This window comes from Iodobacter sp. BJB302 (genome assembly GCF_002735645.1).
Taxonomy (GTDB): domain Bacteria; phylum Pseudomonadota; class Gammaproteobacteria; order Burkholderiales; family Chitinibacteraceae; genus Iodobacter.
This window is the reverse complement of record NZ_PDZG01000004.1, coordinates 1-53,453: the sequence shown is the minus strand read 5'-3', so window position 1 is coordinate 53,453 and position 53,453 is coordinate 1. Positions and strand designations below refer to the sequence as shown.

Annotated in this window: 67 protein-coding genes (1 of these 67 running past the window's edge); 52 read left to right on the top strand and 15 right to left on the bottom strand. The window is 48.3% G+C overall.

Annotated features, from left to right (window positions below; translation table 11 throughout):
- The 38 genes from rplA to rplQ form a co-directional block, all read left to right on the top strand.
- Positions 1–275 carry the 3' end of a 50S ribosomal protein L1 gene (gene rplA / locus CSQ88_RS02290; protein WP_099396492.1) on the top strand. The gene continues 421 nt to the left of window position 1, outside the view, so the window shows 275 of its 696 coding nt (coding positions 422–696); its start codon lies off the left edge, out of view; its stop codon occupies positions 273–275.
- 274 nt (positions 276–549) lie between these two features.
- Complete coding sequence (rplJ, locus tag CSQ88_RS02285) at positions 550–1,092, top strand: 50S ribosomal protein L10 (RefSeq protein WP_099396491.1); 543 nt, start codon at positions 550–552, stop codon at positions 1,090–1,092.
- Positions 1,093–1,152: 60 nt separating this feature from the next.
- Positions 1,153–1,521 (top strand): 50S ribosomal protein L7/L12, encoded by a 369-nt coding sequence (gene rplL / locus CSQ88_RS02280; protein ID WP_046351548.1) that lies wholly within the window; start codon positions 1,153–1,155, stop codon positions 1,519–1,521.
- A gap of 219 nt (positions 1,522–1,740) precedes the next feature.
- Positions 1,741–5,919, top strand: coding sequence for a DNA-directed RNA polymerase subunit beta (gene rpoB, locus CSQ88_RS02275; protein WP_099396539.1), 4,179 nt, complete (start codon positions 1,741–1,743; stop codon positions 5,917–5,919).
- Positions 5,920–5,985: 66 nt separating this feature from the next.
- Positions 5,986–10,185, top strand: coding sequence for a DNA-directed RNA polymerase subunit beta' (rpoC, locus tag CSQ88_RS02270; RefSeq protein WP_099396490.1), 4,200 nt, complete (start codon positions 5,986–5,988; stop codon positions 10,183–10,185).
- A gap of 381 nt (positions 10,186–10,566) precedes the next feature.
- Positions 10,567–10,941, top strand: coding sequence for a 30S ribosomal protein S12 (rpsL, locus tag CSQ88_RS02265; RefSeq protein WP_099396489.1), 375 nt, complete (start codon positions 10,567–10,569; stop codon positions 10,939–10,941).
- Between the two features lie 110 nt (positions 10,942–11,051).
- The gene (gene rpsG / locus CSQ88_RS02260; protein ID WP_046351551.1) at positions 11,052–11,522 is read left to right on the top strand and encodes a 30S ribosomal protein S7; all 471 of its coding nucleotides are present in this window, start codon (positions 11,052–11,054) and stop codon (positions 11,520–11,522) included.
- A 27-nt stretch (positions 11,523–11,549) separates the two neighbouring features.
- The gene (fusA, locus tag CSQ88_RS02255) at positions 11,550–13,649 is read left to right on the top strand and encodes an elongation factor G (protein ID WP_099396488.1); all 2,100 of its coding nucleotides are present in this window, start codon (positions 11,550–11,552) and stop codon (positions 13,647–13,649) included.
- A gap of 26 nt (positions 13,650–13,675) precedes the next feature.
- Positions 13,676–14,866 (top strand): elongation factor Tu, encoded by a 1,191-nt coding sequence (gene tuf / locus CSQ88_RS02250; RefSeq protein WP_099396487.1) that lies wholly within the window; start codon positions 13,676–13,678, stop codon positions 14,864–14,866.
- Between the two features lie 14 nt (positions 14,867–14,880).
- Complete coding sequence (gene rpsJ / locus CSQ88_RS02245; protein WP_046351554.1) at positions 14,881–15,192, top strand: 30S ribosomal protein S10; 312 nt, start codon at positions 14,881–14,883, stop codon at positions 15,190–15,192.
- A gap of 156 nt (positions 15,193–15,348) precedes the next feature.
- Positions 15,349–15,993, top strand: a complete 645-nt coding sequence (gene rplC / locus CSQ88_RS02240) for a 50S ribosomal protein L3 (protein ID WP_099396486.1) — start codon at positions 15,349–15,351, stop codon at positions 15,991–15,993.
- Complete coding sequence (rplD, locus tag CSQ88_RS02235) at positions 15,993–16,613, top strand: 50S ribosomal protein L4 (RefSeq protein WP_099396485.1); 621 nt, start codon at positions 15,993–15,995, stop codon at positions 16,611–16,613. Before rplC ends, rplD begins: the two co-directional genes overlap by 1 nt.
- Entirely contained in the window at positions 16,610–16,915 is a 306-nt protein-coding gene (gene rplW, locus CSQ88_RS02230; protein WP_046351557.1) for a 50S ribosomal protein L23, read from the top strand. Before rplD ends, rplW begins: the two co-directional genes overlap by 4 nt.
- 12 nt (positions 16,916–16,927) lie before the next feature.
- Positions 16,928–17,764, top strand: a complete 837-nt coding sequence (rplB, locus tag CSQ88_RS02225) for a 50S ribosomal protein L2 (protein WP_099396484.1) — start codon at positions 16,928–16,930, stop codon at positions 17,762–17,764.
- A gap of 5 nt (positions 17,765–17,769) precedes the next feature.
- Positions 17,770–18,045, top strand: a complete 276-nt coding sequence (gene rpsS / locus CSQ88_RS02220; protein WP_046351559.1) for a 30S ribosomal protein S19 — start codon at positions 17,770–17,772, stop codon at positions 18,043–18,045.
- A gap of 9 nt (positions 18,046–18,054) precedes the next feature.
- Positions 18,055–18,384 carry a 50S ribosomal protein L22 gene (gene rplV / locus CSQ88_RS02215; protein ID WP_046351560.1) on the top strand — a complete coding sequence of 110 codons (330 nt, stop codon included), beginning with the start codon at positions 18,055–18,057 and terminating at the stop codon, positions 18,382–18,384.
- Between the two features lie 9 nt (positions 18,385–18,393).
- On the top strand, positions 18,394–19,101 hold the full coding sequence (gene rpsC, locus CSQ88_RS02210; RefSeq protein ID WP_099396483.1) for a 30S ribosomal protein S3: 708 nt from the start codon (positions 18,394–18,396) through the stop codon (positions 19,099–19,101).
- A complete protein-coding gene (gene rplP, locus CSQ88_RS02205) occupies positions 19,085–19,504 on the top strand; it encodes a 50S ribosomal protein L16 (protein WP_046351562.1) in 420 nt (139 codons plus the stop codon). Before rpsC ends, rplP begins: the two co-directional genes overlap by 17 nt.
- Entirely contained in the window at positions 19,501–19,689 is a 189-nt protein-coding gene (gene rpmC / locus CSQ88_RS02200) for a 50S ribosomal protein L29 (RefSeq protein WP_046351563.1), read from the top strand. The genes rplP and rpmC overlap by 4 nt, the downstream gene beginning before the upstream one ends.
- A 2-nt stretch (positions 19,690–19,691) precedes the next feature.
- Positions 19,692–19,952: a 30S ribosomal protein S17 gene (gene rpsQ / locus CSQ88_RS02195; protein ID WP_046351564.1), complete on the top strand. Its 261-nt coding sequence runs from the start codon at positions 19,692–19,694 to the stop codon at positions 19,950–19,952.
- Between the two features lie 187 nt (positions 19,953–20,139).
- Entirely contained in the window at positions 20,140–20,508 is a 369-nt protein-coding gene (gene rplN, locus CSQ88_RS02190; RefSeq protein WP_046351565.1) for a 50S ribosomal protein L14, read from the top strand.
- 10 nt (positions 20,509–20,518) lie between these two features.
- On the top strand, positions 20,519–20,839 hold the full coding sequence (gene rplX / locus CSQ88_RS02185) for a 50S ribosomal protein L24 (RefSeq protein WP_099396482.1): 321 nt from the start codon (positions 20,519–20,521) through the stop codon (positions 20,837–20,839).
- A 13-nt stretch (positions 20,840–20,852) separates the two neighbouring features.
- On the top strand, positions 20,853–21,392 hold the full coding sequence (gene rplE / locus CSQ88_RS02180) for a 50S ribosomal protein L5 (protein ID WP_099396481.1): 540 nt from the start codon (positions 20,853–20,855) through the stop codon (positions 21,390–21,392).
- Between the two features lie 7 nt (positions 21,393–21,399).
- Positions 21,400–21,705, top strand: coding sequence for a 30S ribosomal protein S14 (rpsN, locus tag CSQ88_RS02175; RefSeq protein WP_099396480.1), 306 nt, complete (start codon positions 21,400–21,402; stop codon positions 21,703–21,705).
- Positions 21,706–21,720: 15 nt separating this feature from the next.
- The gene (rpsH, locus tag CSQ88_RS02170) at positions 21,721–22,113 is read left to right on the top strand and encodes a 30S ribosomal protein S8 (RefSeq protein ID WP_046351569.1); all 393 of its coding nucleotides are present in this window, start codon (positions 21,721–21,723) and stop codon (positions 22,111–22,113) included.
- Positions 22,114–22,125: 12 nt separating this feature from the next.
- Entirely contained in the window at positions 22,126–22,659 is a 534-nt protein-coding gene (gene rplF, locus CSQ88_RS02165; RefSeq protein WP_099396479.1) for a 50S ribosomal protein L6, read from the top strand.
- Between the two features lie 13 nt (positions 22,660–22,672).
- Complete coding sequence (gene rplR, locus CSQ88_RS02160; protein WP_046351571.1) at positions 22,673–23,026, top strand: 50S ribosomal protein L18; 354 nt, start codon at positions 22,673–22,675, stop codon at positions 23,024–23,026.
- 20 nt (positions 23,027–23,046) lie between these two features.
- Entirely contained in the window at positions 23,047–23,562 is a 516-nt protein-coding gene (gene rpsE, locus CSQ88_RS02155; RefSeq protein ID WP_046351572.1) for a 30S ribosomal protein S5, read from the top strand.
- On the top strand, positions 23,559–23,744 hold the full coding sequence (gene rpmD / locus CSQ88_RS02150; protein ID WP_046351573.1) for a 50S ribosomal protein L30: 186 nt from the start codon (positions 23,559–23,561) through the stop codon (positions 23,742–23,744). The genes rpsE and rpmD overlap by 4 nt, the downstream gene beginning before the upstream one ends.
- A complete protein-coding gene (gene rplO / locus CSQ88_RS02145; protein WP_099396478.1) occupies positions 23,745–24,179 on the top strand; it encodes a 50S ribosomal protein L15 in 435 nt (144 codons plus the stop codon). It begins immediately after the preceding gene.
- Positions 24,180–24,205: 26 nt separating this feature from the next.
- Positions 24,206–25,510 (top strand): preprotein translocase subunit SecY, encoded by a 1,305-nt coding sequence (secY, locus tag CSQ88_RS02140; protein WP_099396477.1) that lies wholly within the window; start codon positions 24,206–24,208, stop codon positions 25,508–25,510.
- 12 nt (positions 25,511–25,522) lie between these two features.
- Positions 25,523–25,741 (top strand): translation initiation factor IF-1, encoded by a 219-nt coding sequence (gene infA / locus CSQ88_RS02135; RefSeq protein ID WP_046351576.1) that lies wholly within the window; start codon positions 25,523–25,525, stop codon positions 25,739–25,741.
- Positions 25,742–25,776: 35 nt separating this feature from the next.
- A complete protein-coding gene (rpmJ, locus tag CSQ88_RS02130; protein ID WP_046351577.1) occupies positions 25,777–25,890 on the top strand; it encodes a 50S ribosomal protein L36 in 114 nt (37 codons plus the stop codon).
- 64 nt (positions 25,891–25,954) lie between these two features.
- On the top strand, positions 25,955–26,317 hold the full coding sequence (gene rpsM / locus CSQ88_RS02125; protein WP_099396476.1) for a 30S ribosomal protein S13: 363 nt from the start codon (positions 25,955–25,957) through the stop codon (positions 26,315–26,317).
- 16 nt (positions 26,318–26,333) lie between these two features.
- The gene (gene rpsK, locus CSQ88_RS02120) at positions 26,334–26,726 is read left to right on the top strand and encodes a 30S ribosomal protein S11 (protein ID WP_046351579.1); all 393 of its coding nucleotides are present in this window, start codon (positions 26,334–26,336) and stop codon (positions 26,724–26,726) included.
- 14 nt (positions 26,727–26,740) lie between these two features.
- Positions 26,741–27,373, top strand: a complete 633-nt coding sequence (gene rpsD, locus CSQ88_RS02115; RefSeq protein WP_099396475.1) for a 30S ribosomal protein S4 — start codon at positions 26,741–26,743, stop codon at positions 27,371–27,373.
- Positions 27,374–27,407: 34 nt separating this feature from the next.
- Positions 27,408–28,391 carry a DNA-directed RNA polymerase subunit alpha gene (locus CSQ88_RS02110; RefSeq protein WP_099396474.1) on the top strand — a complete coding sequence of 328 codons (984 nt, stop codon included), beginning with the start codon at positions 27,408–27,410 and terminating at the stop codon, positions 28,389–28,391.
- Between the two features lie 24 nt (positions 28,392–28,415).
- Complete coding sequence (rplQ, locus tag CSQ88_RS02105; protein ID WP_099396473.1) at positions 28,416–28,805, top strand: 50S ribosomal protein L17; 390 nt, start codon at positions 28,416–28,418, stop codon at positions 28,803–28,805.
- 70 nt (positions 28,806–28,875) lie between these two features.
- Here the strand turns inward: rplQ and CSQ88_RS02100 are convergent, their stop codons facing one another.
- Positions 28,876–29,766, bottom strand: coding sequence for an HDOD domain-containing protein (locus CSQ88_RS02100; protein ID WP_099396472.1), 891 nt, complete (start codon positions 29,764–29,766; stop codon positions 28,876–28,878).
- 54 nt (positions 29,767–29,820) lie between these two features.
- Here CSQ88_RS02100 and CSQ88_RS02095 point away from each other — a divergent pair, with 54 nt between their 5' ends.
- A complete protein-coding gene (locus CSQ88_RS02095; RefSeq protein WP_099396471.1) occupies positions 29,821–30,642 on the top strand; it encodes a symmetrical bis(5'-nucleosyl)-tetraphosphatase in 822 nt (273 codons plus the stop codon).
- On the opposite strand, the gene CSQ88_RS02090 is transcribed toward CSQ88_RS02095, so the two are convergent.
- From CSQ88_RS02090 to CSQ88_RS02045, 10 genes are all read right to left on the bottom strand, one after another.
- Positions 30,624–31,349 (bottom strand): 1-acyl-sn-glycerol-3-phosphate acyltransferase, encoded by a 726-nt coding sequence (locus CSQ88_RS02090; RefSeq protein ID WP_180273500.1) that lies wholly within the window; start codon positions 31,347–31,349, stop codon positions 30,624–30,626. The genes CSQ88_RS02095 and CSQ88_RS02090 overlap by 19 nt on opposite strands.
- Positions 31,350–31,482: 133 nt before the next feature.
- Positions 31,483–32,226, bottom strand: coding sequence for a GNAT family N-acetyltransferase (locus CSQ88_RS02085; RefSeq protein WP_099396469.1), 744 nt, complete (start codon positions 32,224–32,226; stop codon positions 31,483–31,485).
- 90 nt (positions 32,227–32,316) lie between these two features.
- Positions 32,317–32,508 (bottom strand): DNA gyrase inhibitor YacG, encoded by a 192-nt coding sequence (locus tag CSQ88_RS02080; protein WP_099396468.1) that lies wholly within the window; start codon positions 32,506–32,508, stop codon positions 32,317–32,319.
- Entirely contained in the window at positions 32,505–33,263 is a 759-nt protein-coding gene (gene zapD / locus CSQ88_RS02075) for a cell division protein ZapD (RefSeq protein ID WP_099396538.1), read from the bottom strand. The genes CSQ88_RS02080 and zapD overlap by 4 nt, the downstream gene beginning before the upstream one ends.
- A 60-nt stretch (positions 33,264–33,323) precedes the next feature.
- Positions 33,324–33,950, bottom strand: coding sequence for a dephospho-CoA kinase (coaE, locus tag CSQ88_RS02070; RefSeq protein WP_257212418.1), 627 nt, complete (start codon positions 33,948–33,950; stop codon positions 33,324–33,326).
- The gene (locus tag CSQ88_RS02065) at positions 33,950–34,819 is read right to left on the bottom strand and encodes an A24 family peptidase (RefSeq protein ID WP_099396467.1); all 870 of its coding nucleotides are present in this window, start codon (positions 34,817–34,819) and stop codon (positions 33,950–33,952) included. The genes coaE and CSQ88_RS02065 overlap by 1 nt, the downstream gene beginning before the upstream one ends.
- Positions 34,819–36,042, bottom strand: a complete 1,224-nt coding sequence (locus tag CSQ88_RS02060; protein ID WP_099396466.1) for a type II secretion system F family protein — start codon at positions 36,040–36,042, stop codon at positions 34,819–34,821. Before CSQ88_RS02060 ends, CSQ88_RS02065 begins: the two co-directional genes overlap by 1 nt.
- Positions 36,043–36,060: 18 nt before the next feature.
- Positions 36,061–37,770 (bottom strand): type IV-A pilus assembly ATPase PilB, encoded by a 1,710-nt coding sequence (gene pilB / locus CSQ88_RS02055; RefSeq protein WP_099396465.1) that lies wholly within the window; start codon positions 37,768–37,770, stop codon positions 36,061–36,063.
- Between the two features lie 124 nt (positions 37,771–37,894).
- Positions 37,895–39,154 carry an HlyC/CorC family transporter gene (locus tag CSQ88_RS02050; RefSeq protein ID WP_099396464.1) on the bottom strand — a complete coding sequence of 420 codons (1,260 nt, stop codon included), beginning with the start codon at positions 39,152–39,154 and terminating at the stop codon, positions 37,895–37,897.
- 54 nt (positions 39,155–39,208) lie between these two features.
- Entirely contained in the window at positions 39,209–40,054 is an 846-nt protein-coding gene (locus tag CSQ88_RS02045; protein ID WP_257212426.1) for an inner membrane protein YpjD, read from the bottom strand.
- Positions 40,055–40,112: 58 nt separating this feature from the next.
- Here CSQ88_RS02045 and ffh point away from each other — a divergent pair, with 58 nt between their 5' ends.
- The 8 genes from ffh to CSQ88_RS02000 all read left to right on the top strand — a co-directional run bounded on the left by ffh (position 40,113) and on the right by CSQ88_RS02000 (position 46,094).
- A complete protein-coding gene (gene ffh / locus CSQ88_RS02040) occupies positions 40,113–41,465 on the top strand; it encodes a signal recognition particle protein (protein ID WP_099396462.1) in 1,353 nt (450 codons plus the stop codon).
- A gap of 253 nt (positions 41,466–41,718) precedes the next feature.
- On the top strand, positions 41,719–41,979 hold the full coding sequence (gene rpsP / locus CSQ88_RS02030; protein ID WP_046351593.1) for a 30S ribosomal protein S16: 261 nt from the start codon (positions 41,719–41,721) through the stop codon (positions 41,977–41,979).
- Between the two features lie 14 nt (positions 41,980–41,993).
- The gene (gene rimM, locus CSQ88_RS02025; protein ID WP_099396460.1) at positions 41,994–42,521 is read left to right on the top strand and encodes a ribosome maturation factor RimM; all 528 of its coding nucleotides are present in this window, start codon (positions 41,994–41,996) and stop codon (positions 42,519–42,521) included.
- Positions 42,514–43,302 (top strand): tRNA (guanosine(37)-N1)-methyltransferase TrmD, encoded by a 789-nt coding sequence (trmD, locus tag CSQ88_RS02020; RefSeq protein ID WP_347344033.1) that lies wholly within the window; start codon positions 42,514–42,516, stop codon positions 43,300–43,302. Before rimM ends, trmD begins: the two co-directional genes overlap by 8 nt.
- Before the next feature lie 40 nt (positions 43,303–43,342).
- Complete coding sequence (rplS, locus tag CSQ88_RS02015) at positions 43,343–43,726, top strand: 50S ribosomal protein L19 (protein WP_099396458.1); 384 nt, start codon at positions 43,343–43,345, stop codon at positions 43,724–43,726.
- 74 nt (positions 43,727–43,800) lie between these two features.
- Positions 43,801–44,286, top strand: a complete 486-nt coding sequence (locus tag CSQ88_RS02010) for a methylated-DNA--[protein]-cysteine S-methyltransferase (RefSeq protein WP_099396457.1) — start codon at positions 43,801–43,803, stop codon at positions 44,284–44,286.
- A complete protein-coding gene (xerD, locus tag CSQ88_RS02005; RefSeq protein ID WP_099396456.1) occupies positions 44,283–45,206 on the top strand; it encodes a site-specific tyrosine recombinase XerD in 924 nt (307 codons plus the stop codon). Before CSQ88_RS02010 ends, xerD begins: the two co-directional genes overlap by 4 nt.
- A gap of 102 nt (positions 45,207–45,308) precedes the next feature.
- Positions 45,309–46,094 carry a mechanosensitive ion channel family protein gene (locus tag CSQ88_RS02000; protein ID WP_257212415.1) on the top strand — a complete coding sequence of 262 codons (786 nt, stop codon included), beginning with the start codon at positions 45,309–45,311 and terminating at the stop codon, positions 46,092–46,094.
- Positions 46,095–46,161: 67 nt separating this feature from the next.
- Here CSQ88_RS02000 and clpA read toward each other — a convergent pair whose 3' ends face one another.
- Both clpA and clpS read right to left on the bottom strand, forming a co-directional pair.
- Positions 46,162–48,426 (bottom strand): ATP-dependent Clp protease ATP-binding subunit ClpA, encoded by a 2,265-nt coding sequence (gene clpA, locus CSQ88_RS01995; RefSeq protein ID WP_099396454.1) that lies wholly within the window; start codon positions 48,424–48,426, stop codon positions 46,162–46,164.
- Positions 48,423–48,734, bottom strand: coding sequence for an ATP-dependent Clp protease adapter ClpS (gene clpS / locus CSQ88_RS01990; RefSeq protein WP_046351600.1), 312 nt, complete (start codon positions 48,732–48,734; stop codon positions 48,423–48,425). The genes clpA and clpS overlap by 4 nt, the downstream gene beginning before the upstream one ends.
- Before the next feature lie 308 nt (positions 48,735–49,042).
- Between clpS and CSQ88_RS01985 the strand changes: the two genes are divergently transcribed.
- Positions 49,043–49,246 (top strand): cold-shock protein, encoded by a 204-nt coding sequence (locus CSQ88_RS01985; protein ID WP_046351601.1) that lies wholly within the window; start codon positions 49,043–49,045, stop codon positions 49,244–49,246.
- A gap of 114 nt (positions 49,247–49,360) precedes the next feature.
- Positions 49,361–49,564 (top strand): cold-shock protein, encoded by a 204-nt coding sequence (locus CSQ88_RS01980; protein WP_046351602.1) that lies wholly within the window; start codon positions 49,361–49,363, stop codon positions 49,562–49,564.
- A gap of 131 nt (positions 49,565–49,695) precedes the next feature.
- Here the strand turns inward: CSQ88_RS01980 and icd are convergent, their stop codons facing one another.
- Positions 49,696–50,919, bottom strand: coding sequence for an NADP-dependent isocitrate dehydrogenase (gene icd, locus CSQ88_RS01975; RefSeq protein ID WP_099396453.1), 1,224 nt, complete (start codon positions 50,917–50,919; stop codon positions 49,696–49,698).
- Between the two features lie 125 nt (positions 50,920–51,044).
- Between icd and CSQ88_RS01970 the strand changes: the two genes are divergently transcribed.
- The 3 genes from CSQ88_RS01970 to mnmA are packed head-to-tail and all read left to right on the top strand — an operon-like array spanning position 51,045 to position 53,248.
- Positions 51,045–51,668, top strand: coding sequence for a pseudouridine synthase (locus CSQ88_RS01970; RefSeq protein ID WP_099396452.1), 624 nt, complete (start codon positions 51,045–51,047; stop codon positions 51,666–51,668).
- A 36-nt stretch (positions 51,669–51,704) separates the two neighbouring features.
- Complete coding sequence (locus CSQ88_RS01965) at positions 51,705–52,154, top strand: NUDIX hydrolase (RefSeq protein WP_099396451.1); 450 nt, start codon at positions 51,705–51,707, stop codon at positions 52,152–52,154.
- A 32-nt stretch (positions 52,155–52,186) separates the two neighbouring features.
- The gene (mnmA, locus tag CSQ88_RS01960) at positions 52,187–53,248 is read left to right on the top strand and encodes a tRNA 2-thiouridine(34) synthase MnmA (protein WP_180273498.1); all 1,062 of its coding nucleotides are present in this window, start codon (positions 52,187–52,189) and stop codon (positions 53,246–53,248) included.
- A gap of 84 nt (positions 53,249–53,332) precedes the next feature.
- On the opposite strand, the gene CSQ88_RS01955 is transcribed toward mnmA, so the two are convergent.
- A partial coding sequence (locus tag CSQ88_RS01955) for an IS3 family transposase (protein ID WP_143449386.1) occupies positions 53,333–53,453 on the bottom strand: 121 nt, incomplete at its 5' end.

Genomic DNA, 53,453 nt, shown 5'->3' with positions numbered 1-53,453 from the left:
AAGTTGGTACTGTGACTCCTAACGTTGCTGAAGCAGTTAAAAATGCTAAAGCCGGTCAGGTTCAATACCGTACTGATAAAGGTGGTATCGTTCACGCTACATTAGGTCGCGCAACTTTCGAAGCTGCTGATCTGAAAGAAAACTTGTTGGCGCTGGTTGATGCGCTGCAAAAAGCTAAACCAGCTTCTTCAAAAGGTGTATACCTTAAGAAGATCGCTGTATCGAGCACAATGGGTGTCGGCGTTCGCGTTGAAACCGCTTCGGTAGTAGCTTAAGTATTTAATGGAGTCAGCCTTTGTGCTGACTCAGTCGACTTTGGGCTTGGCGGAATATTGCCAAGGTTGTCAAAGACCGTAGGTGCCATAAGATTTCTTGTGGCTTAATCCGGCTCCCAAAAGCCAGCCTACGCAGACGGTGCGCCCGAATCTATAGGCTCTAGTGGCATCACCTTTAAGGTGGTGTTGTTTTAAGTCTCCTGAAGCAAAGGTCGCCGTTTGATTGGGTGGTGTGATTTATTCGCACTGAACTACTAACCAATGGAGGTAGACCTTGAGTCTCAATCTTGAAGACAAAAAGGCGGTAGTCGCTGAGATTACAGCAGAAGTTGCTAAAGCTCAGACGGTTATTATCGCTGAATACCGAGGTATCGGCGTTGCAAGCATGACTACACTGCGCAAACAAGCGCGTGAGTCAGGTGTGTACCTGCGTGTTCTGAAGAACACACTGGCACGCCGTGCGGTTGCAGGAACTCCGTTCGCTGAGCTGGCTGACCAAATGGTTGGCCCGCTGGTGTACGGTATTTCCGAAGACCCGGTTGCTGCGGCAAAAGTCCTGAACACATTCTCAAAGAAAGACGAGAAAATCGTGATCAAGGCTGGTTCTTATGATGGTAAGGTAATGAATGCAGCAGAAGTAGCAGTGCTTGCATCTATTCCAGGCCGTGAAGAACTGTTGTCCAAGCTGCTGTACGTTATGCAAGCACCGATGGCTGGTTTCGCACGTGGCCTTGCCGCGCTGGCAGAGAAGAAGTCCGAAGGCGTTGCCGCTCCGGTGGAGGCTGCAGAAGCCCCAGCCGAAGAAGCAACCGCATAAACGATTACTTAAACACGATTGTTGTATTAAAACAGACAAGATTTTCAGGAGTATTAATAAATGGCTCTGACTAAAGACGATATCCTCGAAGCAGTATCTGCTTTAACCGTAATGGAATTGAATGAGCTGGTTAAGGCATTCGAAGAAAAGTTTGGCGTTTCTGCTGCTGCTGTTGCAGTTGCAGGCCCAGCTGCTGCTGGTGCTGCTGTTGAAGAAAAAACAGAATTCGACGTAATTCTGACTGGCGCTGGCGCTAACAAAGTGGGCACGATCAAGATCGTTCGCGAACTGACAGGTCTTGGCCTGAAAGAAGCGAAGGACCTGGTTGACGGCGCTCCTAAGTCTCTGAAAGAAGGCATTTCTAAGGCTGATGCAGAAGCTATGGTTAAGAAACTCGTTGAAGCTGGTGCAACAGCTGAGATGAAGTAAGCATCCTTTAGGATGTAGTGAAGGCAGGCGGAGGAATCCGCCTGCCCTTTTGCGTTTGTGTCTATTGCTTAGCTTACAGCTGATCCCGATATTTGTCGGTTAGCGGAATCCAGCTTGTGTTCTTTGCAAGCAGTTGTCAAACCGGAAACCGCTCACAAACACGTTGGCGGGCGTTTGCGGTTTGTCCTTTGCGCCCCACTCCATGGAGAGTTTATGAGTATGAAATACTCGTTCACTGAGAAAAAACGCATTCGTAAAAGTTTTGCGAAACGGAAGAGCGTCCTTGAGGTGCCGTTCCTGCTCGCAACACAGATCGATTCTTATAGCGAATACCTGCAACTAGGGGTTCCGGCCGATTCACGCCGGATGATCGGTTTACAGGCAGCGTTTAATTCGATTTTCCCTATCGTCTCTCATAACGAAAACGCTCGATTGGAGTTTGTGCATTACTCCCTCGGCGATCCTGCTTTTGATGTGCTTGAGTGCCAGCAGCGTGGTATTACCTTCGCTGCTCCACTGCGCGCACGCGTACGTCTCGTGATCATGGATCGCGAAGCGTCTAAGCCAACGATCAAAGAAGTAAAAGAACAAGATGTGTACTTTGGCGAAGTGCCATTGATGACACGTACCGGTTCTTTTGTGATCAACGGTACAGAGCGGGTTATTGTTAGCCAGTTACACCGCTCTCCTGGCGTGTTCTTTGAACACGACAAGGGTAAGACTCATTCTTCAGGCAAGCTCTTGTTCTCGGCACGGATTATTCCGTACCGCGGCTCCTGGCTGGATTTCGAGTTCGATCCAAAAGATCTGCTGTTCTTCCGTATCGACCGTCGCCGCAAGATGCCGGTAACCACGCTGCTGAAAGCTCTGGGTTACAACCCGGAACAAATCCTGGCTGGTTTCTTCGATACCGATACTTTCCTGATGGACGAAGATGGCCTGTGCTTAGAGCTGGTGTCAGAACGCCTGAAGGGTGAAGTTGCGAAGTTCGACATCGTTGCTGATGACGGCAAAGTACTCGTTCAAAAAGATAAGCGTATTACAGCTAAAACCATTCGCGATATTAACGCGTCTGGTTTGCAAAAGATTCCAGTGCCACTGGACTTCTTCTATGGCCGTATTCTGGCGCACAACGTTGTTGACCCTATTACCGGCGAAGTGCTGGCTAAGGCCAATGAAGAAGTGACCGAAGATCTGGCTGTTAAGCTGGATATGGCAGATGTGAAGTCTGTGAAAGTGCTGTACGTGAATGATCTGGATCAGGGCGCGTTCCTGTCGCAGACACTGCGTTCAGACGATGTGGCTGATCAGTATGGTGCCCGCGTTGCAATCTATCGCATGATGCGCCCTGGTGAGCCGCCAACCGAAGATTCCGTTGAAGCGCTGTTTAAGGGCCTGTTTTTTGCCCCTGAGCGTTATGATCTGTCTGCTGTTGGCCGCATGAAGTTTAACCGCCGTGCTTATCCGGATCGCTTAGAAGAAAAAGCACCGGGCTGGCAGCGTCGTTTCTACGAAGAAGCGGGTCCGCGTGGTGTTGAAGGTGCAGGTATTCTGTGCACAGAAGACATCATTGCTGTGATCGGTATCCTCTTAGAATTGCGTAACGGCCGTGGCGATATCGATGATATCGATCACTTGGGTAATCGTCGTGTGCGCTCGGTAGGTGAGTTGGCAGAAAACCAATTCCGCGCTGGCTTGGTTCGTGTAGAACGCGCTGTTAAAGAGCGTTTGTCACAAGCAGAATCAGACAACCTGATGCCGCATGACCTGATTAATGCCAAACCTGTTTCGGCTGCAATCAAAGAATTTTTTGGTTCATCCCAGTTGTCGCAGTTTATGGATCAGACCAACCCATTGTCAGAAATCACGCACAAGCGTCGTGTTTCTGCTCTGGGACCGGGCGGTTTGACTCGTGAGCGCGCTGGCTTTGAAGTTCGTGACGTGCATCCGACGCATTACGGTCGTGTTTGCCCGATCGAAACACCGGAAGGTCCAAACATTGGTCTGATCAACTCGCTCTCTTGCTATGCGCGTACCAACAGCTACGGCTTCCTGGAAACGCCTTACCGCAAAGTGATCGATTGTAAGGTTACTGATGAAATTGAATACTTGTCTGCGATTGAAGAAGGCAAGTACGTTGTTGCTCAGGCGAATGCCGAGTTCGACGAAGAAGGTCGTTTGACCGACGAGTTAGTGACTTGCCGTTCTAATGGCGACACGATCGTGGCTACGCCAGATCGCGTGCAGTACATGGATGTGGCGCCTAGCCAGATCGTATCGGTTGCGGCTTCCCTGATTCCGTTCCTGGAACACGATGACGCCAACCGTGCGTTGATGGGTGCCAACATGCAGCGTCAGGCTGTTCCTTGCTTACGTGCGCAAGCACCGTATGTAGGTACAGGTATTGAGCGCACATGTGCAACAGACTCGGGTACTGCAGTGACTGCATTACGCGGCGGTGTGGTTGATTATGTTGATGCAGCGCGTGTTGTTATTCGTGTAAACGATGACGAAGCGATTGCGGGTGAAACAGGTGTAGATATTTACAACCTGATTAAATTTACCCGTTCTAACCAGAACACCAACACCAATCAGAAGCCAGTCGTTGTTCGCGGCAGCATTATTGCCAAGGGCGATGTGATTGCGGATGGCGCATCAACTGACTTGGGCGAAATGGCTCTGGGTCAGAACATGACCATCGCGTTTATGCCGTGGAACGGCTTCAACTTCGAAGATTCGATTCTGATCTCTGAAGATGTGGTTGCCAACGATCGCTACACTTCGATTCACATCGAAGAGCTGAACGTGATGGCGCGTGACACCAAGCTGGGCGCTGAAGAAATTACCCGTGATATTTCCAATCTGTCCGAGCGCATGCTGGGCCGTCTGGATGAATCCGGCGTGGTTTACATCGGTGCTGAAGTAGAAGCCGGCGATGTATTGTGCGGTAAGGTGACACCTAAGGGTGAAACCCAGCTGACTCCTGAAGAAAAGCTCTTGCGTGCCATCTTCGGTGAAAAAGCATCCGACGTTAAAGATACTTCGCTGCGCGTGCCGTCTGGCATGGTGGGGACCGTTATCGACGTGCAAGTGTTTACTCGTGAAGGTGTGGAGCGCGATCGTCGTGCCCAGTCCATCATTGATGATCAATTGCGTCGCTATCGCCAGGATCTGAACGATCAGTTACGTATTGTACAAAGCGATTTGTTTGAACGTATTGAACGTATGATCGTGGGTAAAGTAGCCAACGGCGGCCCGATGCGTCTGGCTAAGGGCGCTGAAATCACCAAAGAATATTTGCTTGGTTTACCAGCAAAAATTGATTGGTTTGATATCCGCCTGGCAGATGAAGAATCTGCCCGCCAGCTGGAAGCCATGAAAGACCTGATTGGTCAGATGCGTACTGAGTTTGACCTGCGTTTCGAAGATAAAAAACGCAAGCTGACTCAAGGTGACGAATTGCCACCTGGCGTAATCAAAATGGTTAAGGTGTATGTGGCGGTTAAACGTCGTTTACAACCTGGCGATAAGATGGCCGGCCGTCACGGTAACAAGGGTGTGGTTTCCAAAATTCTGCCGATCGAAGATTTGCCATACATGGCAGATGGTAAAACGGTAGATATCGTTCTGAACCCATTGGGCGTACCTTCGCGTATGAACATTGGTCAGATTCTGGAAATGCACTTGGGTTGGGCAGCTAAGGGTATTGGTCAGCGTATTGATGCGATGCTCCGTGAGCAACGTAACGGCATGCTGGTTGATATGCGTGCTTACTTGAACAAGATCTATAACACCAGTGGTAAGACCGAAGATATCGACGGTCTCTCTGATGAAGAACTGATCGAGTTGGCCAACGGTCTGCGCAACGGTATGACTTTTGCAAGCCCGGTATTTGACGGCGCGAAAGAGTCTGAAATCTATCAGATGCTGGACTTAGCTTACCCAAGCGAAGATCCGCATACCCAGTTACTGGATTTCAACAGCAGCAAGACACAAATGCAGCTGTTTGATGGTCGTAACGGTGAGCCATTTGAGCGCAAGGTAACAGTTGGTGTTATGCACTACCTGAAACTGCATCACTTGGTTGACGATAAGATGCATGCTCGTTCTACCGGCCCTTACTCACTTGTTACGCAACAACCACTGGGCGGTAAAGCTCAGTTTGGTGGTCAGCGCTTCGGGGAGATGGAGGTTTGGGCGTTGGAAGCATACGGTGCAGCTTACACCTTGCAAGAAATGCTGACTGTGAAGTCGGATGATGTAAATGGTCGTACTAAGGTGTATGAAAACATCGTGAAGGGCGATCACCGGATTGATGCGGGTATGCCGGAATCCTTCAATGTGCTTGTGAAGGAAATCCGCTCACTCGGTATCGATATCGATCTGGAAACGTATTGATTCGTGGGGTAGTAGATGGCGGGCACAGTGCCCGCCATACCCCGAACGCCTCACTGGAGTCAAAGAATGAAAGGCTTACTCGAACTCTTCAAGCAAGTAGCTGCAAATGAAGAATTTGATGCGATTAAGATCGGTCTGGCATCGCCGGAAAAAATCCGCTCTTGGTCGTTCGGCGAAGTAAAAAAGCCGGAAACCATTAACTACCGTACATTTAAGCCAGAACGTGATGGCTTATTTTGCGCGCGTATTTTTGGCCCAATCAAAGATTACGAATGCCTGTGCGGTAAGTACAAACGCCTGAAGCACCGTGGTGTGATCTGCGAGAAGTGCGGTGTGGAAGTGACCCTGTCCAAGGTTCGTCGCGACCGCATGGGGCACATCGAGCTGGCCAGCCCGGTTGCACACATCTGGTTCCTGAAATCCCTGCCATCGCGCTTGGGTATGGTGCTTGATATCCCATTGCGTGATATCGAACGCGTACTTTACTTCGAAGGTTTTGTGGTGATCGAGCCAGGCATGACGCCGCTGACCCGTGGCCAATTGCTGACTGAAGAAGATTACTTCAACAAAGTTGAAGAGTACGGTGACGAATTCGTAGCCCTGATGGGTGCGGAAGCGGTGCGTGAACTTCTGAAGAGCATGGATGTAGAAGACCAAATCACCACCTTGCGTGCTGAATTGTCCTCCACCGGCTCTGAAACCAAAATCAAGAAGATTTCCAAGCGCCTGAAAGTGCTGGAAGCTTTCCAGCGTTCCGGCATCAAGCCAGAATGGATGGTTTTGGAAGTTCTGCCTGTATTGCCGCCAGAATTACGTCCTTTAGTACCATTGGATGGTGGTCGTTTCGCGACTTCAGATCTGAATGATCTGTATCGTCGCGTAATTAACCGCAATAACCGTCTGAAGCGTCTTTTAGAATTGCGCGCGCCAGAAATTATCGTGCGTAATGAAAAACGTATGTTGCAGGAAGCGGTTGATTCCTTGCTCGATAACGGCCGTCGCGGTAAAGCGATGACGGGTGCGAACAAGCGTCCTCTCAAATCCTTGGCCGATATGATCAAGGGTAAGGGCGGTCGTTTCCGTCAGAACTTGTTGGGTAAGCGCGTAGATTATTCTGGTCGTTCGGTGATTACCGTTGGCCCGACACTGCGTCTGCATCAGTGCGGCTTGCCAAAACTGATGGGTCTGGAGCTGTTCAAGCCATTTATTTTCCATAAGCTTGAAGTGCTTGGTCTTGCGACCACCATTAAAGCGGCCAAGAAAATGGTTGAAGCCCAGGATCCGGTAGTTTGGGACATCTTGGAAGACGTGATTCGCGAACATCCGATTCTTCTGAACCGTGCGCCAACACTTCACCGCTTGGGTATTCAAGCGTTTGAGCCTGTGTTGATCGAAGGTAAAGCGATTCAACTGCACCCACTCGTCTGCGCGGCATTCAATGCCGACTTCGACGGTGACCAGATGGCTGTTCACGTTCCGCTGAGCCTTGAGGCACAGATGGAAGCACGCACCTTGATGCTGGCTTCAAACAACGTATTGTCGCCAGCTAACGGCGAGCCAATTATCGTTCCTTCGCAGGATATCGTGCTGGGTCTGTACTACATGACTCGTGAACGTATCAATGCCAAGGGCGAGGGCATGAACCTGATCGACGTAAGCGAAGCAATGCGCGCTTATGCGAGCAAGGAAGTCACACTGCAAACACGCGTTGATATCCGTTTGAAAGAATGGGTAAAAGACGAAGACGGCGAATGGCAAGCTCAGATGGTGCGTCGCAGCACTACAGTTGGCCGTGCGATCCTGTCTGAAATCCTGCCTAAGGGCCTCGATTTCAGCCATATCGACAAAGCGCTGAAAAAGAAAGAAATTGGTAAGCTGATTAACGCTTCATTCCGCCGCTGCGGTCTGAAAGATACCGTTATTTTTGCTGACCAGCTGATGTACACCGGTTTTGCCTATTCGACACGCGGCGGTATCTCGATTTGCGTTGACGATATGGTTGTGCCGGATAAAAAGGTTCAACTGCTGGCTGAATCCTACGCTGAAGTACGCGAGATCGAGCATCAGTATAGCTCTGGTCTGGTGACTCAGGGTGAACGTTATAACAAGGTTGTGGATATCTGGGGCCGTGCCGGTGATCAGATTGCCAAGGCGATGATGGATCAGCTCGGTAAAGAGAAGGTCATTAACCGCGAAGGCAAAGAAGTTGATCAGGATTCGTTCAACTCAGTGTTTATGATGGCCGATTCCGGTGCCCGCGGTTCTGCAGCGCAGATTCGCCAGCTGGCCGGTATGCGTGGTCTGATGGCTAAACCGGACGGTTCGATTATTGAAACGCCGATTACCACTAACTTCCGTGAAGGTCTGACCGTTCTTCAGTACTTTATCTCGACTCACGGTGCACGTAAGGGTCTGGCAGATACGGCGCTGAAAACAGCGAACTCCGGTTACCTGACTCGTCGTCTGGTTGACGTTACACAAGACCTGGTTGTAATCGAAGACGATTGCGGCACCAAGAACGGTGTGGTCATGAAGGCGGTTGTACAGGGTGGTGATGTGATTGAAGCCCTGCGTGACCGTATTCTGGGTCGCGTTGTTGTGCTTGATGTGATCGATCCTGTTACGCATGAAACAGTGTTCCCGGTGGGTACATTGCTTGGTGAAGACGAAGTAGACGAAATCGAACACCTTGGTGTTGATGAAGTTAAAGTTCGCACACCGCTCTCATGCGAAACACGCTACGGCCTGTGCGCTAAGTGTTATGGCCGTGACCTGGGTCGCGGTCACCTTGTGAATACAGGTGAAGCTGTTGGTGTTATTGCAGCTCAGTCGATTGGTGAGCCGGGTACCCAGCTGACCATGCGTACCTTCCACATCGGGGGTGCGGCTTCTCGTGCTGCGGCTGCAACGCAAGTTGAAGCTAAGTCCAGCGGTAATATCGCGTACAGCCCTAATATGCGCTACGTGACCAATGCCAAGGGCGATCCGGTTGTAATTGCGCGCTCTGCTGAAGTGATTGTTGTTGATGACAACGGTCGTGAACGTGAGCGTCACAAAGTACCGTACGGTGCAACGCTGACAGTCAAAGATGGCGACAGCATCAAAGCCGGTGGTGTACTGGGTACGTGGGATCCGCACACTCGTCCAATTATTTCGGAATACGCCGGTCAGGTGAAGTTCGATAATGTGGAAGAGGGTATTACCGTAATGAAGCAGGTCGATGATGTGACCGGTCTTTCGACCCTGGTTGTTATCGATCCTAAGCGTAAAGGCGGTAAGGCGACTGGCGTGCGTCCAATGGTTAAGCTGTTGGATGAGCGTGGTGGCGAAGTTAAAATGGCGGGTACTGATACCACCGTTATGATCGGTTTCCAGGTGGGTTGTATTATCACGGTGAAAGACGGTCAGGTTGTTGGTGTGGGTGATGTATTGGCACGTATTCCACAAGAATCTGCTAAAACCCGCGATATTACCGGGGGTCTGCCGCGCGTAGCTGAGTTGTTTGAAGCGCGTATTCCGAAAGATCCTGGTATGCTGGCTGAAATTACTGGTACAGTTTCCTTCGGTAAAGAAACCAAGGGTAAACAGCGTTTAGTCTTAACGGATCTGGAAGGTGCACCGCACGAATACCTGATTCTGAAAGAAAAACATGTGCTGGTTCACGATGGTCAGGTTGTTAACCGTGGTGAAAGTATCGTTGACGGTGCGATTGATCCGCACGACATCTTGCGTCTGCAAGGTATCGAAGCGTTGTCACGTTACGTTGTACAAGAAGTGCAGGAAGTTTACCGTCTGCAGGGTGTGAAGATTAACGATAAGCACATTGAAGTAATTCTTCGTCAAATGTTGCGTCGTGTTGTTATCACAGATTCTGCTGATTCTGCCTTCATCCAGGGCGAGCAAGTTGAGCGTGCTGAAGTACTTACTGTGAACGATAAGTTGATTGCAGAGGGTAAGCTACCTGCAAGCTACGATAATGTTCTGTTAGGTATTACTAAGGCATCTCTGTCGACAGATTCGTTTATTTCAGCGGCTTCCTTCCAGGAAACCACGCGGGTACTGACTGAAGCAGCCATCATGGGTAAAGTTGATGACTTGCGCGGCCTGAAAGAAAACGTCATCGTTGGTCGTCTGATCCCGGCTGGTACTGGTTTAGCTTACCATCGCAGCCGTAAGCGTCAGGCTCCGGTGAGTGATCAGTTGTCTGACATTTTTGCACCAGCTGCAGAGGCTGAAACCGCTGCAAGTGGTGAAGTTGGGGTCTGACGATCATCAGCTTGTCTTGACGACAAGCACTTGATTTCAATAGAATCCTGTACTTTTACACAACGCTCAGCTTAGCTGGGCGTTGTGTACTTCTTTTGCGCAGTCGGTATTTAAGTTTTTTTTCGCACTAAAAAAGAAGAAACAAGCAGGTGGTGGTCGGCAAAAGCCTGACTGATAATTGGCTTAATGCTTTGATTTTATTGTGAAAATTTATTTTTTGCCGTTGCTTGAAAGAAGTTGTTGTGAGTAGTGCCGCAGTAAAACAAAGAAACAAACATGTGGTGGTCAGCGTAAGCAGGACTGATAATGTGTTTAATGCTTTGTATGAAATGATAAGACGCAAGTGCCCCAAAAGGGCTTTTTAACCTAAGGAAGTAATCAATGCCAACGATTAACCAGCTCGTCCGTAAAGGTCGTGTGCAGGAAAAAGCAAAGAGCAAGGTTCCAGCTCTTGAGTCTTGCCCGCAAAAACGTGGCGTATGCACTCGTGTATACACAACCACTCCTAAGAAGCCAAACTCCGCGCTTCGTAAAGTTTGTAAAGTTCGCTTAACTAATGGTTTCGAAGTTATTTCGTACATTGGTGGTGAAGGCCATAACCTGCAGGAACACAGCGTTGTGCTGATCCGCGGCGGTCGTGTTAAGGATTTGCCGGGTGTGCGTTACCACACCGTACGCGGCTCTCTGGATACCGCCGGCGTTAAAGATCGCAAACAATCGCGCTCCAAGTACGGTACTAAGCGTCCTAAGGCTTAATTGCCACTGGACGGTCGGCGAGACCCATTCGGGCCGTCGAGTAAGTGGTCGTCTTGATGGGCGGCCGAGGGGGAAACCCCGACTGAATGAAATATTAAGGATAGAGAATTATGCCTAGACGCAGAGAAGTACCGAAACGTGACGTTTTACCGGATCCAAAATTCGGTAGCCAAGAACTGACCAAGTTCATGAACGTTGTCATGATGGATGGCAAGAAAGCGGTTGCAGAGCGTATCGTTTACGGTGCACTTGTGCAGATCGAGAAAAAAACTGGCAAATCACCGCTGGAAGTGTTCTCCGCTGCAATCGGTAACGCCAAGCCAATGGTTGAAGTTAAAAGCCGTCGTGTTGGTGGTGCAAACTATCAAGTACCAGTCGAAGTCCGTCCTAGCCGTCGTTTGGCATTGGCGATGCGTTGGGTTCGTGATGCGGCTCGTAAACGTGGTGAAAAATCGATGGATCTGCGTCTGGCAGGCGAACTCCTCGATGCGGCTGAAGGCCGTGGTGGCGCGATGAAGAAGCGCGACGAAGTACACCGTATGGCAGAAGCGAATAAAGCATTCGCTCACTACCGCTTCTAATCGCGTAACCCGGATAAGGAATCTCCCGTGGCACGTAAGACTTCTATTGAGCGCTACCGTAATATTGGTATTTCTGCTCACATCGACGCCGGTAAAACGACGACGACCGAACGCGTTCTGTTCTACACCGGTGTAAACCACAAGATCGGTGAAGTGCATGATGGCGCCGCAACAATGGACTGGATGGAGCAAGAGCAGGAGCGTGGTATTACCATTACTTCTGCTGCTACAACTACGTTCTGGAAAGGCATGGCGCAACAGTACCCGGAACACCGCATTAACATCATCGACACCCCAGGCCACGTTGACTTCACTATTGAAGTTGAGCGCTCTATGCGCGTTCTGGACGGTGCATGCATGGTTTATTGCGCTGTGGGTGGTGTTCAGCCTCAGTCTGAAACCGTATGGCGTCAAGCTAATAAATACAAAGTTCCACGTCTTGCTTTCGTAAACAAGATGGACCGTCAAGGTGCTAACTTCTTCCGCGTTGTAGAGCAGATGAAGATTCGCCTTAAGGCTAATCCAGTGCCGGTTGTAATTCCAGTTGGCGCTGAAGATGGCTTTACCGGCGTGGTTGATCTGATCAAGATGAAATCCATCTTGTGGGATGAAGCATCGCAAGGTATGAAGTTTGAGTATGGTGATATCCCTGCTGAATTAGCAGAGATCGCTCAAACTTGGCGTGAAAACATGGTTGAAGCCGCTGCTGAGTCATCTGAAGAGATGATGAACAAATACCTTGAAGAAGGTGATTTGAGCGAAGCTGAAATCATTGAAGGTTTGCGCATCCGTACTTTAGCGTGCGAAATTCAGCCTATGCTGTGTGGCAGTGCGTTCAAGAACAAGGGCGTACAACGTATGCTCGACGCTGTAATCGACTTTATGCCTTCACCGGTTGAAGTTGCTGCGATTACTGGCGTGGATGAAAAAGAACAACCTATTACTCGTGAAGCTTCAGATACTGCTCCGTTCTCGGCGCTGGCATTTAAGCTGATGAGCGATCCTTATGTTGGTCAGCTGACCTTCTTCCGTGTTTACTCTGGTGTTGTGAAGTCTGGCGATACCGTGCTGAACTCGGTTAAGGATAAGAAAGAGCGTATCGGCCGTATCGTGCAAATGCACGCAAACGATCGTCAGGAAATTGATGAAGTTTATGCTGGCGATATCGCTGCTGCGATTGGCTTGAAAGAAGTTACAACAGGTGAAACATTATGTGCACCAAGTGACTTCATTATCTTGGAACGCATGATATTCCCAGAGCCAGTAATTCACGTTGCTGTTGAGCCAAAAACAAAGCAAGACCAGGAAAAAATGGGTATTGCTCTAAATCGTCTTGCTAAGGAAGATCCGTCTTTCCGCGTACGTACAGACGAAGAAACCGGCCAGACAATTATGTCTGGTATGGGTGAGCTGCACTTAGAGATTCTGGTTGACCGTATGCGCCGTGAGTTTGGCGTTGAAGCAAACGTGGGTGCTCCGCAAGTTGCATACCGCGAAACAATTACCCGTATCGCTACCGATATCGAAGGTAAGCATGCTAAACAGTCTGGCGGTAAGGGTCAGTACGGTCACTGCGTGATTACTGTAGAGCCTTCGGGTGAAGGTAATGGTTATGCGTTCATCGACGAAATCAAGGGTGGTACAATTCCTCGTGAATTTATCCCTTCGGTGGACAAGGGTATCCAGAACACATTGAAAGCTGGTGTGTTGGCAGGCTTCCCGGTTGTTGACGTTAAGGTTCGCCTGACGTTTGGTTCGTACCACGATGTTGACTCTTCACAAATTGCGTTTGAACTTGCGGGTTCGATTGCGTTTAAAGAAGCGATGCGTCGTGCTGGTGCCGTTATTCTTGAGCCTATGATGGCCGTAGAAGTCGAAACACCAGAAGAGTACATGGGCGACATCATGGGCGATATCTCGTCCCGCCGTGGTATCTTGCAAGGTATGGATGATAATCCTGCTGGTGGCAAGATGGTTAAGGCAGAGTTGCCTCTTTCCGAGATGTTTGGTTACTCGACTCGCTTGCGCTCAATGTCGCAGGGTCGTGCAACTTACTCTATGGAATTCAAGCACTACTCCGAAGCGCCGAAGCATGTGGCTGACGCGATTATTGCGAACAAAAAATAATCAAATAATTTAAAGGATCTATAGCAATGGCAAAAGAAAAATTTACGCGCACAAAGCCACACGTTAACGTTGGTACAATTGGTCACGTTGACCATGGTAAGACCACACTAACAGCGGCTATTTCGACAATCTTGTCGAAGAAATTCGGTGGTGAAGCGAAAGACTACTCACAAATCGACAGCGCACCTGAAGAAAAAGCACGTGGTATTACTATTAATACTTCACACGTTGAGTATGAGACAGAAACTCGTCACTACGCTCACGTTGACTGCCCGGGTCACGCGGATTACATCAAGAACATGATTACTGGTGCTGCGCAGATGGATGGCGCGATCTTGGTTTGTTCAGCTGCTGATGGTCCTATGCCACAAACTCGCGAGCACATCTTGCTGGCTCGTCAGGTTGGTGTTCCGTACATCGTTGTTTACCTGAACAAAGCTGACTTGGTTGATGATGCAGAGTTGCTTGAGCTGGTTGACATGGAAGTTCGTGAACTGCTGAGCAAATATGATTTCCCAGGTGACGATACTCCTATCGTTGTGGGTTCTGCCCGTCTGGCACTGGAAGGTGACCAATCTGAGCACGGCGAGCCATCGATCTACCGTCTTGCTGAAGCGCTTGATTCGTACATTCCATTGCCAGAGCGTGCTGTAGACGGCGCGTTCCTGATGCCAGTTGAAGACGTATTCTCGATCTCTGGTCGCGGTACTGTGGTAACAGGTCGTGTAGAGCGCGGCGTAGTTAAAGTTGGTGAAGAAATCGAAATCGTTGGTATCACTACAACTGTTAAGACTACATGTACTGGTGTTGAAATGTTCCGTAAGCTGCTGGACCAAGGTCAGGCTGGCGATAATATCGGTGCATTGTTGCGTGGTACTAAGCGTGAAGATGTTCAGCGTGGTCAAGTTCTGGCAAAACCAGGTTCGATTACACCGCACACAAAGTTTGAAGGTTCTGTTTACGTTCTGTCGAAAGATGAAGGTGGTCGTCACACTCCATTCTTTAACGGCTACCGTCCACAGTTCTTCTTCCGTACAACTGACGTAACAGGTTCGGTTGATTTGCCAGCAGGTACAGAAATGGTGATGCCAGGTGATAACGTTGAAGTAACCGTTACCCTGATCGCTCCAGTTGCAATGGAACAAGGTCTGCGCTTCGCGATTCGCGAAGGTGGTCGTACTGTTGGTGCTGGTGTTGTTGCCAAAGTCCTCGTTTAAGCCAGGTAACTAAAATGCAAAACCAAAAAATTCGTATCCGTCTGAAAGCTTTTGACTACGCTTTGATCGATCGTTCGGCGCAGGAAATTGTTGATACGGCTAAGCGTACTGGTGCTGTTGTTAAAGGCCCGGTTCCGCTACCTACTAAAATTGAGCGTTTTGACATTCTGAGCTCCCCACACGTTAATAAAATGGCGCGTGATCAGATGGAAATTCGCACACATTTGCGTTTAATGGATATCGTTAATCCAACAGATAAAACTGTTGATGCACTGATGAAGTTGGATTTACCAGCTGGTGTAGACGTAGAAATTAAACTGCAGTAATCGGCAAACAAGATTTTTTTGCTGTGATGTGCGCTAAGTACTTGCGGTGAAAGAAAAATCTTGCTAAAGTCGCGGGCTTGCTACTTAAGGGTGGCAAGCCTTTTTTACTTTAGGTTTAGCCGGTCAATCGTAATCGGCCCTGAAAGGGATATAACTATGAGCTTAGGACTTGTCGGACGTAAAGTCGGCATGACCCGCGTATTTGCTGAGGATGGTGCTTCCATTCCGGTAACTGTGCTGGACATGTCTGCTAATCGCGTTACGCAAATCAAGACGCCGGAAACTGATGGCTATGCAGCTGTTCAGGTTACTTTCGGTGCAAAGAAAGCTAGTCGTGTTAACAAGGCTCAGGCAGGCCACTTTGCGAAAGCAGGCGTGGAAGCTGGTTTGGGCTTGGTTGAATTTAACGTTACTGCTGAGAAATTAGCAGAATTGAAGGCTGGTGATCAGCTTTCAGTTGAGATGTTTGCGGCTGGTTCTTATGTTGATGTTACTGGTACAACTCTGGGTAAGGGTTTTGCTGGTGTAATTAAACGTCACCACTTCTCTTCCAACCGTGCCTCCCACGGTAACTCGCGCTCGCACAATACGCCGGGTTCCATTGGTCAGGCGCAAGATCCGGGTCGTGTTTTGCCGGGTAAGCGCATGGCAGGTCAACTGGGTAACGTTCAGCGTACAACCCAGAACTTGGAAATCGTCCGTGTCGACGCCGAACGTCAATTGCTGTTGGTTAAGGGTGCAGTCCCTGGCTGCAAGGGCAATGACGTAGTTGTTCGTCCGAGTGTGAAGGCAGGTGCGTAATGGATCTTAAAGTCATCAATGCTGCCGGCGAGGCGCAAGCCGCTGTTGCTGGTTCAGATGCACTGTTCGCACGCGAATTCAACGAAGCGCTGGTTCACCAGGTTGTGACAGCTTACTTCGCGAATGCTCGTAGCGGCAATCGTGCTCAAAAAGGTCGTGATAACGTAAGTCACACGACCAAAAAGCCTTGGAAGCAGAAAGGTACTGGCCGTGCTCGTGCTGGTATGAGCTCCTCCCCGCTTTGGCGTGGTGGTGGTCGTGCTTTCCCGAATAGCCCGGACGAGAACTTCTCGCAAAAGGTTAACCGTAAGATGTTCCGTGCTGGTATCGCGACCATTCTGTCGCAACTGGTTCGTGAAGAGCGTCTTGTGGTGGTGGAGAGCTTTACTGCTGAAACACCAAAAACTAAGGCTTTCGCGCAGAAACTGGCTGCTATGCAGTTGGATTCCGTGTTGATTATCACCAAAGAGCTGGATGAGAACTTGTACCTCGCGTCGCGCAATCTGGCGCACGTTCTGGTGCTTGAGCCATCGCAAGCTGATCCAGTGAGCCTCGTTCGTTTTAAGAAAGTGGTTATCACTCGCGAAGCACTGCAAGCTTTTGAGGAGTTGTACGCATGATGCAATTCTCTGAAAATCGTCTGCTTCAAGTTCTTTTGGCACCTATCGTGTCAGAAAAGACCACTTTTGTGGCTGAAAAGAATGACCAGGTTGTTTTCCGTGTATCCACGGACGCTACTAAGGCAGAAATCAAGGCCGCTGTTGAACTTCTCTTTAAAGTGAAGGTTGAGGGTGTGTCTACATTGAATGTCAAGGGCAAGGGCAAGAAATTTGGTCGTACCGTAGGTCGTCGCAAGGACTGGAAAAAGGCTTATATTAGCCTTGCTGCAGGCCAAGAACTCGACCTCGCGGCAGCGCAGTAAAGGAGACTGAAAATGGCATTGGTAAAAGTAAAACCGACGTCCCCCGGTCGCCGCGCCGTCGTCAAGGTTGTGACCCCAGATCTACACAAGGGTGCGCCATACGCTCCTTTGCTCGAGTCGCAAAGCAAGACAGCTGGTCGTAACAACCGTGGTGTGATTACAACCCGTCATATGGGTGGTGGTCACAAGCAGCATTATCGTCTTATCGACTTTAAGCGCAATGACAAGGATGGTATCGTGGCGCGCGTTGAGCGTCTTGAGTACGATCCTAACCGTACCGCTAACATCGCGTTGCTTTGCTACGCAGATGGTGAGCGTCGCTATATCATTGCTCCTAAAGGCCTGAAGGCTGATATGACCGTGATTTCTGGCTCGGATGCGCCGATTAAGGTGGGTAATACCCTCCCAATCCGCAATATCCCAGTTGGTTCCACAATCCATTGCATTGAACTGCAACCGGGCAAAGGCGCTCAGTTGGCACGTTCTGCAGGTGCAGCAGTTCAGTTGCTGGCTCGCGAAGGTGCTTACGCTCAATTGCGTTTGCGCTCTGGCGAAATCCGCAAAGTTCATGTTGACTGCCGCGCTACAATCGGTGAAGTAGGTAACGAAGAGCATAATCTTCGCTCCTACGGTAAAGCAGGTGCTAAGCGTTGGTTGGGTATTCGTCCAACTGTTCGTGGTACTGCAATGAACCCGGTTGATCACCCGCACGGTGGTGGTGAAGGTCGTACTGGTGAAGGTCGTGTTCCAGTAAGTCCATGGGGCCAGCCTGCTAAGGGCTATCGCACTCGTCGCAACAAACGCACAAGCAATATGATCGTGCGTCGTCGTCCCGCGAACAAGAGGTAATGTAAATGGCACGTTCTATTAAAAAAGGCCCATTCGTTGACCTGCACCTGATCAAAAAGGTGGAAACTGCCCGCGCGGCGAACGACAAGCGTCCAGTGAAAACTTGGTCACGCCGTTCTACTGTGTTGCCAGACTTCGTTGGTCTGACAATTGCGGTTCACAATGGTAAGCAGCACGTTCCAGTATATGTGAACGAAAATATGGTTGGACACAAGCTGGGTGAGTTCGCACTTACCCGCACGTTCAAAGGCCATGCTGCGGACAAAAAAGCCAAGCGATAAGGTGAAGACATGCAAGTATCTGCTGTATTAAGCAACACTCGCCTCTCCGCCCAAAAAGCGCGGCTGGTCGCTGACCTAGTCCGTGGCAAGCCGGTAGAGCAGGCGTTGAACATTCTGGCCTTCTGCCCTAAAAAGGGTGCAGTTTTAATTAAGAAGGTTCTGGAATCCGCTATTGCCAATGCTGAGCACAATGAGGGCGCCGATATCGACGCACTCAAAGTGACCACAATTTTTGTGGATAAGGGACCTTCTCTTAAGCGTTTCAGCGCACGTGCCAAAGGCCGTGGCAATCGTATCGAGAAGCAAACTTGCCATATCACATTGATTGTTGGCGATTAAGGAGCGACTATGGGTCAGAAAGTTCATCCGACGGGTTTTCGTCTCGCCGTCACTAAGAACTGGGCTTCGCGTTGGTACGCCAACAGTAGCAATTTTGCCGGTATGCTCAATGAAGATATCGCAGTACGCGATTATCTGAAAAAGAAACTGGCCAGTGCTTCAGTGAGTCGTGTCGTAATCGAGCGTCCGGCTAAGAATGCCAAAATCACTATCTTCACGGCTCGTCCTGGTGTGGTGATTGGTAAAAAGGGTGAGGATATTGAGCAGCTCAAAAAAGCGCTGCAAAAGATCCTGAATGTGCCCGTGCATGTAAATATCGAAGAAGTGCGTAAGCCTGAAATCGATGCACAAATTATTGCTGACAGTATTTCTGCGCAACTTGAAAAGCGCGTAATGTTCCGTCGTGCGATGAAGCGTGCAATGCAAAACGCAATGCGTCTTGGTGCTCAAGGTATCAAGATCATGTCGTCAGGTCGTTTGAACGGCATCGAAATTGCGCGTACAGAATGGTATCGTGAAGGTCGTGTGCCTTTGCATACTCTGCGTGCAGATATTGATTACGCAACTTCTGAAGCCAAAACCACCTACGGTATCATTGGTATCAAGGTTTGGGTTTATAAAGGCGAAATGAAGCCGGGCGAAAAGGCTGCTGAACCAGCACCTGAAGCTCAGAAGAAAAACGCACGGAAGGGGCCTCGCAATGCTGCAGCCAACTAGACTTAAGTATCGCAAGGTCCAGAAGGGCCGTAACACGGGTATCGCTACCCGTGGTAACAGCGTTGCTTTTGGTGTGTTTGGGCTCAAGGCCACAAGTCGTGGTCGTCTGACTGCTCGTCAGATCGAATCCGCACGTCGTGCGATTACCCGTTATATTAAACGTGGTGGTCGCGTATGGATTCGTACGTTCCCAGATAAGCCAATCTCTACCAAGCCCGCTGAAGTGCGTATGGGTAATGGTAAGGGTAGCCCGGATTACTGGGTTGCTGAGATTCAACCAGGCAAAGTTTTGTATGAGCTGGATGGTGTAGATGAAGCGGTTGCACGTGAGGCTTTCCGTCTTGCATCTGCTAAATTGCCATTCGCGACTACCTTTGTCACTCGTCAGGCGGGACAACGATGAAAGCTGCTGAACTACATCAGAAATCTGTTGAAGAGCTGAAGGCTGAGTTGACCGCATTGTTGAAGGCGCAGTTTAGCTTGCGTATGCAGCATGCGACGGGTCAACTGGCAAAGCCAAGCGAACTCAACCGTGTGCGCAAAGATATTGCGCGCGTTCATACCATCATGGCTCAGAAGGCGGCTTAACGATGTCTGAAGCTAAACTGAAGCGCGAACTGACAGGCCGTATCGTCAGCGACAAAATGGATAAGACTGTTACCGTGTTGGTAGAGCGTCTGGTTAAACACCCGCTCTACGGCAAGATGATGCGTCGTTCCAAAAAATACCATGCACACGACGAAAGCAATCAGTATCACGAAGGTGATTTGGTTACAATCCAAGAAATTCGTCCACTGTCCAAGACTAAAAACTGGGCTGTGACGACGCTGGTAGAAAAAGCTCGTAATTAATATTTAATACGTGCTTGCGCGGGTATTGTGCTTTATGTACAATGCCCGCTTTCTTATCCATAAATAACATCTTGTTGTGTATGGAGTTCTTCCCTACGGGATCCAAAACTAGCTGCTAATGCTCGGTTTTGCCGAGCGACTCGGTTTTGCCGAGATTATAGGCGGAAAAAGTTGGAGGTTTGTTTCAATGATTCAAATGCAAACTAGGCTTGAAGTTGCTGATAACACTGGTGCACGTTCAGTAATGTGCATTAAGGTTCTTGGTGGTTCCAAGCGTCGCTACGCTTCGGTGGGCGATATTATTAAGGTTGCCATTAAAGATGCTGCCCCTCGTGGCCGTGTTAAAAAAGGTGACGTATATAGCGCCGTAGTGGTTCGCACCGCTAAGGGCGTACGCCGTGCTGATGGTTCGCTTATCAAGTTTGATGGCAACGCTGCAGTTCTCCTTAACGCCAAGCTTGAGCCTATTGGTACCCGCATTTTCGGGCCAGTGACTCGTGAGCTGCGCAATGAACGATTCATGAAAATCGTTTCACTTGCGCCAGAAGTGTTGTAAGGGGACGGGCATGAACAAGATTCGCAAAGGCGATGAAATCATCGTTATCACAGGCAAGGACAACGGCAAGCGCGGTACAGTGCTGCGCGTAATCCCGGCTGAAGATCGTGTCGTGGTTGAAGGCGTTAATGTGGTGAAAAAACACCAAAAGCCTAATCCAATGCGCGGTGTACAGGGCGGTATTGTCGAAAAGACTATGCCGGTTCACATTTCTAATGTTGCCTTGTTTAACACTGCAACGGGCAAGGCTGATCGCGTTGGCTTCAAGACTTTAGAGGATGGCCGTAAGGTTCGTTTCTTTAAGTCTAGTGGCGAAGTGGTTGGCGGCTAAGGGGTGATGAAAAATGGCTCGTCTGCAAGAGTTTTATAAAGAACAAGTAGTGCCAAAGCTGGTTGAACAGTTTGGCTACAAATCCATCATGCAAGTTCCACGCATCGACAAGATCACCATTAACATGGGTGTTGGCGAAGCGATTGCGGATAAGAAAGTGATGGATCATGCTGTTGGTGATTTGGTGAAAATTGCTGGTCAAAAGCCGGTTGTTACTGTAGCTAAAAAGTCGATTGCTGGTTTCAAAATTCGTGAAGGTTATCCGGTTGGCTGCAAAGTGACTTTGCGCCGCGAACGTATGTTCGAATTCCTGGATCGTCTGGTAACGATTGCTCTTCCACGTGTACGCGACTTCCGCGGCGTGAGCGGCAAATCGTTTGACGGTCGTGGTAATTTCAATATGGGTGTTCGTGAGCAAATCATTTTCCCAGAAATCGAATACGACAAGATTGACGCTTTGCGTGGTATGAATATTACGATTACCACTACAGCTAAATCCGATGAAGAAGCGCGTGCTTTACTCGCTTGCTTCAAGTTCCCATTCAAGAGTTGAGGCAACCATGGCTAAAGTCGCAGTGATTAAGCGTGAGGAAAAGCGTCGTGCAACCGTCGCCAAGTACGCCGCCAAGCGTGAAAAGCTGATGGCGGTCATCAATGACCAGAGTGCATCTGACGAAGAGCGTTTTGCTGCTCGTTTGCAATTCCAGCAGCTTCCGCGTAATGCAAGCCCGGTACGTCTAGTAAATCGTTGTTCGATTACTGGTCGTGGTCGTGGCGTGTATCGCAAATTCGGACTCGGCCGTATCAAGCTACGTGAACTCGCCTTCAAGGGTGAAGTTCCTGGCATGGTCAAGGCTAGCTGGTAATAGGAGAGATAAAACATGGCAATGCATGATCCTATCGCCGATATGCTAACCCGTATTCGCAACGCACAACGCGCGGACAAGGCACAAGTTACAATGCCATCGTCCACGCTGAAGTTAGCAATTGCTGGCGTGTTGCAAGATGAAGGTTATATCGAATCGTTTGAAGTCGCAGGTGAAGTTAAACCTGTTTTGACCATCGAACTCAAGTACTACGCTGGTCGTCCGGTTATCGAGCGTTTGGACCGCGTGTCCAAGCCGGGTCTGCGCATCTATAAAGGTGCAACAGAAATCCCAACGGTGATGAACGGTCTGGGTGTGGCTATTTTGTCCACCTCCAAAGGCGTAATGACAGATCGCAAAGCACGTGCCAATGGTATTGGTGGCGAGCTTCTGTGCGTCGTCGCTTAAAGAGGTGAATCGATGTCTCGCGTAGCAAAAAACCCAGTAGTTATCCCGGCAGGCGTTGAAGTAAATTTCGCTGCTGGTGAAATCGTTGTGAAGGGCCCACATGGCACAATGACGCAAACTCTTTGCGTTGATGTGGATGTCAAGGTTGAGGACAATGCAGTTCAATTTGCCGCTAAGGGCGCATCTAAGCATGCCCGCTCTATGTCCGGTACTTTGCGCGCATTGGTAAATAACATGGTAACAGGCGTTTCTAAAGGCTTCGAGCGTAAGCTCTTGCTGGTAGGCGTTGGTTACCGTGCTCAGGCTCAAGGCGATATCTTGAACCTGACTCTCGGCTTTTCCCACCCTGTTGCGCATGCAATGCCAGCGGGTGTGAAGGTGGAAACTCCGACACAAACCGAAATCGTCCTCAAGGGCGCCGACAAGCAACTGGTTGGTCAGGTTGCAGCCGAAATTCGTGAATACCGTAAACCAGAGCCATATAAAGGCAAGGGTGTACGTTATTCCGATGAGGTTGTCGTATTGAAAGAAACCAAGAAGAAGTAATCGAGGCTGAATCATGGACAAGAACCAAGCTCGACTCCGCCGCGCACGTAAAACCCGTGCAAAGATTTCGGAGCTCAAGATGTTGCGTCTGTCGGTGCACCGCACCAACAGTCACATCTACGCCCAGATCATCGACGAAACCGGTAGCAAAGTACTGGTTTCTGCTTCAACTCTTGAAGCTGATGTTCGTGGCCAAATCAAGAATGGCGGCTCTGTTGATGCCGCAGTCGTGATTGGCAAGCGTATCGCTGAAAAAGCGAAAGCTGCAGGTGTCGAAACGGTTGCATTTGACCGTTCCGGCTTCAAATATCACGGCCGTGTTAAGGCCTTAGCTGATGCTGCCCGTGAGGGCGGCCTCGTCTTCTAATTGAGTTTGGAGTTGATATAATGGCTAAGAACGATATGGAAGAACGCGGCGACGGCCTTCGTGAAAAGATGGTCGCTGTAAATCGCGTAACCAAGGTCGTCAAGGGTGGTCGTATCCTTGGTTTCGCCGCACTGACAGTAGTTGGTGATGGTGATGGCGGCGTTGGTATGGGTAAGGGTAAATCGAAAGAAGTGCCTGTAGCCGTACAAAAAGCAATGGAAGAAGCCCGTCGTAAGTTGCAAAAAGTTACTTTGCGCAACGGTACAATTCATCACACAGTATTTGGTAAACATGGCGCTACTACAGTGTTCATGCAGCCTGCTGCTGATGGTAAGGGTATTATTGCTGGTGGTCCAATGCGTGCTGTGTTCGAAGTTATGGGTATCCATAATATTTCGGCAAAGTGTCACGGTTCGACCAACCCGTACAACATCGTACGTGCAACTTTAGATGGTCTTTCTAAGCTTCACACGCCAGCAGATATTGCTGCGAAGCGCGGTAAGTCTGTTGAAGAGATTCTGGGAGCTGCTAAATGAGCGACTCTAAGAAATTCAAAGTAACTTTAGTTAAAAGTCTGATTGGTCGCCTGGAAGCTCACAAGGCATGTGCCCGTGGCTTAGGTCTCCGTCGTCTTAATAGTAGCTCTGAAGTGATCGATACCCCGGAAAACCGTGGTATGGCAAACAAGATCAGCTACCTACTGAAGGTGGAAGGCTAAATGGAACTTAATAACCTGAAACCAGCTGCTGGTTCTACTCACGCTAAGCGTCGTGTAGGCCGCGGTATTGGCTCTGGCTTAGGCAAAACGTCTGGTCGTGGTCACAAAGGTCAGAAATCACGTACTGGTGGTTTTCATAAGGTCGGTTTTGAAGGCGGTCAAATGCCTCTGCAACGCCGTCTGCCAAAACGTGGTTTTGTTTCACTCACACGTGGTGATACCGCTGAAGTTCGCTTGTCGGACATCAACGATTTGCCATTGAGCGAAATTACCTTTGAAGCACTGCTTCAAGCTGGTGTGGTATCTCAGCATGCTCTGCGCGGTAAAGTTGTACTTTCCGGTACTATTGAGCGTGCAGTTGTACTCAAGGGCTTGGCTGTAACTAAGGGTGCCCGTGTTGCTATTGAAGCAGCTGGCGGCAGCATCACCGAGTAATTCGGTAAACTGAGGATAAGGCAGTAATGGCAAATCCCGCTCTGGCTAGTTCTGCAAACAAGTTTGCAGACCTTAAAAGTCGGATTTGGTTCCTCATCGGGGCACTGATCGTATATCGAATCGGTGCACACATCCCGGTGCCAGGTATCAATCCGGCTGAACTGGCAAAATTGTTTGAGTCGTCGCAAACCGGTTTATTGAACATGTTCAATATGTTTTCCGGTGGTGCTCTCTCTCGCTTTACCGTGTTCGCTATCGGGATCATGCCTTACATCTCGGCGTCGATTATTTTACAGCTCGCTGCCGAGGTGCTGCCATCTCTGAAGCAGATGAAAAAAGAGGGAGAAGCAGGGCGTCGTAAAATTACGCAATATACGCGTTATGCGACACTGCTTCTTGCTACTGCACAGAGCTTTGGTATTGCAATGATGCTGTTCAAACAGCCGAATCTGGTAGTTGTAGCGCAAGCTCAGTTTGTGTTTACTACTATTGTGACGCTGGTGACAGGCACCATGTTCCTGATGTGGTTAGGTGAACAGATCACCGAACGGGGTATCGGTAACGGTATCTCTATCCTGATCTGTTCTGGTATTGCTTCTGGTTTGCCTTCGGCAATCGGTAAGACACTATCACTTGCTAATCAGGGTGCTTTACCTATTTTGCTTGTGTTGTTTCTCTTTGTTGGTGTTGTGCTGTTAACTGCGGCGGTTGTGTTCGTAGAACGCGGCCAGCGCAAAGTTCCTGTTCATTATGCGAAGCGCCAGGTTGGCAATCGCATGATGCAGGCGCAAAGCACTCACCTTCCACTGAAACTGAATATGGCGGGCGTGATCCCTCCGATTTTTGCCTCGTCAATTATCTTATTCCCAGCGACTTTACTGTCGTGGACCGGTAATAGCGATAAATTGTCATGGTTAAAATCGATCGGTGACATGCTGCATCCTGGTCAGCCGCTCTATGTACTGTTGTATGCGACTGCGATCATTTTCTTCTGCTACTTCTATACTGCTTTGGTCTTCAATCCGAAGGAAACAGCAGATAATTTGAAGAAAAGCGGAGCGATGATTCCGGGTTATCGCCCGGGAGACCACACTGCGAAATACATCGAGAAGTTGATTTTAAAACTCACATTAATCGGTGCTGTTTATATTACGGTCATCTGCTTGATTCCGGAGTTTTTGATTCTGAAATGGAATGTTCCATTCTATTTTGGCGGTACATCTCTGTTGATTCTTGTAGTCGTAACAATGGACTTTATGTCGCAGATGCAGTCTTACGTGCTCTCACACCAGTACGAGAGTCTGCTCAAGAAAGCTAACTTCAAGGGCTAGGCGTAACAGGCTATGGCGAAAGACGAAGTCATTCAGATGCAGGGCGAAGTCCTTGAAACGTTGCCAAATGCAACGTTTAAGGTCAAGCTCGAAAACGGACATGTGGTTCTTGGTCATATTTCTGGTAAGATGCGGATGCATTACATCCGCATTCTGCCTGGAGATAAGGTTACAGTGGAGTTGACTCCCTATGATCTGACTAAGGCTCGCATTGTATTCCGGGCTAAGTAACAGCCCGGATTTAATTTTGATCGAAAGGAAAGACGATGAGAGTTCAAGCGTCGGTCAAGAAAATTTGCCGCAATTGTAAAATCGTACGCCGCAACCGTGTTGTGCGTGTGATTTGCACCGACCCGCGGCACAAGCAGCGTCAAGGCTGATTGTTGCGACAATCAGTTCATGATGTTAATATGCAAAGCTTTTTGAACCTGGGGTAAGAAAAGTATGGCCCGTATTGCTGGGGTTAATATCCCGAATCATCAGCATACTGTGATCGGCCTTCAGGCTATTTTCGGTATTGGTCGCACACGCGCCTATGCCGTCTGCGCTGCAACCAGCGTTGAGCCTACAAAAAAGGTTAAAGATCTCAGTGATGCTGAACTAGATCTGCTGCGTGAAGAACTTGGCAAGTATATTGTCGAGGGTGATTTGCGCCGCGAAGTGACCATGAGCATCAAGCGTCTTATGGACCTTGGTTGCTACCGTGGTTTCCGTCACCGCAGAGGACTTCCGTGCCGCGGTCAGCGTACTCGTACCAATGCGCGTACTCGCAAGGGTCCGCGTAAGTCCATCGCTGGCAAGAAGTAATCCAAGGAATTAAAGAATGGCTAAAGCAAACACAGTACGTGTACGGAAGAAAGTCAAAAAGAGTGTGTCAGAGGGTGTTGTGCACGTGCACGCGTCTTTCAATAACACAATCATAACCATCACTGATCGCCAAGGGAATGCACTGTCTTGGGCTACCTCGGGCGGTGCTGGTTTTAAAGGCTCTCGGAAAAGTACACCTTTTGCGGCTCAGGTAGCTGCAGAGGCTGCTGGTAAAGTTGCCCAAGAATACGGTGTAAAGAACCTCGAAGTTCGCATCAAGGGTCCGGGTCCGGGTCGTGAGTCCGCTGTGCGTGCATTAAACGCACTCGGCTTCAAGATCACGAGTATTTCGGATGTTACGCCGATTCCGCATAACGGTTGTCGTCCGCCGAAGAAGCGTCGTATCTAATCCCGGAGTAAGTTATGGCTCGTTATATTGGACCCAAGTGCAAACTTGCACGTCGTGAGGGTACGGATCTTTTCCTGAAGAGCGCTCGTCGTTCTTTGGATAGTAAGTGCAAACTGGAACAAGCTCCTGGTCAGCATGGTGTGAGTGGCGGTAAAAAGCCTTCACGTCTGTCAGACTACGGCGTTCATTTGCGCGAAAAACAAAAGATTCGCCGCATTTACGGCGTATTGGAACGTCAGTTCCGTCGTTATTTTGAAGAAGCTAGTCGACGTAAAGGTTCTACAGGTGAAAACCTGCTGAAGCTTCTTGAATGTCGTCTTGATAACGTTGTTTATCGTATGGGTTTTGGCTCTACACGTGCTGAAGCTCGTCAACTTGTTTCCCACAAAGCTATTGTGGTAAACGGTAGTGTTGTGAATATTCCTTCCTACTTGGTTAAGGCTGGCGACGTTGTTTCTGTTCGCGATAAATCGAAAACTCAGGCTCGTATCCAGGAAGCTGTTTCCCTGGCTGAGGGTATCGGTTTTCCGAGCTGGGTTCAGGTAGATTCTAAGAAGCTTGAAGGTATGTTTAAAAACATGCCAGAGCGTTCCGATCTGTCCAGCGACATCAACGAAGCGCTGGTTGTGGAATTCTACTCCAAGTAATATTCTGACCCGGCTAGCCAAGGGATACTGACTTATGCAAATCAACGCGAATGAGTTGCTCAAGCCGCGCATCATTGATGTGCAGGCTTTAAACGCTGCCCAGGCGAAAGTCGTGATGGAGCCGTTCGAGCGCGGTTACGGCCATACGCTCGGCAATGCTCTACGTCGCATTCTTCTTTCTTCCATGTCTGGTTTTGCACCGACTGAAGTGAAAATTGAAGGTGTGGTTCACGAGTATTCCGCACTGGATGGCGTGCAGGAAGATGTAGTCGATATCTTGCTGAACCTCAAAGGCGTTGTGCTCAAGCTGCATGGTCGGGACTCGGTCGTTCTCACCCTCTCAAAAGAGGGTGAGGGCGTCGTTAAAGCGTCCGATATTCAGCTGTCTCACGATGTTGAGGTGATCAATCCAGATCATGTGATTGCCCATCTGTCTGCTGGTGGCAAGCTTAATATGGAAATTACGGTTGAAAAAGGTCGTGGCTATCAGCCTGCGCCTAACCGTTTAGCTAAAGATGAAAGCCGTACTATCGGTAACATCATGCTTGACGCGTCTTTCAGCCCGATTCGCCGTGTTAGCTACCACGTAGAAAGCGCCCGTGTAGAGCAGCGTACTGATCTTGATCGTTTGATTATTGACATTGAAACCAATGGCGTAATCGAACCTGAAGAAGCTGTGCGTCAGGCTGCACGTATGCTAATTGACCAGCTCGCCGTGTTCGCTGATCTTGAAGGCACTCCCGTAGAGGAAGAGCAACCACAGGCACCGCAGATCGATCCGATTCTGTTGCGTCCGGTTGATGACCTCGAACTGACTGTCCGTTCGGCTAACTGCCTGAAGGCAGAGAACATTTATTATATCGGCGACCTGATCCAGCGTACCGAGACTGAGCTTTTGAAGGCACCTAATCTTGGGCGTAAATCGCTTAATGAGATCAAGGAAGTTCTTGCCTCTAAAGGCCTCTCGCTGGGCATGCGCCTTGAAAACTGGCCGCCTGCTGGCTTAGAAAAGCCGTAATAGCGGGCAAAAGGAAATCGACAAATGCGTCACCGTCAATCTAATCGCAAATTAAATCGCACGACAAGTCACCGTCTGGCGATGTTGCGCAATCTTGCGAATTCGTTGCTCCGTCACGAAGTCATCAAGACCACTTTACCTAAAGCAAAAGAGCTGCGCCGTGTTGCTGAGCCTTTGATCACTTTAGGCAAAAAGCCTTCACTTGCGAACCGCCGTCTGGCGTTCAATCGCACGCGTGATCGCGATATGGTGGTTAAGTTGTTCGATGTGCTCGGCCCGCGTTATGCTGCCCGTAATGGTGGCTACCTTCGCATTCTGAAGTGCGGTTTCCGTCAAGGCGACAATGCTCCTATGGCATTCGTTGAGCTTGTAGACCGTCCTGAAGAAGCGGAAGCGGTTGAAGCAGCTGAGTAATCAGTTGTTTTGCAGCTATTCGTTGTAATGTAAAAAAGCCAACCGCAAGGTTGGCTTTTTTATTGCCTGGCTAAAACTGAGGAATTTGGGTTGCAACGGGGAGTACCGAAAACCACTCCCACTCATGCCCTGCTTTTATACAGACGTTTCGTACCAGGGCATATGCATGTTCTGGCTCAATTGATAATAAATCAGCAATGTTTTGATAATCATCTGGTAAAGCAGGGTCTTGCCAGTGGTTGGCTAAGTGGCGTGCTGCAGACGTTGCAATGGATACGGTTCTGACTCTTGGTTCATCAGTATGCCTTTCGTCCATTAAGTGAGTCAGAAGGCTGGGTAAGTGCCAGTGTAGTGCTAATTCAGTTTGCAATTCATTGATGGTAAATCCAAGTATTAACTTTTGGACTTCATGGCTTCTGCTGCCTGGGTTTTTTAGTAAATAATGTGTAATTTTCTGAGCAAGTGCCGGGGCTGACAACCAAAGTAATATTTCAGCTAAATCATGCAGCAAAGATGCAGTGGTTACTTCTATTGGATCAACATCATGTCTTTGGCTGCTGAGGCTTTCGGCAATTCTGGCCGCAAGATAAGATCGTGAAATTATTTTTCTTATCCCCAATAATGCTTCTGGTTGTTGTTGCAGTTGAGTTTCAATCGCCTGTGTTGAACCAAACTCACGGAAGAAACCTCCCATGCCGATCATTAGTAGTACATGCTCGATGGTGTTTACATCTTTCATTTGTACTGCTCTTCGTTGTCTTTGCTGATAGCGAATCAGTTTTAGAGTAAGCAGTGGATCATGGCGAATAAGCAATGATAGGTCTCTGATGCTTATATCATCACTTTTCGAGTGTAAATGAGACATTTGATCCAAGGTATACTGCATTGCAGGGATTTCTATATTGCTCAGTTTAATGAGCCAGTCATTCAGGCTGAGATGCGTGTTAGTGGTCATGGTCATTAATCTGCTGCATCAGTGGTAATGTTTTCATTTTAGCTGCTAAATGGATGAGTTATGTCGAGATATGCGATTGGTGATATCCAAGGGTGTTTTACAGAGTTAATGGCTGTGGTTGAAAATTTGGCTTTTAACCCACAAAACGATCAGATCTATTTACTGGGTGATTTGGTAAACAGGGGGCCATCTTCACTTGCAACATTACGCTGGGCTTCCCAAACTCAGGGCGTATCTGTTGTATTGGGCAACCACGATCTGCATCTTCTTGCGATGTTTGCAGGTTTAGCACAGGCAAAGCCTGGTGATACGCTTCAGGAGGTGATTGATGCCCCTGATGCTGCAAACTTGTTACTTTGGTTGCGTCAGCAGCCTTTGCTTATTGATTTAGGGGATGTCTTGCTGGTGCATGCAGGGATTAGCCCTTGCTGGTCACTTGAGACTGCAAAGCTTGCTGCAAAAGAAGTTGAAAACGCCTTGCAAAGTGAGCAGTGGAAAGACTTTATGGCTGTGATGTATGGTAATCAACCCGCTGAATGGTCCGATGATTTGAGTGCAGCAGATCGCATGCGGTATAGCGTAAATTGCCTGACGCGTATGCGCTTTGTTACAACCGGCGGAGCTTTGCAATTAAAGTACAAAGGAGAGCTTGAACAAGCGCCTGCAGGGATTAAACCATGGTTTGAGCTGGCAAATCGCCAGCCTTTAAATCGCCAGGTTATTTGTGGACACTGGTCAGCATTAGGACTGATGCTTAAAGAAGATGTATGGGCTATAGACACAGGGTGTGTCTGGGGTGGTGCACTTACTGCTATCTGTATAGATAACGGGCAGCTTTATCAGGCGGCTGCCCGGTCAGAGTATCAAGCCTTGATGGATTGAGTATTTAATGCGTGATGTGCTGTACATATGCGCGCTTCAATAAATTGCGTCAGAGTGCGTCGGTTTTTATGATCGGTTGGAAATGGTGCTAAAAAGTTTATTTCAGCATGTAATGATCGCGTGCCCAAAATACGCCATAAAGACTGGATTAAGGTCATGTCACCAATGTAGGTAGCCGCATCAGAATACTGTCCTTCTGCGTCTGTGTAGCGCAGATAAACAGGTTGAATGGTGGCATTGCCATCAATTGCTGCTTGTAAAAGTGAAGAACGAAAAGGTAAGAGCTGTCTTCCGCAGCCTGTTGTACCTTCAGGGAATACGGTTACGCAGTGCCCTTCACTCAGAGCCGATACAATGGCCTCATTTACTCGGGCAGTGTCTCTTTTTCGCTCTCTTTCAATGAAAAGTGTTCCGGTCCCTATACAGAGCCTGCCAATGATCGGCCAAGATCTGAGTTCTGATTTTGCAACAAATCTGGAAACAGTGACCGAATCCAGGATAAAAATATCAAGCCATGAAATGTGATTTGCTAATAACATGTGTTGCTCTGGGTATTTCCCAGGCTCAATACCCTGCACACGCAAGCTAACACCCAGTATTTGCGTTAATTGTTTTGACCACTGTTGTATATAGTCCACTCTTTCCGCAAGCATTAAGTGAGGAAAACGGTATGTAACGTTAAATAATCCCTTGGCAAAATGCATCATTAAGCGGCATAAGCGATAAAGACGTAGGCATAACAATGGAGTGCGCATGCAGCTAAAATTCTGTATGTAAATTCGTAATGCTGTGAGTTTAGCTGTTTCTTCGCTGTTCGGCCAACTACCTTGAGTGTGAAGATCACCGTATGAAGTGTCTGGCATAGCGCATATCTAAATTTTGCATTGGCAAGATAATAAAAAGGTCAGCTGTATTAAAGTCAGGGTCCCATGCTGGCTCGCCACAAATTAATGCACCAGCACGAAGGTACCCTTTAATCAGCGGAGGGATTTCAGTTTCAAGCCTTTGGTTGAGTGTCGAAATAGGCAATGGACAGCGTGGGAATACGCGCCATTCAACAGGGGCAAGCTTATCTTTTGCCAGTTTGCGGTAAAGACTGGCAGCAACATGCCCTCCATCGCCTATAGAGACACTGGCGCAGCCGATGAGGTAGTTATAGTTGTTCTTGCTCATGTACTCAGCAAGGCCTGCCCATAGCAGCGTAATTGTGGCGCCAGAGCGGTAGTCCGGGTGCACGCAGGAGCGACCAATTTCAACCAGTTGTTCGCGCAGATGCCCTAACCTTGTCAGATCAAACTCGGTGTCGGAGTAATAACTGCCTAATTTACGTGCCTGATGGGGGGGAAGAATACGATATGTGCCGACAACCTCACCGGTTTCATCGTCTTGGACCAGCAGGTGGTCACAGTAGGCATCAAACAGATCACGGTCGATGCCCGGCTCACGGCATATTATATGTGCGCCCATCTCTTCAACGAAAACCCGGTATCGTAAAGCTTGAGCAGCACGGATCAGCTCTTCATTGTCCGCAATACATACAGAGAGTTTACGTTTACGGCTTGGGGTTATCTGAGTTTGAAGCATTGGTTTCCTCCTGTGTATGAGGAAACTTAAAGCTTGCAGATGACGCTGCTATGACGTTGAGATGAAGCTGAAATGACAGCTTAAAAAATTTTAATCAGGGAGAGAATCAGAGTCTTCGGCGTGGCTGGCCGGCACCGGGATTGCGTATTCTTCATTGGCCCAGCGGCCTAAGTCGATTAATTTGCATCGTTCAGAGCAAAACGGACGGCTGGGATTATCGGTTGAATATGTATGTTGTTTACCACAACTTGGGCATTTAGTTTGAAAAGCAGGTGTGTTCATAAATTGCAGTAGCCAAGTCCAAAGTCGACATCTGTATCGACAACCTTAGCGCGTTCTCCACTGGTTGATGGCACAACAAAACGAATATTAATGGCATAACGGTTTGCAGAGAGCTCTGGCACGGCTGCTAAATGTTCTGGCAGGCTAACCCTTAATAGCTGAACCGTTTTTCCACCAGACATTTGCTGGAAATTACCATTTTTTGCGGTGTAATTGTTTTCACGCATGCTGTCTCTGAGCAGGCGAAGCACAATGTCTAACCCTTGTTTGATAGGAAGCAGCGGGTTAAACCAGCCGTCAATGTCTGCTCTGCGGTATTCTGCGCTTTGATGTTGCCAGTAATGATAGGAAGGGAGGTCAAAGGCACAGGCTCCGCCAGGAATCGTAACGCGCTGTTTGATGGCCATCAGCCATTCATTTTCCCTTAGTGCTTGGCCAAATTTCCCTGTCATATTCAGCATTTTGCAATGCGTTTCTTCTATATCTACTAATACTCGTTCAAGAGCATCTTCTGATATTTGCGGATTATTTCGAAGGGCTGACAGAGCTTGTCGCTGACGTTCTAACTCCTGAAGTAAATCTGACTTCATGTCGGCGCGACTGGCTACTTCCATGATTTCAAATATACCAAGCAATGCTGCATGATGGTCCGCAGCAGAGTCACGTGCCACATACTGAATGGTGCGGTTGTATAAGTTTTCGAGGCGCAAAAGGGTGCGAATGCGCTCGTTAATAGGGAATTCGTAGCTGATCACGATGCGTCTAACCGGCGAAGATATTCGATTTTGCAGCAAAAAATGGTTTATGAAAATCAATTACGTAAACCGACATGTTTGATCCTGATATCGCTGGTGGAGAGTGCTAACGCTGGATTGTAAATGAGCAAGAGAGCTTTCATTCAAAATAATATCATTTGCGCGTTGTATTCGTGCTTTTCTTGGCAGTTGATTGGCAATAATCGCTGTAATTTCTGTATTTTTCAGGCCACTGCGTAATTTTACCCGCTCAATTTGATGTTCTTCAGAGCAATCTACCAAAAGGCTGCTGTCTATGATGCTGCTGTAAGTATTCGTTTCGAATAATAACGGAACAACCAATAAAACATAAGGTGTATGAATTGATTGTTTGCCCAGCTGTTGCAACACAATAGCCTTGATGCGCGGATGGAAGATGTTTTCAAGTTTTACTTTTGCATCAGCGTTGGCAAAAATGAGTTCGCGCATCCGGGGGCGGTTAAGGCCACCATCTTTATTTATGAAATCTGGGCCAAATTCTAGGGCTATTTGCTCTAAGGCTTCCGAGGGGGGGCGGCTTAGCTCGTGCGCTATCTCATCAGTATCAATAACAGTCACACCCAGCTCGGCAAAAAGGCGGGCAACGGTTGATTTGCCACTGCCTATTCCTCCGGTCAGCCCGATAATTTTCATTCCGTCTGCACGCATTATGCGGGTACACCATTAAATATCAGCTGCTGTAATGAGCTGCCAAGCAACAAAGTCAGCCAGCCTGCAATCCCTAAATAAGGACCAAAAGGCATGGGTTTGCCCATACCTCGTTTGGCCAGAATGGCCAGAGCAATGCCGATTACTGCGCCGCTGATGGATGATAGCAAAATAATACTTGGTAAAGCCTGCCACCCAAACCAAGCGCCCAATGCTGCCAGCAGCTTAAAGTCACCATATCCCATGCCTTCTTTTTTTGTGATGAGCTTAAACAGCCAATACACGCTCCAGAGTACTAGGTAGCCGGCAACTGCACCGATAACGGCCTGATCTAACGGCACAAAGACATTATTTAAATTGAAAAGCAGCCCCAGCCAGAGCAGGGGTAGGGTAATGCTGTCAGGCAGCAGATAGGTGTCCGCGTCAATAAAGACAAGTGAAATTAGCGACCATGTCAGCATAATTGCTGCAATCGCCGCTATGGTTACACCGAAATGCAGGCCTACTACTGTTGTTAGCGTTGCACAAAGCAGCTCAATCAGAGGGTAGCGCGGGCTGATAGAAGTTTTACACGCTTTACAACGCCCGCGTAAAACTAAATAACTGATAACGGGAATATTCTCTAAAGCGCTGATGGCATGTCCGCAACCGGGGCAGGCTGAGCGTGGAATAATCAAATTATAAGTGGGCACTTTGGGCATTGGAGCATCGACAGGAGCGTCGATCATCTGACACTGCTGCCTGAATTCTTGCTCCATTATTTTTGGAATGCGGTGAATTACTACATTCAGAAAACTGCCAATTAATAAGCCAAGTATAAATAAAAAACCACCAAATACAGCAGGGCTGTCTAAAAACAACTCAATCATTAACCGACAACCTCGCCCATTTTGAAAATTGGTAAGTACATGGCTACAACTAAACCACCGATCAGTGTGCCCAAGACCACCATGATGATGGGTTCCATTAAGCTGGATAAGGCCTCTACAGCGTTATCCACTTCTTCTTCGTAATAATCTGCAACTTTACTCAGCATTGAATCCAGTGCACCCGATTCTTCGCCAATTGCAACCATCTGCATCACCATATTGGGGAACATATTGGTGCTTTGCATAGATAAAGTCAGGCTGGTACCGGTGCTCACTTCGGTTTGGATTTTTTTTGTAGCAAGCTTGTAGAGATAATTCCCTGCTGCACCGCCAACGGAATCCAGTGAGTCTACTAAAGGCACACCCGCTGCAAACATGGTAGAGAGGGTGCGGCACCAGCGTGCAATAGTTGCATCCAGCATGATTTTGCCAATAATCGGCACTTTAAGCAGTAAACGATCCATTACGATTTGAATCGCTTCTGATTTTTTCCATGCCTTTAAAAAGCCCCAAATCCCGCCGAATATCCCGCCAAATATGAGCCACCAATATGTAACGAAGACATCAGAGATTGCCATGACCACTAAGGTGGGCGTTGGTAAGTTGGCGCCAAAGCTGGAAAATAACTCTTTAAACGCGGGAATAACAAAAATCATAATCACCGCAGTAATCACAAAAGCCGCAACGATAACGGCGGTAGGATAAAACAGAGCTGATTTAATTTTCTTTTTAACGCCCAGCGTTTTCTCTTTGTAGGTGGCAAGCCTTGCCAGCAGGGCATCTAAAATACCTGCTTGCTCACCCGCCTGAATCAGATTGCAATACAGTGCATCAAATTCATTGGGGTGTTTTCGGAATGCCTGTGTAAGTGATGAGCCGGTTTCAATATCATTTTTGATATCCATCAGCAGCTTGGTCACAGATGGATTGCTGTGGCCTTTGGCCACAATATCAAATGAAGTGAGCAGCGGTACGCCAGATTTAAGCATGGTGGCCAGTTGCCGGGTAAACATGGTGATGTCTTCCTCGGTAATCTTTTTGCCTGTCCCCATTCTTTGTTTTTTGACTTTTAAGACATTGATGCCCTGGCGGCGAAGCGTGTTTTTAACCACGTGCTCACCACTTGCCCGTACTTCGCCTTTGACAATCTTGCCACTGCGATCTTTTCCTTCCCAGATAAAAGTAAATTCTTTTACTTTTAGTGTTTTGGGTGCTAGCGCCATGACGCCCCTCTTTGGATATTATTCATTGGTTACCGCCATGACTTCTTCTAATGAGGTCAGGCCTTGTTTTACTTTACGCAAGCCAGAACCCCGTAAATCACGAACGCCGTCACGCTTTGCCTGATCAGCAATATCAATCGCATTGCCATTGGTCATGATGATGCGATTCATTGCATCAGTAATGGGCATGACCTGGTAAATACCAACGCGGCCTTTATAGCCTGAACCCTTGCAAATATCGCAGCCTACGGGCTTATAAGGGGTCCAGGTGCCATCAAGTTCTTCTTCTTCAAAGCCAGCATCAAGCAGGGCCTGATGCGGAATATCAATGGGCGTTTTGCAACTGCACAGTTTTCTGGCCAGTCGCTGTGCGGTAATTAAAATCACTGACGATGCAATATTAAATGGGGCAATCCCCATATTCAGCATCCGTGTCAGCGTGGTGGGCGCATCGTTTGTGTGCAGGGTAGAAAACACCATGTGCCCCGTTTGCGCGGCCTTAATCGAGATATCGGCAGTGCCTAAATCCCGGATTTCCCCCACCATGATGATGTCAGGATCTTGGCGCAAGAAGGCTTTCAGGGCGACCGCAAAAGTCAGGCCGGATTTTTCATTCACGTTCACCTGATTAACACCAGGTAAGTTAATTTCGCATGGGTCTTCGGCCGTGGAAATATTGATGCCCGGCTGATTTAAAATATTTAAACAGGTATAGAGCGAAACGGTCTTTCCAGATCCGGTTGGGCCCGTTACCAAAATCATGCCATATGGCCGCTGGATGGCTTCCAGCAGAATTTCTTTCTGATCCGGATCGTAGCCCAGTGCATCAATACCCAGAGTGGCTGAGGAGGGATCCAGAATCCGCATACAAATCTTTTCACCGTGCATGGTTGGCATGGTGGATACCCGGAAATCGATGGCCCGGCTTTTGGAAAGCACCAGCTTCATCCGGCCATCTTGGGGCACGCGTTTTTCAGAAATATCCAGCTTGGAGATAACCTTAATACGCGAAGCAAGTTTGTCTTTAATCGCCAGCGGAGGCTGCGCCACTTCACGCAACACACCATCCAGACGGTAGCGAATGCGGAAGAATTTCTCGTAAGGCTCAAAGTGAATATCCGAAACGCCTGCATTAATGGCATCCAGCAGAATCTTTTGCAGATATTTAACGATGGGGGCATCGTCAACTTCCAGTGCCGCAGTCTCGTTTTGAGTGGTGTCTTCTTCGCCGCCGCCCATTTCCAAATCGACATCATCCAGCGCCATATTGCTTAGATTGGCCCCGGTAGACTCGATGAGTTTATCCAGCAGACTAACGAGTTTACTGTCTTCCACCACCAGTGGCTGCACTTGCAGGCCGGTTTGAAAGCGCACTTCTTCCAGCGCTTGCAGATTGGTGATATCCGATAGGCCGATAAACAATTTGGTGCCGCGCTTAAAGAGCGGCACGATGCGTTGAATCTGCATCACTTTATTGTCCAGCACGCCTTGTGGGATATAGCTTGGATCAATGTGGTCCAGATCAAGAAGAGGATAGCCAAACGCCTGAGATGAGAATTCAGCAACATCTCTCGCGGTCATTTTGTGACTGCGTATCAGTTGCTCAATAAACGGCGTTTTACTGCTGTTCGCTGTAGATTGCAGCGCTTCAGCGTCCGCTTCAATTAATCTGCCATGCTGAACAAGCAGGCGGGCGAGACCAGATACAGGTGAGTTAGGTGCTGACATGGTCTTCAATATGTAATCGAAAAGAGGAGAAACTGTCGGTATTGCCTTACGTTTTTAGTTTAGCAAATACCTTTTAATCTTGCGCTTTCTTTCCCTTTAAAACCTTGATAGATCAGATACATAATTAAGTATCTTGGGCATAAAGGCGAATAACGCGAATGCTTCGGTCTTGTGTTTGAACAATTTCAATTCGCTGCCCTGCTAAAACAAGGCAAGTACCCGCATCAGGGATATCTTCGAAGTGTTCAAGTATCAGTCCATTTAATGTTTTAGGCCCATCTACAGGAAATGCCAGACGTAATTTTCTATTGAGCTCCCGAAGGCTGGATGCGCCATCGAGCAGTACACTGCCATCGGGTTGCCTTAATGCTTTGCCCTGAGCCGGAGCATTGGTGGTGAATTCTCCAACAACTTGCTCCAGAATATCTTCCAGGGTAACAAGACCTTGCATTTCTCCGTATTCATCAACGACTACGGCCATTCTGCGTTTATTTTCTTGAAAATTTTGCAGCTGGGTAAATAACGGCGTGCTGGATGGAATAAAGTAAGGCGGCCGCATCATTTCACTCAGTCTTGCTTGGTCTATTTCGTCTTCTTTTAAGGATAAAATTTTTCTGATATGCAAAACACCCGTGATATTGTCCGGATTGCTTGAGTAAACGGGGAGACGGGTATGGTGACAGGTGAAAATTTGTTTACGAATCTCATCCGTTGGTGCATCTAAATCAATGCTCTCAATTTGATGACGGGGAGTCATTACATCGTCTACCGTAATGCTCGCCAGCTCAAATAAATTCAGAAGAATTGTATGGTGTTTTTTTTCCATATAACGCCCTGATTCTAATACTAAAAGGCGTAATTCTTCAGGTGAAAGTGCGTGCTGATTGTTCTGGTTTTTTTTTAGGCGTAAAACCTTAATCAGTGCACTGACAAACAGATTGACCAGCCAGACTGCCGGATAAAAAATACGCAGCAGGATAAGCAGCGGATAAGACGCTGCATAGGCAAAGGATTCTGCATAGTTGGCTGCTAATACTTTGGGCGTTGCTTCGGAAAAAATAAGAATTGCAAACGCCACCAGCAAAGTGGCCGTACCTAATGCGAAGTCATTTCCGGCAAACAGCTTGCTTGCAATCAGCGTAGAAAGCGTGGCTGATGCAGTGTTGATAAGCGTATTACCAATTAAAATAACGGAAAGTAACTTATCGGTTTGGTTTAGTAGTTTTTGTGTTCGTGCAGCCGCTAAATGTCCTTGGCGTGCCTTACTGGCAATTTTATAGCGGTTTACCGCCATCATTGCAGTTTCCGCTGCAGAAAAGAATGCGGAAGTTGCTAAGCAGAGGCCAAGAGCAAGATATAGATAAGATAATGAAATTTGTTCCAATGTCGTTGCTATGTCCGTAATTTGTATGGCTTAAGTCTTGTTTTTTTAAAAGGCCTAAAAAGGGCGGTGTAACAGCGCCTCAAGAACAAAACGGCTCCCTATGTAGCCCAGAAAAAGCAGAGCAAAGCCAAAAAGTGTCCAGTTAGCCGCAAAGCGCCCACGCCAGCCATTTTTCCATCGTCCCAGAAGCAAAGTGCCAAAAACGAGCCATGCTGCAATGGAAAGGATAATTTTGTGTGAAAATACTAAGCCGTGTCCGAATACTTGTTCAGCAAAAAAGATCCCAGAGAGTAGCGCTAAAGTCAGTAAAATAAAGCCGAGGCCTACACAAGCAAACATGAGTCGCTCGAGAGTCATTAGCGGAGGCAGTGTCCGAATGAGAGAGCCTGCCTGAGCTTTGTGTAATGTTCTATCAGCAAAACGCATTAGAATGGCGACGCCAGCAGCATTGAGCAGCATTCCGTGCGCAAACATGGCCAGCAAAAAGTGCCCTCGGGACAGCAGGCTGAGTGGGTATGTAATTGAATGCCCTATCGGTAACAGCTGGGAAATAAATAAAAATATTGCCGCTATACCCAGCATGGGAGGCTGCAGGCCATCCATTTTCCAGAATAGCTGGCCACACAGATAAATGCACAGAGTGGAAAATGCACTCAGGGAGAGCGCCTCTGCCGCACCAAAATGCAGATTGCTTGACCATAGTAAAGGTGGGAAAAGTGCCAGGGCGTGTAAAACTAGGCCTGAGACTAACAAAATCAGCTCAAGTGCAGGGCTAAGCAGCCGTTTGGGGCGTGATGAGGCAAGCCGGCTGCGGCAAAAATGCCAGCCTAATAGCAGATAAATGGTTAAAGCCAGCAGTGCGAAATAAGTTGCCGGGCTAACTTCAGGTAAAATGGTCATCATATAAGTCTATCAGAGCGAGGTCCCTCTTGGGGCAGTCGCCAAGCAAAGGATACGCATGTTTGAAAATCTTTCTAGTCGTCTTTCTGGTGTTGTCAAAAACCTGCGGGGTCAGTCTCGCCTGACAGAGGATAATATTCAAGACGCAATGCGTGAAGTACGCATGGCTTTGCTTGAGGCTGATGTGGCTTTACCTGTCGTTAAGCAGTTTATTAATGACGTTAAAATTCGCGCTCAGGGGCAAGAAGTTATTGGTAGTCTTACACCGGGTCAAGCAGTCATCGGTGTTGTGCACGAAGAACTAACTAAGCTGATGGGAGCACAAAATGATGCTCTGAACTTGGCCGCAGTTCCGCCTGCTGTGATTTTAATGGCAGGTTTGCAAGGTGCAGGTAAGACAACGACTTCGGGTAAATTAGCAAAACTTCTGAAAGAAACACAAAAGAAAAAAGTTTTATTGGTTTCAGCAGACGTTTATCGCCCGGCTGCCATTGAACAGCTGAAAATGCTGGCTGGTCAATTAGAGGTAGAGTGGTTCCCTTCTGATGTAGGGCAAAAGCCGGTTGAGATTGCGCTTGCTGCGCATGATTATGCGAAAAAACATTTTCATGATGTGCTGATTGTTGATACGGCAGGCCGCCTGGCGATTGACGAAGCCTTGATGGCTGAAATTAAAGCCTTGCATGCTGCGGTTAATCCTGTTGAAACCCTTTTCGTTGTTGATGCGATGCAAGGGCAGGATGCGGTTAATACCGCAAAAGCCTTTAATGAGGCACTTCCTTTAACAGGGGTGATTCTCACCAAGATGGACGGTGATTCACGTGGTGGTGCTGCTCTGTCGGTGCGGCACATCACAGGCAAGCCGATTAAGTTTTTAGGTACGGGCGAGAAACTCACAGGCTTGGAGCCATTCCATCCTGATCGCATGGCTGGCCGTATTTTGGGCATGGGCGATGTGCTATCCCTGATTGAAGACGTGCAAAATAGTGTCGATCAGGAAGAAGCGCTCAAAATGATGAAAAAAGTTAAATCCGGCAAAGGGTTTGACTTGGAAGATTTTAAAACGCAAATCCAGCAAATGAAAAAAATGGGCGGGATGAGCGCGCTGATGGATAAGTTGCCCGGGCAAGTAAGCCAGATGGCCAATAGTCAGGTAACAGATAAATCGGTGGCACGTATTGAAGGCATTATCAACTCAATGACACCGGAAGAGCGCCGTAAACCGGAGTTGTTAAAAGCCAGCCGAAAGCGCCGCATTGCTGCCGGGGCAGGTGTACAAGTACAAGAAGTGAATCGTCTTTTGAAGCAGTTTGAAGAAACGCAAAAAATGATGAAGCAATTCTCCAAAGGGGGCATGGCTAAATTGATGCGTGGCATGAGCGGCATGAAGGGAATGCTGCCCGGCATGTGATTAAAAATGCGGGTGCCGGGCTACTTGAGGTTTGCCTTGCATCTGCTGGATTGCTTGCCGGCCTTGTGGGGAAAGCTTTCATTTTGTACTGACATTTTTAAAATATTCGAACCTGACCGGCAGCCGAATATCACGTTAGGCTTTACAACGTGATTGTTTTTGCTGTACTTTTGCCGGTTATTCTTGCGGGGTTTGGTGTTTTGTTTCATAATCGAACCCCTTTAAATTAATCTCCATTATTGGGTTTAATGCCATGGTTGTTATTCGTCTTTCCCGCGGCGGTGCTAAAAACCGTCCGTTTTACAACGTTGTTGTAACCGACTCCCGTAATCGTCGTGATGGTCGCTTTGTTGAGCGTCTTGGCTTTTACAATCCACTCGCCAAAGATGGCGAAGAAGGCGTGCGTCTAGCTATGGACCGCGTTAGCTACTGGGTAGGCGTTGGTGCACAAGCTTCTGACTCCGTTGCCAAGCTGCTGAAAAACTACAAGCCAGCTGCTGTTGCTGCTGCTTGATTCAAGCCGTGACTATGCAAAAACGGGCTTCGCTGCCGGTGCCTGATGATCTTTTGATCATGGGCTATGTAAGTGGGGCTTTTGGTGTACATGGCTGGATCAACCTGGTTGGTGATACTGAAGATGCCGATAGTCTTTTTGACTACGACACTTGGTGGATCGGCCATGATGGTCAATGGCAGGCTTTTAAGCTTGTTGAAGGTCAGGTTCACACAAAGAAATTAGCAGCTCAGCTTGATGGTGTTAATGATCGCGATGCGGCATTTGCACTTAAAGGCAGTAAAATTGCAGTTTCCCGTAGCCTGTTACCAGCCCCTGCTGCTGATGAGTATTACTGGGTCGATTTAATCGGCCTTGATGTCATCAATGTGCAAGGTGAAAAGCTTGGTGTTGTGGATAACTTGTTTGAAACCGGTGCTAACGATGTGATCGTTGTAAAAGACGGACAGACCGAGCGTCTTCTGCCTTTTGTAGCTCATGTTGTGCTCAAGGTTGATCTTGCTGCTAAAGCAATCTCAGTGGATTGGGGCCTTGATTACTAAGGCTGAGGTGTATCACTTTGATGTGATCACTTTGTTTCCTGAGATGTTTGAGGCGATCACTCGTCATGGCATCACCAGACGAGCGGTTGAATTAGGTCTTTTTGGACTTAACAGCTGGAATCCACGTGATTTCACCGCAGACAAACATCGTACTGTGGACGACCGGCCATATGGTGGCGGCCCCGGTATGGTGATGTTGCCAGAGCCACTTGAGTGTGCGCTTGAAGCAGCTAAGAAAAGGCAGCGTGAAGAGGGTGTTGCTGTTACGCATACCGTCTATTTATCTCCCCAAGGGGCGGCATTAACGCACGATAAAGTCCAGGAGCTGGCTCAAAAGCCGGGATTGGTCTTGTTATGTGGTCGTTATGAGGGGGTGGATGAGCGTTTGCTGGATCGTCAGATTGATGAAGAAATCTCAGTCGGCGATTATGTGCTCTCAGGTGGAGAGTTGCCTGCAATGGTGCTGATGGATGCCATCATTCGCCAATTGCCCGGTGTACTTAATACTGCAGCGAGCGCAGAAGAAGATTCATTTGTGGATGGGTTGCTGGATTGCCCGCATTACACCCGTCCCGAAAATTATCTGGGCATGAGCGTACCGGAAGTCTTACTTTCAGGAAACCATGCGCTGATACGGCGCTGGCGCTTAAAACAGTCTTTAGGCCGAACATTTTTGCGTAGGCCTGACTTGTTAACAAAGCGACAGCTATCAAAAGAGGAAGCTCGTCTTCTGGCCGAATTTAAGGCGGATCTGGTGATAAACCAAGATCAGGTGGTTTGACCACCTTTGAAGGAACAAGCTTCACATTGGAGTAATACCCATGAATTTGATTCAACAACTTGAGCAAGAAGAAATCGCTCGCTTAGCTAAGACTCTTCCTGAATTCGCTCCTGGCGATACCGTGATCGTTCAGGTCAAGGTTAAGGAAGGTACACGTGAGCGTCTGCAGGCTTATGAAGGCGTTGTGATTGCTAAGCGTAATCGTGGCCTGAATAGCTCCTTTATCGTGCGTAAAATTTCCGCAGGTATGGGTGTTGAGCGTACTTTCCAAACTTACTCTCCGCTGGTTGCTGGTGTTGAAGTGAAACGTCGCGGCGATGTACGTCGTGCTAAGCTTTACTACCTCCGTGATCGTTCAGGCAAGTCCGCACGTATCAAGGAAAAATTGCCAGCTCGTAAGGTTGTTGCAAAAGCTGCTGCTTAATTTTTTTAAGCAATACAGTATTCAAACGCGGGCCAAGTGCCCGCGTTTTCGTTTCCATAACATCTGGATTTGTTATGCGTATCGAAAGTACAGATCGTTATGCCGTTATTTCCAGCCCTGTTGGCCCAATTGGGCTGGCCGAGCGTAATGAGCGTCTTGTTTTAGTCGAGTTTCTTCCCTCCTCTTCTTCCTTGCAGAGGGCTCATGGCACTTTGCTGCAGGAGGCTGCTTATCAGTTGGCGGCTTATTTCCAGGATCCTTTTTTTATCTTTGATTTACCTCGTGCTTTGTCTGTAAGTGAGCATCAAAGTAAGGTTCTGGATGAAATCGCGACGATTCCCGTTGGGCAGTTGCAAACCTATGCAGAAATTTCTAAGCGAATTTATTCAAGCCCCCGTGCTGTTGGCGGTGCTTGTGGGCGCAATCCCCTGCCTTTACTAATTCCTTGTCACCGAGTTGTGGCCGCTGCAGGTCTGGGTGGGTTTAACGCGGGCCGCAATGGAGTGGATTGGCTGCCAATTAAGCGCTGGTTGCTGAAGCATGAGGGCGTTGAAATATGAGCGAAGCTCTTATAGATGAACAGCTGGTATTGATTGATGAGTTTTTGGATGGGGTATGGCTTAGTGATCAGCTGTCTAAGAATACAATTGACAGCTATCGCCGCGATCTTTTGATTTGGGCTCATTGGCTGATGACAGAGCGAAATTGCATTTTGCTGGCTGCAGACCGGGAGTGTGTTCAGGCATTTTTGGCGAGGCAGGCACGTGATATGAAAGCTGCAACTCTGGCAAGGCGTATGGCCAGCTTGCGAAAATTTTACCGCCACTGGATCTTATCGGGGCAGGCGGACTTTGATCCTACTGCTGAGCTAACGGCACCCAAGCGAGTACGCCCATTGCCGAAAGCATTGGATGAAGCAAGGATTGAAGCTCTATTGCAAGCGCCGGAGCTTGATCAGGCCAGTGGCCTGAGAGACAGAGCCATGCTGGAGTTGATGTATGCAACTGGTTTACGGGTTACTGAGCTGGTTACTTTGCCTTTGGGGCAGATTAAATTACGTGAACGTTATGTGCAGATATTGGCTGGTAAAGGTGGAAAACAGCGTTTAGTGCCGATGGGGGAGGTTGCCGCCGATTGGGTTGAGCAATATTTGGCGCATTCCCGCCCTGCCTTGGTGGGGGGGCATCAAGTGGCAGAGGCATTTGTAAATCAGCGGGGGCATGCATTAACCCGCCAAGGGTTTTGGTACATTATTAAACAATATGCAGCTGCAGCTGGAATAGATAACAAACATTTAAGCCCTCATGTTTTACGGCATGCATTTGCCACTCATTTACTAAACCACGGTGCAGATTTGCGTGTAGTACAAATGCTGCTGGGACATGCAGATATTACAACGACACAAATTTATACTCACGTAGCGACAGCCCGTTTGAAATCGTTGCATAAAGAACACCATCCGCGTGGTTCTCGTTCATAAGCGCAATCGCCATATGCTAATCTCATAATCAACCCGCCGTCTGGCGGCTTTGGGGGATAGAGAATGGATGCAACGTGGGCACAAAAATACCAGGATCTTGCCATGGGCTATGTGGCTGAGTTTGGTGTAAAAATCATTGCTGCAATTGCTTTTTGGGTAATCGGCAGATGGTTAATTGGTTTGGCGGTACGTTTAGTACAAAGTTCTTTAGGTAAACAGAAAGTAGATCCAACTGTTTTGCGTTATGTGGGCTCTGTCATTACAGTTACGCTGAATATACTTTTAGTTATCGGCATTCTGGGATATTGCGGTATTCAAACCACGACCTTTGCCGCTTTAATTGCTGCTGGTGGTATAGCGATTGGGATGGCGTGGTCTGGCTTGCTGGCCAATTTTGCGGCAGGTGCATTTATTATTGTTTTGCGTCCATTTAAAGTTGGGGATTTTGTTGCCGTTGCAGGGATAGTAGGCACGGTCAGTGAGATTGGCTTGTTTTCTACTATGCTGAATACGCCAGACAATGTAATGACTTTAATCGGAAACAATAAAATTTTTTCCGATAACATTCAAAACTTCACCTTAAATCCATTTCGTCGCGTTGATTTAAAAGCGCAATTGGCTGGAAGTGCAGATCATGCAGCAGCTATGCAGGTTTTGCGCGAAAAGATTGCTGCGATTCCGAATGTGCTTGCTGATCCCAAGGTCGATGTAGAAATTCTTGAATTTAATTTGGTTGGCCCGGTCTTGGTGGTGCGCCCGTATTGCCATAATGATCACTATTGGCAGGTTTATTTTGATACCAATCGCACTATTAAAGAGAGCCTGGCTGCTGCTGGATTTCCAGTGCCTATGCCTGCGCAAACAGTTATGTTGCAACAACAGGCTTAATTCTTATTGGATTTGGAATAAAAAAAGCCCCTTCTTGAAATGAGAAGGGGCTTTTTGTTTGGGAAAATCAGGCAGGTATCGCTATCTTATTAGGGATTCCTAAGCTGACTTTTCCATCATCATCAATATCAATTGTAACTTCACCACCATGAATTAAGCGGCCAAAGAGTAATTCATCGGCCAGTGCCTTGCGGATGGTGTCTTGAATTAATCGGGCCATTGGCCTTGCTCCCATTAATGGATCAAAGCCTTCAGCAGCAAGGTGCGTTTTCAAAGCCAGGGTGAAATGTGCTTCTACTTTCTTTTCCTGTAGCTGGACTTCGAGCTGAATCAGGAATTTATCCACAACTTGCATAATAATTTCATGCGAAAGTGGAGCGAAAGGAATAATTGCATCCAGACGGTTGCGGAACTCTGGTGTGAACATGCGCTTAATTTCCTGCATCTCATCGCCAGTCTGCTTGCTGTTGGTAAAGCCGATGACCGATTTTGTGAGCGTTTCTGCTCCCGTATTCGTTGTCATGACGATAACTACATTTCTGAAATCAGCCTTGCGCCCGTTGTTATCTGTAAGCGTGCCATGATCCATCACCTGCAGCAGCACGTTAAAAATATCTGGATGAGCTTTTTCGATTTCATCCAGCAGCAAGACCGCGTAAGGGTGCTTGGTAATTGCTTCTGTTAGTAAACCACCCTGTTCAAAGCCAACATACCCCGGAGGTGCACCAATCAGGCGGCTCACTGCATGGCGCTCCATATACTCGGACATATCAAAGCGCAGCAATTCAATACCCATCGTATAGGCGAGCTGACGAGCCACTTCTGTTTTACCAACCCCTGTGGGGCCGCTAAATAAGAATGCACCAATTGGTTTTTGTGGGTTGCCTAAGCCCGCACGAGCCATCTTGATGGAGGTGGCCACAGATTCAATCGCTTTTTCCTGGCCAAACACAACGTGCTTAAGATCGCTCTCAAGAGTTTTTAACGTGTTCCGGTCATCTGTAGACACACTCTTTGGCGGAATCCGTGCAATCTTTGCAACGATTTCTTCGATCTCGTGCTTGTTGATGGTTTTCTTTTGTTTCGATTTTGGCAGGATTTTTTGCGCTGCTCCGGCCTCATCGATGACGTCAATGGCTTTGTCTGGCAAATGACGATCGTTGATATATTTCGCTGAAAGTTCGGCTGCCGTTGTCAGCGCCGCCAGTGTGTATTTCACGCCGTGATGTTGCTCGAACTTATCTTTCAGGCCCTTAAGAATTTCAATCGTTTGTTCTACCGTTGGCTCAGGCACATCGATTTTTTGGAAGCGCCGTGATAAGGCGTTATCTTTCTCAAAAATGCCACGGTATTCGGTGTAGGTTGTTGCACCTATGCATTTCAATGAGCCGTTAGATAAGGCAGGCTTTAGCAGGTTAGATGCGTCCAGCGTGCCGCCGGAGGCTGCACCAGCACCCACCAGTGTGTGAATCTCATCGATAAACAGCACCGCATTGCGCTCTTCCTGCAGCTGTTTGATTACCGCTTTTAAACGTTGCTCAAAATCACCACGGTATTTGGTGCCTGCCAGCAGCGCGCCCATGTCCAGCCCGTAAACAGTGGCATCTTTAAGTACGTCTGGTACATTGCCTTCAACAATCCGGCGGGCTAGCCCTTCTGCAATCGCCGTTTTGCCGACGCCAGCTTCACCCACGAGCAGTGGGTTGTTTTTGCGGCGGCGGCAGAGCGTTTGAATCACACGTTCTAATTCGTGCTCACGACCAATCAGAGGATCAATACGCCCAGAGATGGCCTGTTGATTTAAGTTTTCAGTAAAGCTGCTGAGCGCGCCCCCTGTTGTTGTTTCTTCTTCATGCTCTTCATTTTGCTCTGTGCGTGGAATCGGTTGCTGGGCGTTGGCCGATTTTGCAATGCCATGAGCAATAAAGTTGACCACATCCAGGCGGGTGATGGCTTGCTGGTGCAGGTAGTAAACAGCGTGGCTGTCTTTTTCGCCAAAAATGGCGACGAGTACATTGGCTCCGGTAACTTCTTTTTTACCCGAAGACTGCACATGCAGGATGGCGCGCTGAATGACACGCTGGAAGCCTATGGTTGGCTGTGTTTCAACTTCACCATCGCCAGAAACAACCGGGGTGTGCTCTTTTACAAAATCACCCAGCTGGCGGCGCAGCTCGTCCATGTGTGCACCGCAAGCGCGTAACACTTCAGCTGCTGAAGGGTTATCAAGCAGTGCAAGTAAAAGATGTTCCACGGTAATGTATTCGTGGCGTTTTTGCCTCGCATCCGTAAAGGCCATGTGGAGGCTGACTTCTAGTTCTTGGGCAATCATTCGTTCACCTCCATTGTGCATTGCAGTGGTTGCTGATGTTGCCTGGAATACTGGCTGACCTCTGCGACCTTGGTGGACGCAATGTCTTTGGGGAATACCCCGCACATTCCGCGTCCCTCTGTGTGAACTTTAAGCATAACCTGCGTTGCTCGTTCACGGTTCATTCCGAAAAATTTTTCTAATACATTGATGACAAAATCCATCGGTGTAAAGTCATCGTTTAGCAGAAGTACACGCCACAAAGCGGGTGGTGGTGAGAGTGTCGATTGCTGATTAAGTTCGGCATCGGTTTGATGCTGTGCAGGCATTTTTCTACCATATCGTGTGGTTTGTAATCATTTTGGTCCGCCCCCGTTCTTTTTCAAGCTCTGATCTGCATGAAGATGGGTGGATGGCGTGCCTGCTCTTTTTATTGTGGTTTTTTTATTGAGTATAAGCATCTATTTTTAGAATTTTACTTGACCTCCGGTGTAAAAGTCGCGTAAAAAGGTGGCTCGAGTTTGATGTACAAGTTTCTGCAGTACCGGTTTGGCCGTTTTGCTGGTCTTGGACCTCAAACCTCATGGTGCCTCTTCGAGGCGGTTCATGTTTTACAAGTTGATAGGATAGACCCCAAATGGCTCTGGGCACTGTTAAGTGGTTCAATGATTCTAAAGGCTTCGGCTTTGTTACTCCAGACGAAGGCGGCGAAGACATCTTCGCTCACTTCTCCGCGATCAACATGCCAGGCTTCAAAACCTTGAAAGAAGGCCAACGCGTTTCTTTCGAGATCACCAATGGTGCTAAAGGCAAACAAGCCTCTAACATCCAAGCTGCTTAATCTCAGCTAGGTGATATGGTATCCCGCTCACGCGGGTTTTTTCGGACCAATCCCTTAACCGGGCCTCATTTCTGAGGTGGTCCATGTTTCATCGTTTAGATAGGAAGTGCCAAAATGGCTCTAGGTACCGTAAAGTGGTTCAATGATTCTAAAGGCTTCGGCTTTGTTACTCCAGACGAAGGCGGCGAAGACATTTTCGCTCACTTCTCAGCGATCAACATGCCAGGCTTCAAAACTCTGAAAGAAGGCCAACGCGTTTCTTTCGACATCACCAATGGTGCTAAAGGCAAACAAGCCTCTAACATCCAAGCTGCTTAATTAGCTGCTGGTGATCAAAAACCCCGCCAAGGCGGGGTTTTTTCACGTCTGGAGTTTGTGACTCATGGCCCTGATCAAATAAAAACCCCGCCGAAGCGGGGGTGGATCTGGCAAATTTGCCGGAGTCAGTATTACATCCGTTCAATGATTGCTTTACCAAAGCCAGAGCAGCTCACTTCTGTAGGATTGTCCATCAGGCGGGCAAAATCGTAAGTAACAATCTTGTCTGCAATGGTTTTTTCCATCGCTGCGATGATCAGGTCGGCAGCTTCTTTCCAGCCCATATGACGCAACATCATTTCAGCAGAAAGCAGCAGCGAGCCTGGGTTTACTTTGTCTTGGCCGGAATACTTTGGCGCTGTGCCGTGCGTTGCTTCAAACATGGCAACGCTATCAGATAAGTTTGCGCCCGGAGCAATCCCAATGCCGCCTACCTGTGCTGCTAAGGCGTCAGAAATGTAATCGCCATTCAGGTTGAGTGTTGCAATTACATCGTATTCAGCTGGGCGTAAGAGGATTTGCTGCAAGAATGCATCAGCAATCACATCTTTAATGACGATGCCGTTTGGCAGTTCAAGGTATGGGCCACCATCAATTTCTATACCGCCAAATTCTTTCTTGGCTAATTCGTAGCCCCAAGTGCGGAACATGCCTTCGGTGTATTTCATGATGTTGCCCTTGTGAACAAGGGTAACGCTCTTGCGGTTGTTGTCGATTGCGTACTGGATTGCACGACGTACTAAGCGCTCGGTACCTTCTTTGCTAACGGGTTTGATGCCGATGCTTGAGGATTCCGGGAAGCGAATTTTCTTCACGCCCATTTCATTTTGCAAGAAGTCGATGACTTTTTTAGCGCCTTCCGATTGTGCGTCCCACTCGATACCCGCGTAGATGTCTTCGGTATTTTCACGGAAAATAACCATTTCGATCTGTTCTGGGTGCTTAACAGGAGAAGGAACACCCTGGAAGTAACGAACCGGGCGCAGACAAACATAAAGATCAAGTTGCTGGCGCAGTGCTACGTTCAGTGAGCGAATGCCTCCCCCAACTGGTGTTGCCAGCGGGCCTTTGATCGATACAACATATTCTTGCAATGCAGCTAATGTTTCTTCGGGCAGGTAAGTGCCATCCGGATACAATTTGGAGGCTTTTTCACCGCAATAGATTTCCATCCAGTGGATTTTACGGCCGCCACCGTAGCATTTCTTTACCGCAGCGTCGACAACGTCGATCATGACTGGGGTGATATCTACACCAATGCCGTCGCCTTCGATGAACGGGATAATCGGATTATCTGGAGTCGCAAGGTTTTGGACGATTTTCGCGCCATCTTGCGGAACTTTGATCAGGCTCATCTGTGTATTCCTGTTGTGTCGAGTGGTTTGTCGCATTTCGTCGGCCGGTATTGTGAATTTCTTGTGGGGCGCCGACGAAAAAACAGCCTATTATCGCTGTTTTGTAGCAATACTGCCAAGCCGCTATGCCTCAGCTTATACTTTTAAATAAACCTTACGGGGTGATCTGTCAGTTCTCCCCTTCGCCACCGCATGCTTCGCTGGCTGATTTTGTTCCTATTAGGGATGTTTATCCAGCAGGGCGTTTAGATACAGACTCAGAAGGCTTGTTGCTTTTAACGGATTCAGGGCCTTTGCAGGCGAAAATTGCCGATCCCAAACATAAATTGCCTAAAACATATTGGGTGCAGGTAGAGGGTAGCCCGAGTTTGTTAGATTTACAGCCTTTGCTGACGGGCGTGGATTTAGGCGATTTTACCACCCAGCCGGCACAAGTCAGGCTCATTGAGGAGCCTGCGGGCCTATGGCCACGTGTGCCGCCTGTACGTTTCCGGGCCAGCGTACCCACAGCCTGGCTGGAAATTATCATTCGGGAAGGCAAAAATCGCCAGGTGCGGCGTATGACGGCCAAAGTGGGCTTTCCAACCTTAAGATTGGTTCGCTATGCAATTGGGGAGTGGTCTTTGGATGGTTTATCTCCGGGGGCTTGGAAGGCTGAAACGGTTGATGCTCCCCGGCTTGTCAAGCCTGCTGCCGGGCCGGCGAAACCTAAGCAGCGCGGCCGCCGCGGGCCAAATAAAACGCGTTAAATATTATGAGTTGGCTTTATTACCAAGGAAAATTCAATGTGGAAGCCTAATGCAACAGTTGCTGCTGTTATTGAAGAGAACGGGCGGTTTTTGCTGGTTGAAGAGCGAATTGCAGGTCAGTTAAAGCTTAATCAGCCTGCTGGCCATATTGAGCATGGGGAGAGTATTGTTGAAGCGGCGATACGTGAAACATTAGAAGAAACCGCACACCATTTTGTGCCACGTTCTTTAATTGGCGTGTATCAATGGTCACCGCCGGAGCAGCCAAGGTTAACTTATCTTCGTTTTTCATTTACGGGAGATCTTGCCGGGATTGCAGTTGGGCGCGTTTTGGATGCGGATATTGAGCGGGCTGTGTGGTTAACGCGGGATGAAATTGTGGCGCGCGCTGAGCAGCATCGCAGTCCCTTGCTGCTGGCGTGTATAGATGATTATTTGGCGGGACGTCGTTACCCGCTGGATATTTTGCGTGATTTTGATCGCTGAGGCGATATTAGTACGTTTACTGGAATATAAGTATGTCTGACAAAATTGTAGTGGGCCTTTCTGGCGGGGTAGATTCCTCGGTGACCGCGTGGCTATTAAAGGAGCAGGGCTTCGACGTGGTTGGCGTCTTCATGCAAAACTGGGAAGACGATAATACTGATGAGTATTGTTCGATTAAAGAAGACAGTCTCGATGCGATCTCGGTTGCGGATAAAGTAGGTGTGGAGATCGAGCTGGTTAATTTTGCTCAAGAATATAAAGAACGAGTGTTCAGCTATTTCTTGGCCGAGTACTCGGCTGGCCGAACACCCAACCCAGATATTTTGTGCAATAGCGAAATTAAATTTAAGTGCTTCCTCGATTATGCCATTAAATTAGGCGGCACTAAGCTTGCAACGGGGCATTACGCTTCAAATCGGGTGCGTCCGGATGGCCGGACAGAGCTGCTTCGTGCTAAAGATGCTAGTAAGGATCAAAGCTACTTTCTATATAAGCTTAGCCAGGAGCAAGTTGCCCATGCAGTGTTCCCGCTGGGCAATATGCTGAAAACAGAAGTGCGTGAGCTGGCAGAGAAAATTGGCCTGCACAACGCTAGGAAAAAAGACAGCACCGGGATCTGCTTTATTGGCGAGCGCCCGTTCCGTGAATTTCTTAATCGCTACTTACCTAAAGTGCCAGGGCCGATGGTTACTCCAGAAGGTAAACACATGGGCGAGCATATGGGTTTGATGTACCACACCATCGGTCAGCGTCAGGGCTTGGGGATTGGAGGAGAGGGAGCGCCTTGGTTTGTTGCTGGCAAGGATATGGCTAAAAATGAGCTGATTGTGGTGCAAGGCCATGATCATCCATTGTTACTTAAAAATACTTTACAGGCACAAGATCTTTCCTGGGTTTTAGGTGAGTCGCCAGCACTGGGGCGCTACACAGCAAAAACACGCTACCGCCAGCAAGATGCAGCATGTGAGTTGCTCTGGATAGAAGATGGTCGTTGCGAGTTACGTTTTGATGAGCCACAGTGGGCGGTTACACCGGGGCAGTCGGTGGTGCTGTATGACGGAGAGGTCTGCCTGGGCGGCGGAATCATTATATAAAACACTATATACCCGAGCCATACAGCTTCTGTTTTAAACAAGCCGCAGAATGAACTGACCCCAATTAGTTGGACAGTATAAAAGCTAGGCGCTCAAGGGCTGGGTTCTGTATTGCACAGGACTCAGCCCTTTTAACTTCAGTTTGATTCGGTCGTGGTTATAGTAATGGATGTAATCCACGATGCCTTGCTCTAGTTGCTCAAGA

What these genes read in the sequence shown, in the direction of transcription:
- rpsS (WP_046351559.1), top strand. Translation starts at nt 17,770, where the DNA reads ATGGCACGTTCTATTAAAAAAGGCCCATTCGTTGACCTGCACCTGATC.
- rpsN (WP_099396480.1), top strand. Translation starts at nt 21,400, where the DNA reads ATGGCTAAAGTCGCAGTGATTAAGCGTGAGGAAAAGCGTCGTGCAACC.
- coaE (WP_257212418.1), bottom strand. Translation starts at nt 33,950, where the DNA reads ATGCGTGCAGACGGAATGAAAATTATCGGGCTGACCGGAGGAATAGGC.
- secY (WP_099396477.1), top strand. Translation starts at nt 24,206, where the DNA reads ATGGCAAATCCCGCTCTGGCTAGTTCTGCAAACAAGTTTGCAGACCTT.
- pilB (WP_099396465.1), bottom strand. Translation starts at nt 37,770, where the DNA reads ATGTCAGCACCTAACTCACCTGTATCTGGTCTCGCCCGCCTGCTTGTT.
- xerD (WP_099396456.1), top strand. Translation starts at nt 44,283, where the DNA reads ATGAGCGAAGCTCTTATAGATGAACAGCTGGTATTGATTGATGAGTTT.
- rpoC (WP_099396490.1), top strand. Translation starts at nt 5,986, where the DNA reads ATGAAAGGCTTACTCGAACTCTTCAAGCAAGTAGCTGCAAATGAAGAA.
- rpmC (WP_046351563.1), top strand. Translation starts at nt 19,501, where the DNA reads ATGAAAGCTGCTGAACTACATCAGAAATCTGTTGAAGAGCTGAAGGCT.
- ffh (WP_099396462.1), top strand. Translation starts at nt 40,113, where the DNA reads ATGTTTGAAAATCTTTCTAGTCGTCTTTCTGGTGTTGTCAAAAACCTG.
- CSQ88_RS02110 (WP_099396474.1), top strand. Translation starts at nt 27,408, where the DNA reads ATGCAAATCAACGCGAATGAGTTGCTCAAGCCGCGCATCATTGATGTG.
- infA (WP_046351576.1), top strand. Translation starts at nt 25,523, where the DNA reads ATGGCGAAAGACGAAGTCATTCAGATGCAGGGCGAAGTCCTTGAAACG.
- rpsG (WP_046351551.1), top strand. Translation starts at nt 11,052, where the DNA reads ATGCCTAGACGCAGAGAAGTACCGAAACGTGACGTTTTACCGGATCCA.
- rplC (WP_099396486.1), top strand. Translation starts at nt 15,349, where the DNA reads ATGAGCTTAGGACTTGTCGGACGTAAAGTCGGCATGACCCGCGTATTT.
- clpA (WP_099396454.1), bottom strand. Translation starts at nt 48,426, where the DNA reads ATGATTGCCCAAGAACTAGAAGTCAGCCTCCACATGGCCTTTACGGAT.
- rplO (WP_099396478.1), top strand. Translation starts at nt 23,745, where the DNA reads ATGGAACTTAATAACCTGAAACCAGCTGCTGGTTCTACTCACGCTAAG.
- rpsK (WP_046351579.1), top strand. Translation starts at nt 26,334, where the DNA reads ATGGCTAAAGCAAACACAGTACGTGTACGGAAGAAAGTCAAAAAGAGT.
- rplX (WP_099396482.1), top strand. Translation starts at nt 20,519, where the DNA reads ATGAACAAGATTCGCAAAGGCGATGAAATCATCGTTATCACAGGCAAG.
- CSQ88_RS02090 (WP_180273500.1), bottom strand. Translation starts at nt 31,349, where the DNA reads ATGATGCATTTTGCCAAGGGATTATTTAACGTTACATACCGTTTTCCT.
- rplQ (WP_099396473.1), top strand. Translation starts at nt 28,416, where the DNA reads ATGCGTCACCGTCAATCTAATCGCAAATTAAATCGCACGACAAGTCAC.
- rplF (WP_099396479.1), top strand. Translation starts at nt 22,126, where the DNA reads ATGTCTCGCGTAGCAAAAAACCCAGTAGTTATCCCGGCAGGCGTTGAA.
- rpmD (WP_046351573.1), top strand. Translation starts at nt 23,559, where the DNA reads ATGAGCGACTCTAAGAAATTCAAAGTAACTTTAGTTAAAAGTCTGATT.
- rpoB (WP_099396539.1), top strand. Translation starts at nt 1,741, where the DNA reads ATGAAATACTCGTTCACTGAGAAAAAACGCATTCGTAAAAGTTTTGCG.
- clpS (WP_046351600.1), bottom strand. Translation starts at nt 48,734, where the DNA reads ATGCCTGCACAGCATCAAACCGATGCCGAACTTAATCAGCAATCGACA.
- icd (WP_099396453.1), bottom strand. Translation starts at nt 50,919, where the DNA reads ATGAGCCTGATCAAAGTTCCGCAAGATGGCGCGAAAATCGTCCAAAAC.
- rplW (WP_046351557.1), top strand. Translation starts at nt 16,610, where the DNA reads ATGATGCAATTCTCTGAAAATCGTCTGCTTCAAGTTCTTTTGGCACCT.
- CSQ88_RS01985 (WP_046351601.1), top strand. Translation starts at nt 49,043, where the DNA reads ATGGCTCTGGGCACTGTTAAGTGGTTCAATGATTCTAAAGGCTTCGGC.
- rplN (WP_046351565.1), top strand. Translation starts at nt 20,140, where the DNA reads ATGATTCAAATGCAAACTAGGCTTGAAGTTGCTGATAACACTGGTGCA.
- CSQ88_RS02065 (WP_099396467.1), bottom strand. Translation starts at nt 34,819, where the DNA reads ATGATTGAGTTGTTTTTAGACAGCCCTGCTGTATTTGGTGGTTTTTTA.
- rplS (WP_099396458.1), top strand. Translation starts at nt 43,343, where the DNA reads ATGAATTTGATTCAACAACTTGAGCAAGAAGAAATCGCTCGCTTAGCT.
- rpsC (WP_099396483.1), top strand. Translation starts at nt 18,394, where the DNA reads ATGGGTCAGAAAGTTCATCCGACGGGTTTTCGTCTCGCCGTCACTAAG.
- rplB (WP_099396484.1), top strand. Translation starts at nt 16,928, where the DNA reads ATGGCATTGGTAAAAGTAAAACCGACGTCCCCCGGTCGCCGCGCCGTC.
- CSQ88_RS02100 (WP_099396472.1), bottom strand. Translation starts at nt 29,766, where the DNA reads ATGACCATGACCACTAACACGCATCTCAGCCTGAATGACTGGCTCATT.
- CSQ88_RS02080 (WP_099396468.1), bottom strand. Translation starts at nt 32,508, where the DNA reads ATGAACACACCTGCTTTTCAAACTAAATGCCCAAGTTGTGGTAAACAA.
- CSQ88_RS02000 (WP_257212415.1), top strand. Translation starts at nt 45,309, where the DNA reads ATGGGCTATGTGGCTGAGTTTGGTGTAAAAATCATTGCTGCAATTGCT.
- rpsE (WP_046351572.1), top strand. Translation starts at nt 23,047, where the DNA reads ATGGCTAAGAACGATATGGAAGAACGCGGCGACGGCCTTCGTGAAAAG.
- rpsD (WP_099396475.1), top strand. Translation starts at nt 26,741, where the DNA reads ATGGCTCGTTATATTGGACCCAAGTGCAAACTTGCACGTCGTGAGGGT.
- CSQ88_RS02060 (WP_099396466.1), bottom strand. Translation starts at nt 36,042, where the DNA reads ATGGCGCTAGCACCCAAAACACTAAAAGTAAAAGAATTTACTTTTATC.
- CSQ88_RS02045 (WP_257212426.1), bottom strand. Translation starts at nt 40,054, where the DNA reads ATGACCATTTTACCTGAAGTTAGCCCGGCAACTTATTTCGCACTGCTG.
- rpmJ (WP_046351577.1), top strand. Translation starts at nt 25,777, where the DNA reads ATGAGAGTTCAAGCGTCGGTCAAGAAAATTTGCCGCAATTGTAAAATC.
- rplD (WP_099396485.1), top strand. Translation starts at nt 15,993, where the DNA reads ATGGATCTTAAAGTCATCAATGCTGCCGGCGAGGCGCAAGCCGCTGTT.
- rpsP (WP_046351593.1), top strand. Translation starts at nt 41,719, where the DNA reads ATGGTTGTTATTCGTCTTTCCCGCGGCGGTGCTAAAAACCGTCCGTTT.
- rplE (WP_099396481.1), top strand. Translation starts at nt 20,853, where the DNA reads ATGGCTCGTCTGCAAGAGTTTTATAAAGAACAAGTAGTGCCAAAGCTG.
- rplL (WP_046351548.1), top strand. Translation starts at nt 1,153, where the DNA reads ATGGCTCTGACTAAAGACGATATCCTCGAAGCAGTATCTGCTTTAACC.
- CSQ88_RS01970 (WP_099396452.1), top strand. Translation starts at nt 51,045, where the DNA reads ATGCCTCAGCTTATACTTTTAAATAAACCTTACGGGGTGATCTGTCAG.
- rplP (WP_046351562.1), top strand. Translation starts at nt 19,085, where the DNA reads ATGCTGCAGCCAACTAGACTTAAGTATCGCAAGGTCCAGAAGGGCCGT.
- rplV (WP_046351560.1), top strand. Translation starts at nt 18,055, where the DNA reads ATGCAAGTATCTGCTGTATTAAGCAACACTCGCCTCTCCGCCCAAAAA.
- CSQ88_RS01980 (WP_046351602.1), top strand. Translation starts at nt 49,361, where the DNA reads ATGGCTCTAGGTACCGTAAAGTGGTTCAATGATTCTAAAGGCTTCGGC.
- rplR (WP_046351571.1), top strand. Translation starts at nt 22,673, where the DNA reads ATGGACAAGAACCAAGCTCGACTCCGCCGCGCACGTAAAACCCGTGCA.
- CSQ88_RS02010 (WP_099396457.1), top strand. Translation starts at nt 43,801, where the DNA reads ATGCGTATCGAAAGTACAGATCGTTATGCCGTTATTTCCAGCCCTGTT.
- rpsQ (WP_046351564.1), top strand. Translation starts at nt 19,692, where the DNA reads ATGTCTGAAGCTAAACTGAAGCGCGAACTGACAGGCCGTATCGTCAGC.
- mnmA (WP_180273498.1), top strand. Translation starts at nt 52,187, where the DNA reads ATGTCTGACAAAATTGTAGTGGGCCTTTCTGGCGGGGTAGATTCCTCG.
- CSQ88_RS02085 (WP_099396469.1), bottom strand. Translation starts at nt 32,226, where the DNA reads ATGCTTCAAACTCAGATAACCCCAAGCCGTAAACGTAAACTCTCTGTA.
- CSQ88_RS02095 (WP_099396471.1), top strand. Translation starts at nt 29,821, where the DNA reads ATGTCGAGATATGCGATTGGTGATATCCAAGGGTGTTTTACAGAGTTA.
- rimM (WP_099396460.1), top strand. Translation starts at nt 41,994, where the DNA reads ATGCAAAAACGGGCTTCGCTGCCGGTGCCTGATGATCTTTTGATCATG.
- rpsM (WP_099396476.1), top strand. Translation starts at nt 25,955, where the DNA reads ATGGCCCGTATTGCTGGGGTTAATATCCCGAATCATCAGCATACTGTG.
- tuf (WP_099396487.1), top strand. Translation starts at nt 13,676, where the DNA reads ATGGCAAAAGAAAAATTTACGCGCACAAAGCCACACGTTAACGTTGGT.
- rpsJ (WP_046351554.1), top strand. Translation starts at nt 14,881, where the DNA reads ATGCAAAACCAAAAAATTCGTATCCGTCTGAAAGCTTTTGACTACGCT.
- CSQ88_RS01965 (WP_099396451.1), top strand. Translation starts at nt 51,705, where the DNA reads ATGTGGAAGCCTAATGCAACAGTTGCTGCTGTTATTGAAGAGAACGGG.
- rpsL (WP_099396489.1), top strand. Translation starts at nt 10,567, where the DNA reads ATGCCAACGATTAACCAGCTCGTCCGTAAAGGTCGTGTGCAGGAAAAA.
- rpsH (WP_046351569.1), top strand. Translation starts at nt 21,721, where the DNA reads ATGGCAATGCATGATCCTATCGCCGATATGCTAACCCGTATTCGCAAC.